Source organism: Methylophilus sp. DMC16, assembly GCF_056314045.1.
On record NZ_JBQUZC010000001.1, the window covers coordinates 1437971 to 1495641 of the forward strand.

General features: G+C 51.7%; 49 protein-coding genes and 1 riboswitch (2 of these 50 running past the window's edge). Of the genes, 16 read left to right on the plus strand and 33 right to left on the minus strand.

All coding sequences use genetic code 11. The features are described from left to right. Positions 1-226: the 5' portion of an aminoglycoside phosphotransferase family protein gene (locus tag ACT53D_RS06765; protein ID WP_476155228.1), read on the minus strand. Its footprint begins 743 nt before the window's first position; only the first 226 of its 969 coding nucleotides appear in the window; the start codon lies at positions 224-226; its stop codon lies beyond the left edge, outside the window. 198 nt (positions 227-424) lie between these two features. Here ACT53D_RS06765 and ACT53D_RS06770 point away from each other — a divergent pair, with 198 nt between their 5' ends. From ACT53D_RS06770 to adk, 5 genes are all read left to right on the plus strand, one after another. After that, a complete protein-coding gene (locus ACT53D_RS06770; protein WP_476155230.1) occupies positions 425-2815 on the plus strand; it encodes an LPS-assembly protein LptD in 2391 nt (796 codons plus the stop codon). Continuing rightward, the gene (locus ACT53D_RS06775) at positions 2815-4131 is read left to right on the plus strand and encodes a peptidylprolyl isomerase (RefSeq protein ID WP_476155608.1); all 1317 of its coding nucleotides are present in this window, start codon (positions 2815-2817) and stop codon (positions 4129-4131) included. The genes ACT53D_RS06770 and ACT53D_RS06775 overlap by 1 nt, the downstream gene beginning before the upstream one ends. 36 nt (positions 4132-4167) lie before the next feature. Next, positions 4168-5166: a 4-hydroxythreonine-4-phosphate dehydrogenase PdxA gene (gene pdxA / locus ACT53D_RS06780; RefSeq protein ID WP_476155232.1), complete on the plus strand. Its 999-nt coding sequence runs from the start codon at positions 4168-4170 to the stop codon at positions 5164-5166. Then, complete coding sequence (gene rsmA / locus ACT53D_RS06785) at positions 5163-5942, plus strand: 16S rRNA (adenine(1518)-N(6)/adenine(1519)-N(6))-dimethyltransferase RsmA (RefSeq protein ID WP_379077479.1); 780 nt, start codon at positions 5163-5165, stop codon at positions 5940-5942. Before pdxA ends, rsmA begins: the two co-directional genes overlap by 4 nt. Positions 5943-6098: 156 nt before the next feature. Then, the gene (gene adk / locus ACT53D_RS06790) at positions 6099-6752 is read left to right on the plus strand and encodes an adenylate kinase (RefSeq protein ID WP_194747172.1); all 654 of its coding nucleotides are present in this window, start codon (positions 6099-6101) and stop codon (positions 6750-6752) included. Positions 6753-6806: 54 nt separating this feature from the next. On the opposite strand, the gene ACT53D_RS06795 is transcribed toward adk, so the two are convergent. After that, entirely contained in the window at positions 6807-9077 is a 2271-nt protein-coding gene (locus tag ACT53D_RS06795; RefSeq protein ID WP_476155234.1) for a TonB-dependent receptor family protein, read from the minus strand. A gap of 251 nt (positions 9078-9328) precedes the next feature. Here ACT53D_RS06795 and leuS point away from each other — a divergent pair, with 251 nt between their 5' ends. From leuS to ACT53D_RS06825, 6 genes are all read left to right on the plus strand, one after another. Next, on the plus strand, positions 9329-11944 hold the full coding sequence (gene leuS / locus ACT53D_RS06800; protein WP_379077472.1) for a leucine--tRNA ligase: 2616 nt from the start codon (positions 9329-9331) through the stop codon (positions 11942-11944). A gap of 23 nt (positions 11945-11967) precedes the next feature. Then, on the plus strand, positions 11968-12483 hold the full coding sequence (locus tag ACT53D_RS06805) for an LPS-assembly lipoprotein LptE (RefSeq protein WP_275356968.1): 516 nt from the start codon (positions 11968-11970) through the stop codon (positions 12481-12483). Positions 12484-12485: 2 nt separating this feature from the next. Continuing rightward, the gene (gene holA / locus ACT53D_RS06810) at positions 12486-13529 is read left to right on the plus strand and encodes a DNA polymerase III subunit delta (protein ID WP_476155237.1); all 1044 of its coding nucleotides are present in this window, start codon (positions 12486-12488) and stop codon (positions 13527-13529) included. A gap of 23 nt (positions 13530-13552) precedes the next feature. Then, complete coding sequence (locus ACT53D_RS06815; protein WP_476155239.1) at positions 13553-14809, plus strand: glutamate-5-semialdehyde dehydrogenase; 1257 nt, start codon at positions 13553-13555, stop codon at positions 14807-14809. 66 nt (positions 14810-14875) lie between these two features. Then, on the plus strand, positions 14876-15526 hold the full coding sequence (gene nadD / locus ACT53D_RS06820) for a nicotinate-nucleotide adenylyltransferase (protein ID WP_476155241.1): 651 nt from the start codon (positions 14876-14878) through the stop codon (positions 15524-15526). 169 nt (positions 15527-15695) lie between these two features. Further along, positions 15696-16619: a matrixin family metalloprotease gene (locus ACT53D_RS06825; RefSeq protein WP_476155243.1), complete on the plus strand. Its 924-nt coding sequence runs from the start codon at positions 15696-15698 to the stop codon at positions 16617-16619. A 10-nt stretch (positions 16620-16629) separates the two neighbouring features. On the opposite strand, the gene ACT53D_RS06830 is transcribed toward ACT53D_RS06825, so the two are convergent. From ACT53D_RS06830 to ACT53D_RS06845, 4 genes are all read right to left on the minus strand, one after another. Beyond that, positions 16630-17082, minus strand: a complete 453-nt coding sequence (locus tag ACT53D_RS06830; RefSeq protein ID WP_379077457.1) for a YaiI/YqxD family protein — start codon at positions 17080-17082, stop codon at positions 16630-16632. Continuing rightward, positions 17082-18566 carry a DEAD/DEAH box helicase gene (locus ACT53D_RS06835; RefSeq protein WP_476155245.1) on the minus strand — a complete coding sequence of 495 codons (1485 nt, stop codon included), beginning with the start codon at positions 18564-18566 and terminating at the stop codon, positions 17082-17084. Before ACT53D_RS06835 ends, ACT53D_RS06830 begins: the two co-directional genes overlap by 1 nt. 220 nt (positions 18567-18786) lie before the next feature. After that, positions 18787-19707, minus strand: a complete 921-nt coding sequence (rlmF, locus tag ACT53D_RS06840) for a 23S rRNA (adenine(1618)-N(6))-methyltransferase RlmF (protein ID WP_476155247.1) — start codon at positions 19705-19707, stop codon at positions 18787-18789. Positions 19708-19743: 36 nt separating this feature from the next. Continuing rightward, the gene (locus ACT53D_RS06845) at positions 19744-21942 is read right to left on the minus strand and encodes an OsmC domain/YcaO domain-containing protein (protein ID WP_476155249.1); all 2199 of its coding nucleotides are present in this window, start codon (positions 21940-21942) and stop codon (positions 19744-19746) included. 288 nt (positions 21943-22230) lie between these two features. On the opposite strand from ACT53D_RS06845, the gene ACT53D_RS06850 reads away from it, so the two are divergent. From ACT53D_RS06850 to ACT53D_RS06860, 3 genes are all read left to right on the plus strand, one after another. Further along, a complete protein-coding gene (locus ACT53D_RS06850) occupies positions 22231-24816 on the plus strand; it encodes a bifunctional diguanylate cyclase/phosphodiesterase (RefSeq protein ID WP_476155251.1) in 2586 nt (861 codons plus the stop codon). A gap of 172 nt (positions 24817-24988) precedes the next feature. After that, complete coding sequence (locus ACT53D_RS06855) at positions 24989-25408, plus strand: putative toxin-antitoxin system toxin component, PIN family (RefSeq protein WP_476155254.1); 420 nt, start codon at positions 24989-24991, stop codon at positions 25406-25408. Beyond that, the gene (locus ACT53D_RS06860) at positions 25405-25659 is read left to right on the plus strand and encodes a toxin-antitoxin system HicB family antitoxin (RefSeq protein ID WP_194747187.1); all 255 of its coding nucleotides are present in this window, start codon (positions 25405-25407) and stop codon (positions 25657-25659) included. The genes ACT53D_RS06855 and ACT53D_RS06860 overlap by 4 nt, the downstream gene beginning before the upstream one ends. A 54-nt stretch (positions 25660-25713) precedes the next feature. Here ACT53D_RS06860 and ACT53D_RS06865 read toward each other — a convergent pair whose 3' ends face one another. The 10 genes from ACT53D_RS06865 to ACT53D_RS06910 form a co-directional block, all read right to left on the minus strand. After that, positions 25714-26280: a hypothetical protein gene (locus ACT53D_RS06865; protein ID WP_476155256.1), complete on the minus strand. Its 567-nt coding sequence runs from the start codon at positions 26278-26280 to the stop codon at positions 25714-25716. Next, positions 26277-27434, minus strand: a complete 1158-nt coding sequence (gene hxsC / locus ACT53D_RS06870; protein ID WP_476155258.1) for a His-Xaa-Ser system radical SAM maturase HxsC — start codon at positions 27432-27434, stop codon at positions 26277-26279. Before hxsC ends, ACT53D_RS06865 begins: the two co-directional genes overlap by 4 nt. After that, positions 27431-28888: a His-Xaa-Ser system radical SAM maturase HxsB gene (gene hxsB / locus ACT53D_RS06875; protein WP_194747190.1), complete on the minus strand. Its 1458-nt coding sequence runs from the start codon at positions 28886-28888 to the stop codon at positions 27431-27433. Before hxsB ends, hxsC begins: the two co-directional genes overlap by 4 nt. After that, positions 28881-29189: a His-Xaa-Ser system protein HxsD gene (gene hxsD, locus ACT53D_RS06880; protein WP_194747191.1), complete on the minus strand. Its 309-nt coding sequence runs from the start codon at positions 29187-29189 to the stop codon at positions 28881-28883. Before hxsD ends, hxsB begins: the two co-directional genes overlap by 8 nt. Then, on the minus strand, positions 29190-29474 hold the full coding sequence (gene hxsA2 / locus ACT53D_RS06885) for a His-Xaa-Ser repeat protein HxsA2 (protein ID WP_194747192.1): 285 nt from the start codon (positions 29472-29474) through the stop codon (positions 29190-29192). 236 nt (positions 29475-29710) lie between these two features. Then, complete coding sequence (locus ACT53D_RS06890) at positions 29711-31615, minus strand: M48 family metallopeptidase (protein WP_476155260.1); 1905 nt, start codon at positions 31613-31615, stop codon at positions 29711-29713. 255 nt (positions 31616-31870) lie between these two features. Beyond that, positions 31871-32257: a type II toxin-antitoxin system VapC family toxin gene (locus tag ACT53D_RS06895; RefSeq protein ID WP_476155262.1), complete on the minus strand. Its 387-nt coding sequence runs from the start codon at positions 32255-32257 to the stop codon at positions 31871-31873. A gap of 1 nt (position 32258) precedes the next feature. Then, on the minus strand, positions 32259-32501 hold the full coding sequence (locus ACT53D_RS06900; RefSeq protein ID WP_194747195.1) for a type II toxin-antitoxin system Phd/YefM family antitoxin: 243 nt from the start codon (positions 32499-32501) through the stop codon (positions 32259-32261). Positions 32502-32698: 197 nt separating this feature from the next. Then, positions 32699-32986: a helix-turn-helix domain-containing protein gene (locus tag ACT53D_RS06905; protein WP_476155264.1), complete on the minus strand. Its 288-nt coding sequence runs from the start codon at positions 32984-32986 to the stop codon at positions 32699-32701. Next, positions 32979-33293: a transcriptional regulator gene (locus tag ACT53D_RS06910; RefSeq protein ID WP_476155266.1), complete on the minus strand. Its 315-nt coding sequence runs from the start codon at positions 33291-33293 to the stop codon at positions 32979-32981. The genes ACT53D_RS06905 and ACT53D_RS06910 overlap by 8 nt, the downstream gene beginning before the upstream one ends. 300 nt (positions 33294-33593) lie before the next feature. On the opposite strand from ACT53D_RS06910, the gene ACT53D_RS06915 reads away from it, so the two are divergent. Continuing rightward, positions 33594-33821, plus strand: a complete 228-nt coding sequence (locus ACT53D_RS06915) for a hypothetical protein (protein ID WP_228518658.1) — start codon at positions 33594-33596, stop codon at positions 33819-33821. Positions 33822-33921: 100 nt separating this feature from the next. On the opposite strand, the gene yfaE is transcribed toward ACT53D_RS06915, so the two are convergent. The 8 genes from yfaE to metE all read right to left on the minus strand — a co-directional run bounded on the left by yfaE (position 33922) and on the right by metE (position 46202). Beyond that, on the minus strand, positions 33922-34335 hold the full coding sequence (yfaE, locus tag ACT53D_RS06920; protein WP_476155268.1) for a class I ribonucleotide reductase maintenance protein YfaE: 414 nt from the start codon (positions 34333-34335) through the stop codon (positions 33922-33924). Positions 34336-34491: 156 nt separating this feature from the next. Further along, the gene (nrdB, locus tag ACT53D_RS06925) at positions 34492-35625 is read right to left on the minus strand and encodes a class Ia ribonucleoside-diphosphate reductase subunit beta (protein ID WP_476155270.1); all 1134 of its coding nucleotides are present in this window, start codon (positions 35623-35625) and stop codon (positions 34492-34494) included. 209 nt (positions 35626-35834) lie between these two features. Next, the gene (gene nrdA, locus ACT53D_RS06930; protein ID WP_476155272.1) at positions 35835-38114 is read right to left on the minus strand and encodes a class 1a ribonucleoside-diphosphate reductase subunit alpha; all 2280 of its coding nucleotides are present in this window, start codon (positions 38112-38114) and stop codon (positions 35835-35837) included. Between the two features lie 178 nt (positions 38115-38292). Beyond that, positions 38293-38513, minus strand: a riboswitch (cobalamin riboswitch). A gap of 85 nt (positions 38514-38598) precedes the next feature. Further along, a complete protein-coding gene (locus ACT53D_RS06935; protein ID WP_476155274.1) occupies positions 38599-39831 on the minus strand; it encodes a PepSY-associated TM helix domain-containing protein in 1233 nt (410 codons plus the stop codon). A gap of 14 nt (positions 39832-39845) precedes the next feature. Further along, on the minus strand, positions 39846-42239 hold the full coding sequence (locus ACT53D_RS06940) for a TonB-dependent siderophore receptor (protein WP_476155276.1): 2394 nt from the start codon (positions 42237-42239) through the stop codon (positions 39846-39848). 141 nt (positions 42240-42380) lie between these two features. Next, a complete protein-coding gene (locus ACT53D_RS06945) occupies positions 42381-43229 on the minus strand; it encodes a FecR family protein (protein WP_476155278.1) in 849 nt (282 codons plus the stop codon). Then, positions 43226-43735: an RNA polymerase sigma factor gene (locus tag ACT53D_RS06950; protein ID WP_476155280.1), complete on the minus strand. Its 510-nt coding sequence runs from the start codon at positions 43733-43735 to the stop codon at positions 43226-43228. The genes ACT53D_RS06945 and ACT53D_RS06950 overlap by 4 nt, the downstream gene beginning before the upstream one ends. A 169-nt stretch (positions 43736-43904) precedes the next feature. Beyond that, positions 43905-46202 (minus strand): 5-methyltetrahydropteroyltriglutamate--homocysteine S-methyltransferase, encoded by a 2298-nt coding sequence (gene metE / locus ACT53D_RS06955; protein WP_476155282.1) that lies wholly within the window; start codon positions 46200-46202, stop codon positions 43905-43907. A 103-nt stretch (positions 46203-46305) separates the two neighbouring features. Here metE and ACT53D_RS06960 point away from each other — a divergent pair, with 103 nt between their 5' ends. Beyond that, on the plus strand, positions 46306-47184 hold the full coding sequence (locus ACT53D_RS06960) for a LysR substrate-binding domain-containing protein (RefSeq protein WP_476155284.1): 879 nt from the start codon (positions 46306-46308) through the stop codon (positions 47182-47184). Between the two features lie 33 nt (positions 47185-47217). Here ACT53D_RS06960 and ACT53D_RS06965 read toward each other — a convergent pair whose 3' ends face one another. The 9 genes from ACT53D_RS06965 to ACT53D_RS07005 all read right to left on the minus strand — a co-directional run. Beyond that, complete coding sequence (locus ACT53D_RS06965; RefSeq protein ID WP_476155286.1) at positions 47218-47973, minus strand: class I SAM-dependent methyltransferase; 756 nt, start codon at positions 47971-47973, stop codon at positions 47218-47220. A gap of 99 nt (positions 47974-48072) precedes the next feature. Further along, entirely contained in the window at positions 48073-49413 is a 1341-nt protein-coding gene (hflX, locus tag ACT53D_RS06970; RefSeq protein WP_476155288.1) for a GTPase HflX, read from the minus strand. A gap of 344 nt (positions 49414-49757) precedes the next feature. After that, positions 49758-50399 (minus strand): PEP-CTERM sorting domain-containing protein, encoded by a 642-nt coding sequence (locus ACT53D_RS06975; RefSeq protein WP_476155290.1) that lies wholly within the window; start codon positions 50397-50399, stop codon positions 49758-49760. A gap of 277 nt (positions 50400-50676) precedes the next feature. Then, a complete protein-coding gene (locus tag ACT53D_RS06980; RefSeq protein WP_476155292.1) occupies positions 50677-51225 on the minus strand; it encodes an REP-associated tyrosine transposase in 549 nt (182 codons plus the stop codon). Between the two features lie 131 nt (positions 51226-51356). Then, positions 51357-52049: a hypothetical protein gene (locus ACT53D_RS06985; RefSeq protein WP_476155294.1), complete on the minus strand. Its 693-nt coding sequence runs from the start codon at positions 52047-52049 to the stop codon at positions 51357-51359. Between the two features lie 235 nt (positions 52050-52284). Then, a complete protein-coding gene (locus ACT53D_RS06990; RefSeq protein ID WP_476155296.1) occupies positions 52285-52698 on the minus strand; it encodes a hypothetical protein in 414 nt (137 codons plus the stop codon). A gap of 179 nt (positions 52699-52877) precedes the next feature. Further along, positions 52878-54275, minus strand: coding sequence for an efflux transporter outer membrane subunit (locus tag ACT53D_RS06995; RefSeq protein ID WP_476155298.1), 1398 nt, complete (start codon positions 54273-54275; stop codon positions 52878-52880). Next, positions 54265-57375 carry a multidrug efflux RND transporter permease subunit gene (locus ACT53D_RS07000; RefSeq protein WP_476155300.1) on the minus strand — a complete coding sequence of 1037 codons (3111 nt, stop codon included), beginning with the start codon at positions 57373-57375 and terminating at the stop codon, positions 54265-54267. The genes ACT53D_RS06995 and ACT53D_RS07000 overlap by 11 nt, the downstream gene beginning before the upstream one ends. Before the next feature lie 33 nt (positions 57376-57408). After that, positions 57409-57671, minus strand: partial view of an efflux RND transporter periplasmic adaptor subunit gene (locus ACT53D_RS07005; RefSeq protein ID WP_194747215.1) — the 3' portion only. It continues 901 nt past the right edge of the window; only the last 263 of its 1164 coding nucleotides appear in the window; the start codon falls outside the window, past its right edge — the gene reads right to left on this strand; the stop codon is at positions 57409-57411.

A 57671-nucleotide genomic window follows, 5' to 3' on the forward strand; every position in this document is an offset into this window, starting at 1 on the left:
GAATCTTGGGCACATTCAACCCCGCGGCCAGTAACTGCTCGGCCACGCGGACAAAAGGACGGCAATCCTCCTGGGGCGGTGGCGCATCCATGGCAATCAGGGTTTCTGCGGCCAGATGTACGCGGAAATAGCGACGGAAACTGGCATCGGCGGAAGCCGTGCTGAGCGTAAAGGGTTGCTGAAGTACGTCTGTCAGCCATTGCTGAAGGTGCTGTGTTCTATCCACAAAATATCCCGAATCTTGAATAGGCCTGTCTGGTGGCCGCTGCGATGAAAATGCGGCAGCCATTTTAAGGGAAAAATGACTTTTTAAGCGTTTTCATGAATAATATAGCGCAATTGAAACAAGGCATCGGGCTAACATCCCAAAATTCGCCGTAATAATTACGCTGCCAACGGCAGGCCTGACCGAAACGATCACTCTTTGAATAACTTGCACGTTCACTCATCTACTTTTCAGGAGCGCGGGATCCGCCTGATTCTGGCATTGCTGGCCATAGGCACACTCTCGCCTGAGCACTTGCGCGCTGAGGAAGAGGCTGCCCCTGAAAAAATTCAGCTGGCAGAGGCGGTCACCTTGCCAGGTGCGATTGAGATTGAAGGCGACACCCTGCAACTGCGCATGGACCGTCAAATGCGTGCGACGGGCAACGCTGTGATGCGCAAAGACGGGCAACAGGTCACGGGCGATGATATCCGCTACGATATCCAGAACGATGAATTGCAAGTCGAAGGCAATGCGGTGATTACCGCCGGTCAAACCAAAATCACCGGCCCGATGTTGCGCATGCGCCTGAGCGAAAACATCGGTGAAATGCGTGATGTATCCATTGAATTCAAAAGTAGCCCGCCACCGCCCAACGATGAGGACGGTAGTCCCTTGCTGAATGATCAGGCAATTTTACTCAGTGACCCGAAAAGATATCTGGAAGACAATCAGTCTTACAGCACCCAGGCCAGTACCAAAAGCAATGCATTTGACAACATTCGCGCCACCGCCAAACAGGTGCTCTTTGAAGGCCAGAACATCAAACGCCTGAAAGGCGCCAGCTATACCTCTTGTGCAGCGGATGTGGATGACTGGTATATCAAAACTAATAGCCTGGAACTGAACGATTACTCTAGAACCGGCGTGGCAACCAATGCCTATGTCGAATTCAAAGGGGTGCCTATCCTCTACACGCCCTGGATGAGCTTTTCGTATAACAACCAACGTAAAAGCGGCTTTCTTGCGCCCTTGTGGGGCACGACCTCGCGGAGCGGTTTTCAGCTTTTAACGCCTTACTATATCAATATCAGCCCGGATATGGATGCCACGGTATCCACCAACTACTTCAGCAAGCGCGGCCTACAACTGCAAGGAGAGTTCCGCTATCTGGGCGAAACCTATTCCGGCATCAACAACCTGGAGTATCTGGATAAAGACAACATGACGGGGCAAACCCGTTACTACGCCAAGCTCACGCATTTACAAAGCTTTGGCAGTAACTGGTCTGGCGGCTACAGCTTTGAAAAGGTCTCTGATGATACTTACTTTTCAGACCTGGCGACACGGATTCAGGTCACTTCACGTGTGAACTTGCAACAGGCCGTGTTTGCCAATTACAACAGCGAGCACGTCACCTTTAACGGCATCCTTCAGCGCTACCAAAACCTGGATAACGTGTCCTTTGTCTATCAGCGATTACCCCAACTGACCTTTACCTACAACGACGAGTGGAAAGGGTTCAAGCCGCAAATTGGGGCGCAATACGTTAATTTTCAAACCATGGATGGCATGGTAGACAAGCCTAGCGGCAGTCGCATGAGTGTCTACCCTTCGATTTCATACCCGATGAAAAACTCTTACGCTTATGTGACGCCAAAAATTGGTGTGCAAAGTACGCAATACAGTTTGAGCAACAATATACCCGTAGGATATTCTCAGGAATACAATCAGTTGAATCGTACGCTGCCTATCGCGAGCGTGGATTCCGGTCTGTATTTTGACCGTCAGACCAGCTTGTTTGATACCACGTATACGCATACGCTGGAACCACGGGCATACTATGTGTATATCCCTTATAAAGACCAGAGCAAGCTTCCGATTTTTGACACCTCGCTCAACACCTTGAACCAGAACTCGATTTTTTATGAAAATCAGTTCAGTGGCGATGACCGTGTCAATAATGCCAACCAGATGACACTGGCCCTCACCAGCCGTCTGATTGACAGTGAAACCGGCATTGAGCGCCTGAGTGGCACGCTGGCGCAGCGCTATTATTTTGAAGACCAGAAAGTCACACTACCCAATACCACCACCAGTATCAGTAAATCCTCGGACATTCTGGCTGGCTTCACGGCAAGGCTCTCCAGTCGCTTGAATCTGGATACTTTCTGGCAATACGATACAGAAAGAAGCAATATGCAGCGCAACAATTACTTGCTGCGCTATAACCCTGAACCAGGCAAATCGTTTACCTTCGGCTACCGTTACACGGCTAACACGCTGGAGCAAATCGATACTTCAGCGCAATGGCCACTAGGCTCCGGTTGGTACGGCATCAGCCGATTGAACTACTCTATCCGTGACGCCAATGCAGTACAGTTTTTGGGCGGACTTGAGTATGATGCGGGCTGCTGGCAGGCACGTGCTGTCATGCAACGTGTGCAAACAGCGACGGCCAATGCGAACTACGGCATGTTTTTTCAACTCGAACTCGGTGGGCTGACCTCTATTGGTGCCAACCCGCTGAATGTGATCAAGCGCAATATCCCAACTTATATGCGCACTTATGATATCCCGGCAATTTACAGAGACCAGAACGCGCAATGATGAAACATATACTGAATTTAATCCTCACGTTGAGTACCGCTTTGCTCATCACAGCACAGTCTGCAACCTTATTCGCGGCAGAAAAAAAACCGATTGAAAAAATGGACCGCATTATTGCCGTGGTCGATCAATCCGTAATTACCGAGCGTGAAATGCTGAACCGTATGGAATATGTGAAAGCACAAATGCTCAAAAAAGGCGCTGACCTGCCGCCCGATGAAGCGTTGCAGAAACAGATTTTGGAGCGGCTGATTGTCGATAGCCTGCAATTGCAGCTCGCAGCGCAAACCGGCATCAAGGTGGATGATGCGCAGTTGGACAAAACCATAGACCGCATTGCCGAACAAAACAACCTGACTTTGCCCGCGTTTAAAAAAGCACTCGAAGAAGATGGCACCAGCTTTTACAAATTCCGTGAAGATATCCGCAATGACATCATCATCGCCCGCCTGCGCGAGCGCGATGTTGATAACAAAGTAAATATTTCTGAAGCGGAAATTGATAACTACCTGACAACACAGGAAAAAGAAGGCGAACTGGATGAATTTAACATCTCGCAGATTTTGATTCGCCTGCCCGAAGACAGCGGCCCAGACGACATTCAAAAAGCCAAAGCACGTACCGAACAAATCATGAAAGCGCTGGCGGACGGCATGAGTTTTGAAAAAGCCTCGGCCAACTTTTCGGATGCACCGAATGCGCTGGACGGCGGCGGCCTGGGCTGGCGCAGTGGTCAGCAGATGCCTGCCCAGTTTCTTGAACTGGTTAAAACCATGCAGCCCGGCGGTATCTCTCGCCCAATCCGCAGTGCAAGCGGTGTGCATATTCTAAAGCTCAATGAAAGACGTGCGGGCGCCAGCACGCTGATTGTTGACCAGACCCATGTCCGCCATATTCTGCTCAAACCGAACGAGGTGTTATCGGACAAAGAAGCCAGACAGAAAATTGAAGGCATTAAAGAGCGTATAGACCACGGCACGCCATTCCAGGACATGGCGCGTCAGTATTCGGACGATGGCAGCGCCTCCAACGGCGGTGACTTAGGCTGGATCAGCCCGGGTGACACCGTGCCGGTGTTTGAAAAAACCATGGCAGAGTTGGTAATCAACGAAGTCAGTGCCCCTATCCGCAGCCAGTTTGGCTGGCATTTGATCCAGGTGTTGGAGCGACGTAAACAGGACATGTCCAAAGAATCCAAACGCTTGAAAGCGCGTCAGGAAATCCGTGCGCGCAAGGCGGAGGAAGCGTACAACGATTGGATCCATGAGTTGCGCGACAAGGCGTTTGTCGAAATGCGGCTGGAAGACAAGTTTTAAGTGCAGCGCACTGAAACCGGTGCATCTGCACCATCCATGAACGCTTTGCCCAAAATTGCCATTACGTCTGGCGAGCCTGCAGGCATCGGCCTGGATGTTTGCGTCAAGCTGGCGCATACCGCCCTGCCAGCAGAGATTGTGGTACTGGCCGACCCGCAAGCTTTACAGGCACGCGCTGCGCAACTGGGCATGCCACTCACCATACACACGGACGCCCGGCCACTTCACTCCCACGCAGGCGATGGTACGCTGACCGTGCTGCCCATCCCAACGGCCGCCCCCGTCGTGGCAGGCAAACTAGATCCCCGGAATGGCCGCACCGTACTAGAGATGCTGGACCGCGCGCTGGCAGGTTGCCAGGCCGGGGAATTTGATGCCATGGTGACCGCCCCCGTGCACAAAGGCATCATTAACGAAGCCGGCATTGCATTTACCGGCCACACCGAATATCTGGCAGAAAAAACAGGCACTGCACAAGTAGTCATGATGCTGGTGGGGGGAGGCATGCGCGTGGCTCTGGCGACCACCCATTTGCCACTCACCCAAGTGAGCGCCGCCATTACGCAAGCCTCGCTCACCACCACCCTGCGTATTTTGCACCATGATCTGGTACACACCTTCGGCATCCCGCAACCACGCATCTATGTCGCCGGACTGAACCCGCATGCAGGGGAAGATGGCTATCTGGGCATGGAAGAAATCGACACGATTAACCCGGTGCTGACACAGTTGCGCGCAGAGGGCATGCAACTGGTAGGCGCCCTGCCCGCAGATACCATGTTTTCGCAGAAAAACCTGGCCCATGCCGATGCGTTTCTGGCCATGTACCATGATCAGGGCCTGACCGTGCTCAAACATGCCAGTTTTGGCCAAGGCGTCAATGTGACGCTGGGCTTGCCCATTATCCGCACCTCGGTCGATCACGGCACGGCGCTGGATATTGCGGGCAGCGGTCAAGCCGATATCGGCAGCATGCTGAGCGCCATCCAGCTCGCCATTGCACTTTCGCATACACGCAAGACTCGTCACAAATGAAACATATCGCCAAGAAAAAGTTTGGTCAGAACTTCCTGATCGACCAGAGCATCATCCAGAGCCTGATCAACGCCATTCATCCGCAAGCCGAGGATCTGATGGTGGAAATCGGCCCTGGGCTGGGCGCCATGACACAGCCTTTGCTCAAACAGCTGAACCACTTGCACGTCGTCGAAATCGACCGTGACATCATTCAATGGATGCAAGGCTTTTATCCGGCGAAAAAAATGACCATCCATAATTCGGATGTGCTCAAGTTCGACTTCGGCACCCTGGGTGAACGCATCCGCGTCGTCGGCAACCTGCCCTATAACATCTCCAGCCCCATCCTGTTCAAGCTGCTCGAGAACACGGCGCAGATTATAGACATGCACTTTATGCTGCAAAAAGAGGTGGTCGAGCGTATGGTCGCTGCCCCCTCCAACGCTGAATATGGCCGTCTCTCGGTCATGCTGCAATACCGTTTGCAGATGGAGTATCTGGTCACCGTGCCGCCCGAAGCCTTTGATCCAGCGCCGAAAGTCGAGTCTGCTTTTGTCCGTTGCGTGCCTTACGCCAGCCTGCCTTTCCCGGCGACGGACGAAGCCCTGTTTGCCAAAGTGGTCACCGCCGCGTTTGGCCAGCGCCGCAAAACCTTGCGCAACACACTGAAAGGACTGCTGGATGATGCAGGCTTCAGCGCGTTGAATATCGATTCGCAGTTACGCGCCGAAAATCTCAGCGTGGCCGAGTTTGTCGCGATCAGCAATTATCTGGCAAGCCAAAATCAATCATAAAACCATTCATATCAACAAGTTAATAACAAAATAGTCACTTAGCAGCGGCCAGCCAATTTGCGATTGTGTGCAGCCTTAAGCTGATTTTAAATCTGCTTTAAAACAGAGCCTGATATAATTCTGTTTTTTTATTCTTACCCATTTTTGGAGCATGTTATGCGTTTGATTCTGCTGGGCGCCCCTGGTGCCGGTAAAGGGACACAAGCCACCTTTATCAAAGAAAAATTCAATATTCCGCAAATTTCCACCGGCGATATGTTGCGCGCAGCAGTCAAGGCAGGCACCCAATTAGGTCTTGAAGCCAAAAAATTCATGGATGCCGGCGGCCTGGTACCAGACGAAGTCATTATCGGCCTGGTCAAAGAACGCATTAAAGATGCCGACTGCGCCAATGGTTTCCTGTTTGACGGCTTTCCGCGCACCATTCCGCAAGCCGAAGCCATGAAACAGGCCGGCGTAGGCATTGACTACGTGGTTGAGATTGATGTGCCGGACGCTGCCATCGTTGAGCGCATGAGTGGCCGCCGCAGCCACCCAGCTTCAGGTCGTACCTACCATGTCAAATTCAACCCGCCAAAAGTGGAAGGCAAAGATGATGTCACCGGCGAAGACCTGGTACAACGCGATGATGACAAGGAAGAAGTGGTATTGAAGCGTCTGGAGGTTTACCACAACCAGACCGAGCAACTGATCGGCTACTATTCTGATTGGGCTAAATCCGGCGTCAGCGGTGCGCCGCAATACGTCAAGGTCAATGGCCTGGGTGAATTGAATACCATTAAAGAAGAAATCTTTGTAGCATTGAAATAATTTCTTCAAATCAAAAAGCCCGCAAGTTGCGGGCTTTTTTTATGGACGTTACGATTAGAAATCGTAACGTATGCCACCAAACACCTGGCGCTGGCGTCCTGCCACCATACCATCGACACGGCTAGCAAGATATTCGCGATCACCCAGATTATAAGCGCTGGCAAAATAAGTCATGCGACTCCCAACCGGTCTGTAATTCACAGTCGCGTTAATGAGCGCGTAAGATGGAATATCACCTGTCACCCCTCGCAATACGTTCGCACTATTACGGCCGGCTCTGAAGGACACATCCTCTTCCTGACTGCTCACATAATCAACCCCGATACGTGCATCAAGACCAACCGGATGCTCGTAACCAAAGCTTAAAGAAGCAAGATGCCGAGGGGCATATGGTAAGCGATCACCGTCTACAATATTAGCTGCTGCATTGGTTTTTTTAAATTTAGCAGTGAACAAGTTAGTGTAAGAGCCTGCGATGTAGAAGTTGTGCGAAGTGTTGTAAATCTGCCCAAAATTAATTCGACCACCAAACTCGATACCATTTTGTTCAGACTGACCACCATTAATGAATGTGCCCTGTACAGGGCCAGCGACGACAATATCATCAAAGACCGTGTGGAATAAGGTACTCTCAAATGTAACGCCTTTAAAGAAACTCGATCTTAAACCTAACTCCCAATTAATACTCTCCTCTGGCTTGGTTTTACTCACAACGGCTGTATTCGCACCATTTTCAGCAAAAAGGTCACGGTCAGGACGTGGTGGTGCAAAACCTTTGTGCACACCCGCAAATAAAGTTGTTTTCTCAAAGCCATTCCAGGTCAAACCCAATCCTGGCAATAACTTAGTTTGATTATTCGTTAACTTGGACTCAGGGTTATTTTGGGGGTTACCATCTGCACGCATCACATCCGTTTTAATCCGGATATCCTCTAGTCTCAAACCGGGCGTAAATGTCCAGTCTCCAACATAGAAGGTATTCTGTGCGTAATAGGACTTTGCTTCTACTTCAATTTTAATATCTTCTCGTGGCAAGGTCGTTTGGGCAAAACCCAGATGTTGGAAACGGGCGTCATCACCACGATATTGTTTACGATCGATGTCTTCCTTATGATATCTGAAGCCCAATACTGCATTACTTTCGATCCCGAATAGGCTGTGTTGAATATCCAGACGTGGCTCAATCCCCCAATATTCAAACTCACGTGGCCGCCAACGCCCGCCGCATTGATCAGCTAACGCCAGATTAGGGTTACCATTACCGCCAATGCCTGCTGGACATCTTTCCAGTTGGGATCGACCCGCATTTTCACCTGGGTTGTTGATTTGCCTGAATGATGCCCGTTCAGATTTTGCATAATACGCTTGCGTACTCAATTTCACCTGCTCATTGACCTGAAACAGGTGCTGCAATTGAAAGGTAGTCCGCTCATGCTGAAACACATCATTCTTGCCAGTAGGTGCCTGATACTTATCTTCGTGATACTCCACAAGGCCCAAACCGGTTTCTGATACATGCGAGTCCTCGCGGAAATAACTGGCTTTAGCAATCAACGTATGTCGGTCCGACAAGTTTAACTGTCCTTTCGCCGTATACTCCTGAATCTCAAAGTCATGATGCTTGCGGATGCCATCGCCTTTTTTATGTAGGGCATCTATCATCAGTCCTCCACGCTCATCACCAGCGCCTATCGTGCCGTAAAGACTGCTAAAGTCATGGTTACCCAACGTCGCCTGTACATTTCCATGCACTTGTCCATCCGTTGGCACAGGCCGAGTCACGAAGTTGATCATGCCGCCCACGGTCTGTGGTCCATAAAGAATCTGGCCGGACCCCTTTACAACTTCAATACGCTGTACACGCTCAAGCGGTGTGGTGTAATGCGCTGCCGGATCTCCATAAGGCGCCAGAAAGATAGGCATCCCATCTTCCATTAACAAGGTACGTGAAGTCCGGCGAGGGTTTAATCCCCGAATCCCGATATTCACGCCCAAACCAAATGTATTCTCCCCAACGACATTCACACCAGGCACATTGTTCAACGCTTCCTGAATTGAGAATGGGCGGCGCTCCATCAGTGCTTTTTCATCAATTAAATCGTATGACCCCGGCACGGAGTCCAGGCGGTCGGGCAAAATGCCACGGACTTCGAGTTTATCCAGCGCCACCGACTTGCTCGCTTGAGACTGTTCTTCTGCCAGCCCCTGTAGCGCATAGGCATGTAATGAAAATGCCGTCGCAACGACAATCAGTTTTTTTCTTGGTTTTTGCATGTGTGTAACCCCAAAAATGACAACAGAGTGTGTCAAGGCTGCAAACAACATGCCAACATATCGCGATAATTATTAACTATATGATTGTTATAAAAATAATCTATTTTATGACTATATATTAATGATAAATCAATTTAATCACTGGTCCAAAAAAACCAATCCGATTCAGAATTGGTTAATATCAACCACCACTTACGTGGATATGCAGGCGTTAAAAATTCCGCTTCAGGAAAATCATCCCCACCATCCAGCAGAACCTTAGTCAGGTATAATCTTGTTTTTTATTTCAAACCCATTTCAGCATGCAACAGCAGTATCCATTTAAAGAAGTCGAGCAACAGGCCCAACAGCACTGGGACAGCAAGCTGAGTTTTCAGGCCAAGGCAGACAGTCACAAGCCCAAATACTATTGCTTGTCGATGTTCCCCTACCCAAGTGGCAAGTTGCATATGGGGCATGTGCGTAACTACACCATCGGCGACGTATTAAGCCGCTATCACCATATGAAAGGCTTTAACGTGTTGCAACCCATGGGTTGGGATGCGTTTGGCTTGCCTGCCGAGAACGCAGCGATTCAGAATAGCGTGCCACCAGCGCAATGGACATATGACAACATTGCCTACATGCGCAAGCAGTTGAAGTCACTGGGCTTTGCCATTGACTGGAGCCGCGAGCTGGCCACCTGCCAGCCTGACTATTACAAATGGAACCAGTGGCTGTTTTTGCGCATGCTGGAAAAAGGCATCGCCTACAAAAAAACCCAGGTGGTGAACTGGGACCCAGTCGACCAGACCGTGCTCGCCAATGAGCAGGTAATTGATGGCCGCGGCTGGCGCACGGGGGCGATCGTAGAAAAACGTGAAATCCCTGGCTATTACCTCAACATCACCGGCTACGCACAGCAATTGCTGGATGATCTGGACAAACTGCCAGGCTGGCCTGAGCGTGTCAAAACCATGCAGGCTAACTGGATAGGCAAGAGCGTGGGCGTGCGTTTTGCGTTTACGCACGACATCAAAAACAATGACGGCCAATTGATTGATGACGGCAAACTGTGGGTATTCACCACCCGTGCCGACACCATCATGGGCGTGACCTTCTGTGCCGTGGCAGCCGAGCATCCGCTGGCGACACAAGCTGCGCAACAAAACCCGGCGCTGCAAGCATTTATCGACAAATGCAAGCAAGGCTCCGTCATGGAAGCCGACATGGCCACCATGGAAAAAGAAGGCATGGACACCGGCCTGACCGTCACCCACCCGATGACCGGCGAGCAAGTGCCGGTGTGGATAGGCAACTATGTGCTCATGACCTATGGCGAAGGCGCCGTCATGGCCGTGCCTGCGCACGACGAACGTGATTTCGGCTTTGCCAAAAAATACAACCTGCCGATCAAACAAGTGATCAGCGTGCTCGGTCAGGAATTTGACCTGGCAGCCTGGCAAGAGTGGTATGGCGATAAAACCAAAAGCGTGTGCATCCACTCTGGCAAATATAACGATCTGGGCTACGCAGAAGCAGTTGAGGCTGTGGCAGCTGATCTGGCAGAAAAAAATCTGGGCGGCAAGCAGACCAACTGGCGCCTGCGCGACTGGGGCGTTTCCCGTCAGCGCTACTGGGGTTGCCCGATTCCGATCATTCATTGCGACAGCTGTGGCGATGTGCCTGTGCCCGACGACCAGCTGCCGGTGAAATTACCGGAAGATTGTGTCCCGGATGGTTCAGGCAATCCGCTCAACAAGCGCGAAGACTTTTTAAACTGCACCTGCCCCAAATGTGGCCAGCCCGCCAAGCGCGAAACTGACACCATGGACACCTTTGTCGATTCCAGCTGGTACTACGCACGCTATGCCTCAGGCTTTAGCAATGAAGCCATGGTGGATGCACAGACCAATCACTGGATGCCGGTAGACCAGTATATTGGCGGCATTGAACACGCAATTCTGCACTTGCTCTACTCCCGCTTCTGGAGCAAGGTCATGCGCGACCTCGGCCTGGTCAATTATGATGAGCCATTTGCCAACCTGCTGACACAAGGCATGGTGCTGAATCATATCTTCTCGCGCCGCACGGCTAAAGGCGGTATTGAATATTTTGCGCCAGAAGAAGTCGAGCTGGTACACGATAACAACGGCAAGGTGACTGGTGCCAAGCTGCTCAAAGATGGCTCGGCTATTGACTACCAGGGCATAGGCACCATGTCCAAGTCCAAGCGTAATGGCGTCGACCCGCAATCGCTGATTGAACAATATGGCGCGGATACTGCCCGCTTCTTTATGATGTTTGCGGCGCCGCCAGAACAAACGCTGGAGTGGTCAGACAGTGGCGTGGAAGGCTCACACCGTTTCTTGAAACGGGTATGGAATTTTGGCCATGTCTTGTCCCAACAGACACCGGCTGACCTGCCAAACAAACTGACCGGCGAGCTGGCCAACCACAGACGTGAAGTGCACAGCGTGCTCAAACAGGCCAATGTCGATCTGGGCAAGCTACAGTTCAACACGGTGGCCTCTGCCTGCATGAAAATCCTCAACACGCTGGAGAAAGTGCAAAAAGAGGCAGAAAAAGACTGGATCGCCGTGGCGTTTGAAGGCTACAGCATCCTGTTGCGCCTGTTATCACCGATTGCACCGCACATCACGCAAGTCATGTGGCAATCGCTCAAACTTGGCGAAGACATTCTGTCTGCCAAATGGCCAGAACCAGCCAACTCAGCCCTGGTACAGGACGAGGTGGAATACGTGGTGCAGGTCAATGGCAAGCTGCGTGGCAGCATCAGCATCCCCAAGAGCATGGCCAAAGAGCAGATTGAAGCGACTGCCGTTAATCAGGACTTCGTCCAAAAATTCCTGAATGAAGGCAGCGTGAAAAAAATCATCGTCGTGCCCAACAAACTGATTAATATTGTGGTGGCTTAGCCCTTTCTTTCGAGGAGCGCATTGTGCAGCAGACAACCCCTACCCGCTGGATTCACGCGATCACCCTGTGGTGCAGCATCGCCGTGCTGACGGCGCTCTTGTCTGCTTGCGGGTTTCACCTGCGCCAACCGTCACCGATTGCCTTTAAAACCATTTTCATCAAGGGCTCTACGCAAATCAACATTGCGCTCAAAAAGGCCTTGGTAGAACAGGGTGTCAAGGTTGTGACCGACGCAGAAGAAGCTGAACTACAGCTGGAACTGCTCAAAGAAGAAAACGAACAACGTATTCTGTCTCTGAGCGGGACCGGGGTGGTGCGAGAATACGAGCTGTACTACCGCGTGCAATACCGTACCAAAGTCACCGGTGAGCCAACTTGGGCACTGCCGTTGATCATGGAAGGCCGTCGTGACTATACCTATAACGACGCCAACTTGCTGGCCAAGCAGGCCGAGCAAAAAATGCTCAGTGACAGCATGCAGTTAGACGTGCTCAACGGCATCATGCGACGACTGTCTGCCCTTAAAAAAGCCGAATAGCCATGCGCATTCAGGCGGCGCAACTTACGCAATATTTGCCTCCCAAACAGCATTTGTTCGTGCTGGCGGGCGATGAGCCCCTCTCCATCACCGAGGCCATAGACCAGATCCGCGCCGCCGCACGCCAACATGGCGCGCAAGAGCGTGCCAGTTTTACAGTGGAGCGCTACTTCAACTGGGCACAAGTCAGCCAGTTTCTGCAGAGCTTTTCGCTGTTTGCCGAGCAACGGATTCTTGAAATCAACCTCCCCACCGGCAAGCCCGGCGTGGAAGGCGCCAAAGCCTTGCAGCAACTGGCAGAACAGCCTGCGGCTGATACCACCATCATCCTCACCCTGCCCGCCCCAGACCGTGACATGACCAGCAGCGCCTGGTATGAAGCCCTGTCGCAACATGGGGTGCTGCTGGTACTGAATCAGGTGCCACTGGCACAACTACCGGAGTGGATTGCGCAGCGACTGGCCATGCAACAGCAAACTGCAGATGAAGCCTCGCGCCGCTTTATTGCCGAGCAGGTCGAAGGCAATCTACTGGCCGCCCATCAGGAAATCCAAAAACTGGGCTTGCTCTACCCACCCGGCCCGCTCAGTGAAGACGCCATCCGCCAATGCGTGCTTAATGTGGCCCGCTTTGACGTCTCGCAACTGGGGGAAGCCATGTTGCAAGGCGACCCGCAACGCGTCATGCGCATGCTCGAAGGCCTGCGCGAAGAAGGCGAAACCGCGGTGGCGGTCATGAATCCGCTGATTTGGCTGTTCCGCCCATTGTTGCAAGTCAGGCTGGCCATGCAACAAGGCATCGCCATGCAAGCCGCGCTGAGTCAAGCCAGGCTATTTGGTGACCGCCAGCAATTAGTCAGGCGCGCGCTGGAATTTTTACCGCAAAAACATATCGAAGCTGCTTTGCAAAAACTGTCTGACATAGACCGCATGGCAAAAGGCGTGGGCGATGGCGATGCCTGGCTGGAGCTGTCAAGGCTATGTACAGGCATTGCGCGCATGGCAGCCAACAAGACGGCCAGAGCTGCGGCAGGCAGGTCTCGTTAAGGTTTTCAGTTAGAATAGCGATTATGGACATTCAACACTATATGAAACAACTGGGGGAGCAGGCACGCGCCGCCTCCCGCTTGATGGCAAAAGCTGACACCAACACCAAGAACCAGGCGCTGCGCAATATTGCTGCCCTGATCCGTCAGCACGAAAAAGCCCTGCTCGCCGCCAACCAGCAAGACCTGCAAGCCGCCCAAGCCAATGGCATGGAAGCCGCCATGCTGGACCGCCTGACATTGAGCGAGAAATCGGTGGCAACCATGGCAGAAGGCCTGGAGCAAATTGCCAGCTTGCCAGACCCGATTGGCGAAATGAGCAATTTCAAATACCGTCCTTCCGGCATCCAGATCGGCCAGATGCGCGTACCGCTGGGCGTGATCGGCATTATTTACGAGGCCCGTCCTAACGTGACGGTCGATGCGGCGGGTTTGTGTATCAAATCCGGCAACGCCTGCATTCTGCGCGGCGGCTCCGAGGCCATTCATTGCAACCAGGCGCTGGCCAAACTCGTGCATCAGGGTCTGCAACAAGCGGGCTTGCCACAAGCGGCCGTGCTCGTGGTCGAGACCACTGACCGCGCTGCCGTCGGTGAACTCATCACCATGAAACAATATGTGGATGTGATCGTGCCGCGCGGTGGCAAAGGCCTGATCGAGCGCATCAGCAACGATGCCCGCATCCCTGTGATCAAACACCTGGATGGCAACTGCCATGTCTATGTCGATGACGAAGCTGACCTGGCCAAAGCCGTGCGTATTCTCGAAAACGCCAAAACCCAGCGACTGGGCACCTGCAACACGGCAGAGTCACTGCTGGTCGCACGCAGCATCGCCAACACTGCCTTGCCTCAACTGGCCGAGATGCTGCTAGGCAAAGGTGTGGAAATTCGTGGTTGCGACGAAACGCGTGCCATCGTGCCACAGGCAAAGGCGGCGACTGAAGAAGACTATTACACCGAATATCTGGCCGCGATTATCTCTTGCAAGGTGGTCAGTGGCGTGGATGAAGCGATTGCGCATATCAACAAGTATTCCAGCCAGCACACTGAGGCGATTGTGACCGAAAACTACACCAAGGCACGCCAGTTTTTGCGTGAAGTGGACTCCAGCAGTGTGATGGTCAATGCCTCTACCCGCTTTGCCGATGGCTTTGAATATGGCTTTGGTGCAGAAATCGGTATTTCTACCGACAAACTGCATGCGCGTGGCCCGGTCGGTCTGGAAGGCTTAACCTCCCTCAAGTATGTCGTTCTGGGTGACGGCCACGTCCGCGCTTAATCACGCTGGCAGGCGTTTGGCTTGTGCAATCCTAGATGCGCAACGCCATAATCTACCCAAAGAGTCATGAAGATGGAATGCATAGGCATTTTCGGCGGCACCTTTAACCCCATCCACAACGGGCATCTGGCGCTCGCACAGACCGTGCTGGACACGCTGCACTGTACGCAAATCCGCTTTGTGCCTGCCGCCTTGCCTCCGCACAAGACTGCCCCGGCGGTTACGGCGCAACACCGTGCTGCCATGGTCAAGCTTGCCATTCAGGCGCATCCGCAATACGTGCTCGACAGCTGTGAACTGGATCGTCAGGGCCCCTCTTACACCGTAGAGACGTTACACCTGCTCCGCCAGCGTTTCCCCGAGCAATCCCTCTGCCTGCTCATTGGCCAGGATAGCTACCAGCAATTGCCGACCTGGCACCGCTGGCAGGAGCTGCTGGAGTATTGCCATCTGTTGGTTGTGCACCGTGCAGACTTGAGAACCGAGCTGGTTTTGCATGCAGAACACACACAAAGATTCCTCGCTGGCGCAGCGTTTAGCAGCCAATGCTCTTCAGCCACGCATGGCTTCATCGGTTATTTGCCCGAGAGCCCACCAGCGATTTCCTCGACCGGCATCCGTACAGCACTGGCGCATCCAGGCCAGAATTTGACAGACCAGTTGCCTGCGTCTGTGCTCCAGTATATCCAGCAGCACCATCTATATCAGTCGGCTTAAGCCTCTTGCAGTCCCCATCGGGTGGCATGCTGTCGCATTTTGCCCTAAACGCAGGATGCATCATGGCTATTTTTAGCCCAGACACGGCAGTATGCTCAACAGCAGACATAAAATCGCTATACTGCGATTAAAACAACTCTAAATTACTTATCAAGAGGATACGTCTGCGATGAAATTGTTAACCTGGTCTCTCACTGCCCTGCTCGTGGCGTCCCCGTCCGCATTTGCCAATATTGATATCCAATTTGACTTTAGTTACGATACCAGCGGCTTCTTTAACAGCACCAACATTCAAACCCTCAATGCGGCTGCCTCGGTGTTTGAAACCCGTATTACCGACTCACTAAGCGCCATTAATTCAGGCGGCCTCAACAACTTCCAGGGTCTGATTCTTGACCCCTCGGATATTAATCAGACGCAAACGCTCTCCAATCTGAGTGTGGCGGCAAATGTGATCAAAATATATGTGGGTAGCGATAACCTTGGTGGCTTCACCATTGGTGCAGGCGGCTCCGGCGGCTATTCATGCAGTGGGCTAGGCAGCTTTTGCGCCAACGCCGTCGACCGTGGCCAGACTAACACCACGGGTAACAGTGCCACCGACTTTGCCACCTGGGGTGGCATGATCAGCTTCAACAGTTCAACCTCATGGTATTTTGGCCAGGATCAGGCAGGGTTGACCAATACCCAATTTGATTTTTACACGGTGGCCGTACACGAAATTGCCCACGTGCTTGGCTTTGGCCTGGCCCCCTCGTTTGAAGCACAGGTGAACGGCAGCAATTTTAACAGTAGCGAAACCGGGACCGTCGCCCTCAGCAATGACCTGGCGCACTGGGCGCCAGGCACCATGAGCACGGTTGGCGGAACACTGCAGGAGACGATGATGGACCCAGACATTACCCCTGGCACACGCAAATATTTTACCGATCTGGATTATGCAGGCATGGCGGCCATCGGTTGGTCGGTCGTAACACCGGTGCCTGAATCCAGCATCAGCCTGAATCTGTTGGCGGGCGGCCTGTTGCTTGGCCTGCTATACAGACGTAACCTTGGCAGCAGACGTCAAACGGTAATCAACGCATACGCTTAGCAAGGCTAGCCTAGTCCATGCGTTTGCGCGCCAAAAACTGATCCAGTTGCCGCGCGAACGCGTGGCGGTCAGACGCCTGCATAGCATTGGGGCCCTGCGTTTCCACCCCGCTGGCGCGCAGTGATTCCATAAAGTCGCGCATAGCCAGTCGCTCGCGGATATTCTCTGCCGAATAAAACTCCCCGCGTGGATTCAACGCATGCGCTTGCTTTTCAATCACCTGCGCGGCAAGCGGAATATCTGCCGTAATCACCAAATCGCCCGCTTCCAGCATCGCCACGATCTCGTTATCTGCCACATCAAAGCCCTTGGCGACTTGCAAGGCGCGCAAATAGGCTGAGGGCGGCACATAGAGAACTTTGTTGGCGACAAAGGTAGTCATGACCTGACTACGCTCCGCCGCCCGAAACAGGATGTCCTTGATCACGCCCGGGCAGGCATCGGCATCCACCCAAATCCGCATTAACCGGCTTTCGGCACCGGTCTGGCGCTAAATAACGCGCCGCCTTGTGGTTTGTGGCCCCCAGGCTGACGCGCGGATTTTTGCTGACCAGCAGGATGTCCAGATGCATTCGCCGGTTTTTTCTGGCCAGCGTGTTGTCCAGCGTTGCGCGGGTTGCTTGGGGCAGCGTTGGGTTGGCCTGGTTTAGGCTGATGTTGCCTGGGTTGGCCTGGTTTCTGACTACGCGATGCGTCACGGGGCGCCTGGCCCGATTTAGGCGCTGGCCGTTGACCGCGAGGCTGAGTCCGTGATGGCCGATCCGGCTCTTCACTGCTTTTTTCGGGGGCGACAAAGCCCTCTACCTGCAGCTTGGGGATCTCACGCTTGATCAGCTTCTCAATGTCTTTCAACAATTTGAGTTCTTCCCTATCCACCAGCGACACCGCCGCCCCAGTGGCGCCAGCACGGCCAGTCCGGCCGATGCGGTGCACATAGTCTTCGGGCACGTTAGGCAGCTCAAAATTCACTACCTGTGGCAGCTGGTCAATATCCAGGCCACGTGCAGCAATATCGGTCGCCACCAGTGCCGTGATCCCCCCCGCTTTAAACTCAGCCAGCGCCGCCGTGCGGGCATTCTGACTCTTGTTGCCATGAATCGCCATGGCCGGGATGCCGTCTTTTACCAGCTTCTCCGCCAGCCGGTTCGCGCCATGTTTGGTGCGTGTAAACACCAGCACTTGCTCCCACTGATGTTGCTTGATCAAAAAGCTCACCATCTCACGCTTGTGCGACTGCGGCACCATATGCACGCTTTGCTCAATCAGCGCGTTTGAGGTGTTACGACGCGCCACTTCCACCAGGTCCGGGTTATTCAGCAGATTATCTGCCAGCTGTTTGATTTCATCGGAAAACGTCGCCGAGAACAGCAGGTTTTGCCGCTGCTTGGGCAGCAAGGCCAGCACTTTTTTAATGTCGTGAATAAAGCCCATATCCAGCATGCGGTCGGCTTCATCCAGCACCAGAATTTCAATGCCAGACAAATCCAGCGCCTTCTGGTTGGTGAGGTCGAGCAAGCGGCCCGGCGTCGCTACCATGATATCGAGTGGTTTTTTCAAGCGGCTGATTTGCGGGTTAATCCCTACCCCGCCAAACACCACCATGCTTTTCAGCGGCAGATATTTACCATAAGTGGTCACTGACTCGCCGATCTGCGCCGCCAGCTCGCGCGTTGGCGACAGAATCAGACAACGCGGCTTGCCTGCGGCGGTTTGTTTTAACGGGCTTTCAGACAAGCGATGCAAAATCGGCAAGGTAAAGCCAGCGGTTTTGCCTGTCCCGGTTTGCGCTCCGGCCAGTAAATCGCCACCGCGCAATACATAAGGAATCGCCTGCGCCTGAATCGGCGTCGGTGAGGTATAGCCGGCATCGGCAATCGCGCGCAACACAGGCGCGCACAAATTCAAATCAGCAAACGTCGTGTTTGCAGGGGTATTTTCTTGTGACAAGGTTATTCAACTTTAATAGTGTGCATCGCCCATCACAAACGACAAGCATGCAACAAATTATTGGGCGTTGGTCTGTTGCCGCAGCAACACCAATCTGGACAAACGAGGATTATATCGATGATTTATGACAAGGCCGCTGTGAGGATTGGTAGTTCACAGGGTAGCTACATTATACCCGCTATTTACGCAAACACTGTATTTAAAAAATGTCTGCATCCAATCAAGCCACGGATGACGGACTTTTTTGCGTGGTGATCGTCTGAAACGTCCACGCCACAAAGCGGCTTTGCTTCTGGCCTTGCGCCATCTCCACCGTTTTTACCGTCAGTGCCCGCGCTTTCTTGAGTTCACGCATCACCAACGGCAGGTTGCTGGCTTTGGAGACCAGCGTGGTAAACCATACGCACTGTTGGGCAAAATGCCTGCTCTCATGAATCATGGTGGTTAAAAACGCTGCCTCACCGCCCTCATACACCAGCTCATTGGCTTGCCCACCAAAATTCAGCGCCTGCGGTGGCCGCTTGCCCAGCCCGCGCCATTTACGCTGAGTGCCCGCCTGTGCCTCAGCCGCCGAGGCATGAAAAGGCGGGTTACACATGGTCAGCGTCCATTGTTCGCCCGGCAAGATCACGCCTTTAAAAATCGCCGCCATATTTGGCTGCTGGCGCACAGAAATCAGTGGCTGCAAGCCATTGGCTTCGATCAGCTGCTGTGCATTGCGCAAGGCCTTGGCGTCAATATCCACGCCCAAGCACTGCCAGCCATAAGCCTGGGCCGCAATCAGCGGATAGACCAGATTGGCGCCGGTGCCGATATCGAGCAAACGCGCAGATTGCGTATGACCAGACTCTGTCAACAAATCCGCCAGGTAATGCACATAATCGGCCCGGCCAGGAATAGGCGGACATAAGTAATGCTTGGGAATATCCCACACCGCCACGCCATAATACTGCTTGAGCAAGGCCTGGTTTAAGGTTTTTACCGCTTGCGGATGAGCAAAGTCTATCGAGTCATCGCCATAGGCATTCGGGCGCACATAGGGCGCCAGGGCCGGATGCGCCTGCACCAGCAGCGCAAAGTCATAGCCCTCGCGGTGCAGATTGCGTGGATGCAATGCAGATGAAGAACTGACGGGCTTCATGCCTAAGTCATCGCCAATGGCACTTGGGCAGCGCGCCTAAGCGGCCGCAGCCTTGGCGCGTGCGGCATGCAATTTTCGGTAGCTGTCCAGCAGTCTATGGTGTCTGTCCAACCCATCCAGCTGCAGATTGGTCGGCGTCAGGCCATAAAAGCGCACGCTGCCATCGACAGCGCCTAGCACCGCATCCATGCGCGCGTCACCAAACATGCGGCGGAAATTTAGCTCGTAATCGGCCAGGTGCAGCTCCTCGTCTAGCTCCACCTCAAGCACTGCATTCAGGGCCTGGTAAAACAAACCGCGTTCCAGGGTGTTGTCGTTGTACTGCAAAAACGCCCCCACCAGATCTTGCGCCTCTTCAAACTGCTGCAACGCCAGGTTGATGAGTAGCTTAAGCTCCAGCACCGTGAGCTGGCCCCATACCGTGTTCTCGTCAAACTGGATGCCAATCAAGGTTGCAATATCGCTGTAGTCATCCAGCTCGTTATTCTCCAGCCGCTCCAGCAAGGCCTGCAGGCGGTCATCGTCCAACTGATGCAGGTTCAGGATATCTTCGCGGAACAACAACGCTTTATTGGTGTTATCCCACACCAGGTCTTCCACCTGATACACCTCAGAATAATCAGGCACCAAGATGCGGCATGCCGTCGCGCCCAGCTGGTCATACACCGCCACATACGCCTCTTTACCCATCTCAGCCAAAATGCCGAATAAGGTCGCGGCTTCTTCAGCGTTGGCATTGTCGCCATCACCTGAAAAGTCCCACTCGACAAATTCGTAGTCCGATTTGGCACTGAAAAAGCGCCACGACACCACACCGCTAGAGTCAATAAAATGCTCAACAAAGTTATTCGGCTCGGTCACCGCCTCGCTGACAAAGGTCGGCTGCGGCAAGTCGTTGAGGCCTTCAAAACTGCGGCCTTGCAGCAACTCGGTCAGGCTGCGCTCTAGCGCGACTTCCAGTTTTGGGTGCGCGCCAAACGAGGCGAACACGCCACCGGTGCGCGGGTTCATCAGCGTCACGCACATGACCGGATATTGCCCGCCCAACGACGCATCTTTCACCAGCACCGGAAAGCCCTGCGCCTCCAGCCCCTCAATGCCCGCCACAATGCCGGGATACTTGGCCAGCACCGCTGGCGGCACATCCGGCAACGCCATTTCACTTTCAATAATCTCGCGCTTGACGGCCCGCTCAAAAATCTCGGACAAGCATTGCACCTGCGCCTCGGCCAGCGTATTGCCTGCGCTCATGCCATTGCTGGCGTACAGGTTTTCAATCAGGTTAGACGGGAAATACACCACCTCGCCATCTGACTGCCGCACAAACGGCAGCGCGCAAATGCCGCGCTCACGATTGCCAGAGTTGGTATCAATTAAATGTGAGCCACGCAACTCGCCATCGGGGTTGTAAATGGCCCGCGTGTAGTCATCCAGAATCTCTTTCGGCAACGCATCCTTGCGCCCCGGCTTAAACCAGCGCTCGTTCGGATAATGCACAAAGTCGGCATTGGCAATGTCTTCGCCCCAGTAAGACCCGGCATAAAAATGGTTGTTACTCAGCCGCTCAATATACTCACCCAGCGCCGAGGCCAGCGCACTTTCCTTGGTCGCGCCTTTGCCGTTGGTAAAGCACATGGGCGAATGCGCATCGCGGATATGCAGCGACCACACGTTAGGCACAATATTGCGCCAAGAAGCGATCTCGATCTTGATGCCCAGGCTCGCCAGCAAGCCCGTCATATTGGCAATGGTTTGCTCCAGCGGCAAATCCTTGCCGGTGATATACGTCTGCGTCTCCGCCGCCGGGTTCACCGTCAGCAAGGCCTGCGCATCGGCATCCAGGCTTGCCACTTCTTCAATCACAAACTCAGGGCCGGTCTGCACCACTTTTTTCACCGTGCAGCGGTCAATCGAGCGCAAAATGCCAATGCGGTCCTTTTCAGAGATATCCGCAGGCAACTCAATCTGAATCTTGAAAATCTGCTTGTAGCGGTCTTCCGGGGCCACAATATTGTTGTGCGACAAGCGGATGTTTTCGGTTGGAATATTGCGGGTGCTGCAATACAGCTTCACAAAATACGCCGCACACAGCGCAGACGAAGCCAAAAAGTAATCAAACGGCCCCGGCGCCGAGCCATCGCCCTTGTAGCGGATAGGCTGATCGGCAATCACCGTGAAGTCATCAAACTTGGCTTCAAGGCGGAGCTTATCGAGAAAATTGACTTTAACTTCCATGGGGGATTCCGAAAATGACGTTTGAGCGAAAACCGCTATTATCCCTCACAACATTCAGGCGACCTAATTTAGCAGCAACGCTGATTGCTTACTTGGCTACAAACTCAAGTCGAATAGAGAGTGAAACTTTGCTAGCCCCGCCGTTGAAACACTGAGTCCAGATGCTTGAAGCAAGTGTGCAGGCCTGTAAAACGGTCAGCACTCGCGTCTCGTAAAGTGAAGTCAAAACAATTAAGTTTGTGTGCTATTCTTTAACGAATAAAACTACATTTTTCAGGGGTTACAACCATGGCTGCTGATGACAGAAAATTCATCATGCTGACTGATTATTTGCATGAACCTGTCATCCATTATGATCGTGATTGCAAACGCACTTATCTCAATCCAGCCGCAATAAAACTGATTGGTGAACCTGCTAAAGATCTTCAAGGCAAAACACCCAGCTCGCTCAGACCCTCCTCCGTCGCTTTACAACACTACCAAGAAAAAATCCGCGGCGTCATAGAAACAGGCACGGATATCGAGTTTGATTTTTTTCTAGACCGGCTGCCTGATGGTCCGAATGTCCACACCAAGGTGCTCAGAATTCATGCCGTCCCCGAGCTGGATAGTGATAACAACGTGGTGGGCGCCCTTGCGATTGCGCATGACATCACGGCACTCAAGTTAAGTGAAAAACGTTTACGCGCACTGATTGAAAACCATCCCGACCATATTACCCGCTTTGACCAGCATGCCAGATACAGCTACGTCAGCCCCTCTCTCACAGCATTGTTTGGCATAGAGGAATCCACGCTGCTGGGTAAGACCCTGCTTGAATCTGACCAGATTGCCACGCCAGCAGAACGCAAAAAAATTCACCACGCGATTTTGCAAACCCTAGAGCAAGAAACCGCCTGCACCATTGAGAGCCACTGGCCGCATGACCGCGTCATAGAGCTTCGTCTTGTTCAGGAAAAAGATGCCATCGGCGAGGTATCGGGGGTGCTTTGCATCTTGCGTGATATCACCCAACAAAAGCAGTCCGAAAAAGCAATGCTGACACTCAATCGTTCACTGCGTTTGTTGAGTAGCTGTAACCAGATGCTCATTCATGCAGAAAACGAACAGCACCTGCTCAACGACATTTGCCAGTTGGTGATCGAATCCGGAGGCTATCCGCTGGCCTGGGTGGGTTATCCCAACTATGGCACCTACCAACCGCTGCGTATTGCCGCAATGGCCGGTCAAAAGCTGACGAAGACGATTGCGCTTGAGCAGCAAACACCGGAAATCAGCCTGGCCGTGAAAGCCTTTCAATCCGAGCGTGTAGAGATTATCCAGGACTACCCCAATGCAGCCCGCTTGAATAATTTGGGCGACCTCGCCAGCCAGGAAGGCCTGCTTTCATGCATCGCCTTGCCACTCAAAGTAGCAAAACAGACCATAGGCGTGATCACGATCTACGCCTCCCGCACCTATGCGTTTTCTGCTGAAGAGGTCACCCTGCTCGATGAACTCGCCAATGACCTGGCGTTTGGCATTCAGTCCCTGCGTATCCGTGCCGAACATCGGGACGCAGAAACAAAACTGGAATATCTTGCGCACCATGACCCACTGACCGGCCTCCCTAACCGCCTGTTATTGCGCAAGCGTTTTGAACAGTTTATCCATCAAGCCAACAAGCGCGAATACGGCCTCGCCATGCTGTTTCTTGATATGGACAACTTCAAAGAGATCAATGACAGCTTTGGTCATGCCATAGGCGATGCGCTGCTAAAAGAGGTGGTCAGGCGCCTCGAACGTATGCTGCCAGAGGCTTGCATGCTCAGCCGCGAGGGCGGTGACGAATTTGTGCTGCTGATCAATAACGCCCACGCGTCCGATATCGTGACTCAAACCGCACAGCAAATTCTTAACGCCATGCAAGAGCCGTTTGAGGTCAGCGGTAACACACTGCATGCGTCTTTCAGTATCGGCATCAGCCTCTATCCAAACGATGGCAAAGACTTTGAAACCCTACGCAAAAACGCCGATGCCGCCTTGTACCTGGCAAAAGATTGCGGCCGTAATACCTACCGCTTTTTTGTCACGCAGATGAATGCCGACGCGCAAAAGCGCATGCGTATTCAAACAGACCTGCACACAGCACTTAAAAATAATGAGTTTTTACTGCACTACCAGCCGCAAATACGCCTATCTGATGGCCGCATCAGTGGCATTGAAGCCTTAATCCGCTGGCAAAACGCCGATGGACAGATGCTCCCGCCAAGCGAGTTCATTCCCATCGCAGAACAAAGCGGGCTGATTATCCAGATGGGTCAGTGGGTGCTGCGGGAAGCCTGCCGGCAACTGGCCGCATGGCACAAGCAAGGGCAAACCCAGCTGGTGGTGGCGATCAACTTATCCTCACACCAGTTTCGGCATGGCAATATTGTAGAAACCATCAGTTCTGCGCTAAATGATTTCGGCCTGCCCCCGCAATGCCTGGAGCTCGAACTGACAGAATCTATCCTGATTCAGGACACAGAATCCGTCATCAGCACCCTGCACACGCTAAAACACATAGGTGTCAAACTAGCCATTGATGACTTTGGCACCGGCTACTCCAGCCTGTCTTATCTTAAACGCCTGTCCGTCGACAAACTCAAAATTGATAAATCCTTCATCCGCGACCTTCATAAAGACCAGGACAGTGCAGAAATTGTCAGGGCAATCATCCAACTTGGGCACATTTTGCAACTCACGGTGATTGCAGAAGGGGTAGAGACTGAGCAGCAACTGGCTTTTCTCACCGACAGTCATTGCGACGAAATACAGGGATATCTCTTTAGCCGCCCGGTCGCCGCAGAAAACATACCAGAGATACTTGCTCGAATAGGAATGACGGCCTAAGCCAGAGTCTTAATAGCGCAGCGTTGCGTTGACCAAGCTAAGGAGCGCAATTCCTAACAACGACTTTCCCGCGTTAGGATAAATGGCACGCTGCTGATTACTTGAGCTTTTATAACACTCATCTTAAAACGCCACACTTTCAAAGCAACATCGCCGGTGATATCATAAAAAAATGAAAATTGTGCTAGACACTGATGTCATTATTGCAGGCATGCGCAGCCCATCTGGAGCCTCTGCCGAAATCATTCGTAGAGCAAGGCTTGGCGAACTGACACTGATGGCTAGCGTCTCACTGTTTATGGAATACGAGGCCAAATGCACGCTGCCCATACATTACCAAGCGGCTGGTTTATCTGCACAAGAAGCTGAGATTTTCATCAACACCTTGGCAAGTATTATCAGCCCGGTAAAAACACATTATTTATGGCGCCCACAATTACGTGATCCTGCAGACGAAATGGTGCTAGAAGCAGCAGTCAATGGTGGCGCAAAAGCATTGATCAGTTTTAATCAAAAGCACTTTGGCTTAACACCACAAAGATTTGGCATACAGCTACTATTGCCATCAGAGTTTTTAAGGAGTTTTAAATGAGCAAGGCATCCACATACCCCTTACGTTTACCACAATCACTCAAAGATGCGGTAGACGCAGCTAGCAAACGTGATGGCACCAGTATTAACCAGTTTGTCGCCATGGCAGTGGCAGAAAAAATCAGCGCATTAGAAACCGCCGAGTTTTTTAGCGTGCGGCAACAACAGGCAGACTATGAAAAATTTGATGCCATTATGAATAGATCAGGTGGTCAAGCGCCGATTAAAGGCGATGTGATTGGTGAAGAATGAATTTACTTAAGGTTTTGGCAAAAGACCAGATTACTCATGAATTTGCTAAGCCGCCTAGTTTGCCCCGACATCACACACAAAGCCCCAGCGCCCTTCTTTTATATTCACGTATGGCCCAGTAACTGTTGCAAGAAAATACACAGCACTCTTTGGTTGATATTTAAAAGTGAAACTAAAGTCAGTAGCATTTTCTTCGTTTACCCCATACGTTCCAATCAAACTCGTAGAGTCCGCCCCTTTAAACTCTTTCCTAACGAGTAACTTTTTATTCTTATCGCCAAAAGGTGAGAAATAATTATGCGCATTTTTGAGTGATGCATCATCAAGCGACCAAGACTCGATGACAACTTTATTCACCTCAAATGGAAGGGTACCAATGTTCCTTATCGTTACTCCTAAGCTTGCTAAGCAGATCTCTTTTGTTGGTAACTTGCTCCAATTAAGAAAACCCGTTGAAGCAGTTCTAATTTCTAAAGGCTTTTCTATTTTTACATATTTAGAATAAGCCCAAGCCCCCGCAATAAGTATTGCAAGTATCTCAACGATATATTTAATAATTTCTAAAAAGCTTTTAGCTTTAGAAAAGGTAGATTCATGAGACTTGCTACGAAAGCGCCTCATAAAGGCTTGATGTGATCACTATATCGATGAAGCAAACTAGATGAGAAAAACCCTCCACACTCGTGTGCTCTTTTACATCCTTCACACTCAGGTGCAAATTCATTCTTCCAGTCAGAAATTGATTTACGATAAAAAGGCAAAACATCCTCGTTTATAGTACAAAGCTGGTGGTTATAAACAGAGGTTGTTAATCCATAGCTAGCCAAGACATTCACGGCATCACTCAAGATATTTTTATACTCAAACGGGTCAATCCATAGACTATCCAAGTTTGCACGAGTAAACCCCATCATTTCAAGCCCCATCAAAGCTACATGATCAACAAACAATAAATTCCGGCCAATGAATTCACAGAGATCCAATAAGCCATCAATAGATTGTTTATGAATAACAACTCTAATTTCGACTTTTTGATTGAGCTTCTTAAGATTTAAAACACCTGCCAGGGTCTCATCAAGCGCACCCGAACTTTGAACTATATAGTCGTGCATTGATGGATTTGCTGAATAAATTGGGATACCTACCATCATGTCAAAATGATTGATGTCGGCATATCTTTTAGCAAAATCCATGTTTTTAAAAGATCGACCATTGGAAAGAATATGAATACCAGTTTGAGGTAAATGGCTTTTAGTAAACTCTAATAACTCTAAAAACCTCTCTCCAAATAACGTGGGCTCCCCGCCAGAAAAACCGATTTCCTTGGTGTTCTTGGGTATTAACTTGATGAGATTGAAAGCTTCACTTAATAAATAGGAATCATCGTGATTTTTAGGAGGTTGTGAGCACATTAAACAATAATGATTACATTGCTCTGTAATCATAATCGTATTATTTGTTGCCCTTTTACGGTATAGAACCCGTATGTGTTCTTTATTTGGTGTGATACGAACAATATCTTCATCGTTCAAGTAACTAAACTCATCTGGCAAAACAGTAAAATTCTCCCCCTGAGAGAACTCAATATCTTCGGCTAGAGACTCAAACGTAATGTAATGAGAAAATCCCTTCGGTGCATTCTTGGCCCTAGTAATGAATGCTTTATAGCTTCTTAAAACCTGAGGTAGGTTTGGATTAGAGCTTAACGAAAATAACTTTGCTTTTTCAGAAGTAAGTTCATGAACTTGGATTACTTTACCCCCAAGTTTGATCATCGGTTAGCCCATCCGAGGAATAATTTTTTTGTATCAGAATCATTTTCCATGAGGGTAATTAAGTGTTTAAAAATACTCATGTTCTTTTTACAAAACTCTGACTCAGGCTTCCGCCCCAAAAAATCCTTATGTATTGCATGGTGATAAACTGGCTCGGAGCCACAGTATGGCTCAAATGCACATTCAGAACACATTGGAGCACTTAGCGTAAAAGACTCTTCAATTGCATCAAGTAACTTATCTGAGAGAATGATATCTTCGTAGGAATCAGACAAAATATTACCTAACTCAAAAGTCTTATCCCCCATTTCAGCAAGCATTCTGCTTTCATCAGAAGCGTAAACTTTGCCGTCATAATTAAAAACAATTGCTGCAATTCCAATACCAGCAGGGTTCATTAAATCAACATACCCAGACTCTTGGGCAGTAAGAATTTTCTTCAAAATTAAACTAGAGTAATACTCTGAGAACTCAACTCCATTTCGATTCAGCTCAATGATGTAATCAAGGCCAGCTTTATAAAACTGTAACCATCGCTCGGTGTTGTATGCCATAAATTTTTTTGTTTTTATCGCAAAACCGTAAGGTGACAGTGGCCTTAAAAAAATACCCTTAAATCCTAGCTTTAAATATTCGTCGATAATGTCTTTAACTTTATCTAGACTCGACTCTGTTGTTGTCATCAAAGCTGAGACTTGATCATAGCCAAGCCTGTTTCTTGCTTGCTCTAATCCGGAAAGGAATCTTTGGTAGCTATCTTTGTTTGGTCTTGGTCTATTTGAGTTATGCAGAACCTCAGGACCATCTAGTGAAGTTGAAAGCTGAATCTTATGCAACTTGCAAAAGTCTAGCATTTCATCAGTTATTAACGAAAGAGTTGTGGCAATTACAAAAGCAAGATCTCTATTTGCAATCTGATTTCTAACCTCAGCAGATTCAACAATATATTTGATAAGTTCAAAATTCAGTAATGGTTCACCGCCTTGAAACTCAATCTTTATAGCTGGAGATGGGGACTTGAATACAAAATCAAGAGATCTGTCAGCCATTTCCTTAGTCATATCAAATGAAGATTTATCTTCTGATTGCCTAGAAACTTGGCAATATGGGCAACTATGATCGCAGCGAAGTGTGACGACAAAGATATGTAAATTAGTAAATTGAGAAAGCCTAGATAACTTCGTTCTCAGTTTCAATGCCAATAATTCAATTGGTGACTTTTCTTTCGGCAATCTTATGAAATGCTTGGATCTTAATTGAGAATATAGGCTACTAGTAACATCTAGTTTCCGATGAACCAAATCTTCTAAATCATCATGTTCGATGAGCAGATACTCGCCAACAAGATTAGTTATGATGTAACGCTCATCATTAAATCTATCAAATTTAAAGGGTAGCAACTCATAAGACGAGTCTTTTGCGGAATAGCTTTCAATCCCTTTAAATTTACTCAATTTGTTGCAAATCCGTATTCAAGAAAGTCGCACTCAGTATTAAATTTCTAACCGTCTCGGTTTCTTTAGAAATCAATTGACGTAAGTGCTGATCAAGAACTTCCTTCTTAAAATCCGCCTCTACTTTTTTGAGGTGTAGTTCTGTGTGATCCCCATCAAAGGTAATACGGCAAAGTATCGATTTATCCTTTAACTCAAAATCAACCGAAAGTTTATTGATAAATCGATATGCCGCTTTCTGTATTGTTTCAACAGAATAAACACGCTCATCAAATGTGAGCGTTGTTGTAGTCTTACTCACTTAATAACCAGATGAGTGTGAACGATGCGAGGAATGTGAGCTATGCGACGAATGAGAGTAGTGATCAGCGTAAAAAATACCGTCACTATTAGGTTTAAGAATAAATTTCAATGCGCTCTTATCACTAAAGTCGAACTTATTGATTTCTGCGGTCTCAATTTCAAGTAACTTAGACTTTTCCTGATTATCAATTGAAACGCTATCGATGGAGTTCGCGTGCGATTGAGTTGCGGTTAATGCGTTCGCCAATACAGCCAAAGGCAAAAGATATTTTCTTTTATTCATATTAGCCTCCCACGTTAATTAATAATATTTTTAAAAAATTTAGCATGTACACCACACAAACGTCCACAGAGACGAACTCAACAATAATTAAAATATTGTAAATTTAAGAATTTAAAAATTAATGTGAAAAACAACTATCAACATTCTTGACCAACAGATTACTTAAACTAATCAATGACGCTTTTGATCAATAAATCGGAAGTTTGGGTAGCGCTGGCTATCAATACTCAACAAAACTACCGCTTTTCATAAACCGGCCCCACACCCAACTTTTTAATTTTTTTCTTAAATGGCTTAAACGCGCCAGACTTGAGCGAGACAATAAACAAATGGATGGGAAATTCTTTGCTGACCAAGCGCTCGATGACTTTTTTCGAGGGGTCGGTGAGTGAAAAGGTGGGCATTTCAAAGGCGAGTAGATAGTCGCCCTTGGTGTTGTCGGCATCTAATACGCGCTTGAGTAAATAGACCCTTTTAATATCTTTGGCGTCACTGGCGATGACGGCCCTGATTTGTTGCACGGTGGCGTCGTCGAGGTCGTGTTGTGCCAGCGTGGCGGCTGGGGTTAAGGTGGAGAGCTCCTGGTGGATGGCTTGCAACTTGTTGGCGCGGGCTTGGTAGCGTTGCAGGTATTCATCGGCGCGCGCCTGGTTCTTGGCGGCGTAGTAATGGTAGGCTTGCTCGCAGGCGGCGAGGATGGCGGATTCGTCTTGCGTCATCACGTACTCTAAATCGTCAATGCCGGTTTCATCGTCGTCGAGGAGTTTGTACACCCCTACTCTATAGCGGCCTTGCAAATGCTCAGGGTGTTGCTGCACAAAGGCTTCAATGGCAGATCGTTGCGGTTCGTCTGGCGTCAGGTCTTCTCTTATGGCGATGACTTGCCATTGCTCGTCGGCACTCAGCGTTTCTTTGGCGAGCAGTTCATTTAAGGTGGCGGTTTGTGCCTGAATATCCTGATGGCGTGCGCTCCAGTTTTGCTCGATGTTGGACTGCCATTCTTGATCGAGCTTGTGGGTGAAGTGTGGCAGCTCGGCCCCTAGCCAGGCATCGGCGGCGGAGGTGCTGTTGTCTGCGCGTGGCAGGGTTTTCAGGGTTTCAAGCTCAACGCCTATGGCTTTCAGGCGATCTTTGATGGCGGGATGCGTGTCGAGATGGTTGGTCTCGTAGGTGTAAGCGAGGTCTATGTAACGATGCAGGGTGTCTGGTTCTAGCGTTTGGTTGACGATAGATTGCCAGACGGCGCTTTTATCTTGCATGGGTGTGGGCTCAGTGGCAACGCGTTGCTGGATGTGCGCATGCAGGCATTCTTTTTCGAGCTGGTAGAGCACGTGCACGCGTAACAAGGCGCTGGCGGTGTTTTCTACCCCGGCGATTTTGACCGAGACATGGTCGGCCTGATATTCGTTTTTGCGCGCCAATACAAAGCTGTAGGCGTTGAAATAAGGCGCGTACCAGCCAAACATTTTGGCTACATAGCGCGAGCCCCAGTCACGCCAGCCACTGGCCATGTCGTGCAGGCGCGCCCAGGTGGAGCGCAAACGGTAAATAAAACCGGACCAACGGCTATGGTCGCCAGACAGGTGCCCATACTCATGCGCGATCACTGCCATCGCCTCGCCTTCGGTCAGGCCTTGCAACAGCGGCAGGCCCAGCATCAGGTAATTGGTTTCCCAGCCAAACAGGCCAAAACGCGGATATTGAATAATCGCCGCATTGATATCGTGAGTGAGCAACACATGGCTGATTTTGGGGCCTGCGAGCACGGTTTCGAGTGACTTGATTTTTTGCCACAGCGCAGGCGCTTGGTCGGACGTGAGCTCGGTGCCCACTGGCTTGTCAAAACGGCTGAACAACACCTTGAAGGAGGCTTTGAGCATCAAGAAGGCAGGCAAGATCATCAAAATCAGCAATTTGCCCAGCTTAAGCAAGATGAGTAGCACTGCACCACCAGCAACAAAGGTCAGCGCGACCAAGCCGATGAGTAAGGCCAACGGGATCAAGGCCATCAAGATGGCAAATCCCAGAATCAAAAAGCCTAGCAGGCTCACGAGAATGACGCGGACAAAATAGGTGCTGTAATTTTGCTCGGCCAGCCTTTCGGACCGCGTAATCAGGTTCTCTAAAGATGTTTCACGCATGCGCTACCTACCCCTTTACACCAAAGCCAAAACCATTCCAGTCATGGTCGAATCAAGATGAGGAAATCGTTGCACGCCTAGTTTTGTTGTATGTGTTTAATCACGGGGATCAAACAGTCTGGCGCGCTATTTTTTTAATGATTGTAAATGATGAGCTATTTTTTAAAAGGATTTTTTAATGCAGGTCATAACAGCATCAGCCTTGCACTCAGCAGATGGATATCACGCTGCTGAGTGCAGCCTAACAATATGTCGCTACACCATGATTAAAGCAACCGGGTAGCCGCCGAGCTGGCGATCTGCCGTCATTAACGTCACCCCTTCGACCTGCGTCTGCGCAAGCAACATGCGATCAAAGGGGTCTTTATGCACCTCTGGCAAGGTGGCGACGCTCATGGCATGGCTGCTATTGATCTCGATCTCCTCAAAACCGTTCTCCAGCAAGTTACGCCGCAATACGGCCAAGTCCACTTTAAAATCCGCCCGGCCCAGGGTGTTTTTGATGGCAATTTCCCACAGACTGGCGCTGCTGAAGAAGAGTTGATTGCCTGTATCTTCAATGAGGGCTTTTGCTTTGCTTGGCAACTGCTCAGCCCCCGCCGCTGCCCAAAGCAAAATATGGGTATCGAGTAACAGCTTCATCTTACTCGAGGCCAAACAGGGTTGAAATTTCGGCTTTGCCCATCTCGTCAAAGTCTGCAGGCACCTGAATTTGACCTTGCATAAAGCCAATACGCTTGATTGCGGGCGGCTCAGTCGCCTCTAGCCGGGTGACTTTTACCAGCGGCTTACCCGCTTTGGCAATAATGAAAGATTCCCCATTGACAGCCTGATCCACCAGTTTAGAGAGTTGTGTTTTTGCCTCGTGAATATTGATAATTTGCATGATGTCCAAATTAAACTAAGTTTAGTTAGTTTAGTTTAAACAGAAGGGAGATTGGAGTAAAGACTTTCGGACTCAAGCACAGCTTTTTATGAGCTGTTATGGAGCGTCATGTGGCTAAGCATACAATACGTGAACAGATACTCACTGAACTTCTTTATAGTGAGCAACTTGAGTTTGCGCAAATAGTTGAGACGAACTCAACGCACCTCTAACAGCACTTCTGGATGTTTATGCGCAATGCGCATCAAGGTTTGCGCCGCACCTGAAGGTTTAATCCGCCCCTGCTCCCAGGCTTGCAAAGTGCGCACGGATACCCCCAACAATTCTGCAAACTCGCTTTGCGACAACCCCACCTGGTTGCGTGCTGAAACCACAAAGGAAACATCTACCTGCGTGCTACGCGCGACCTTGCCAGCTTTAAGCTCTTTGACTGATGCCAGCAAGTCTGCCTTGAATTGCGCCATCTCTTGATCAACTTTAGTCATTGATGAACTCCTGTTTTAAAACACTCAAGAAGTCACTGGAGAGATTGTCAAATTTGGCTTTTGCATACACGATCAGCAAGCCAATTTCTCCCTTCTCGAGCTGGTTAACGTAAATCACCCGTACGCCACTGCGCTTACCCATGCCATCGCGCGCCCAACGCACTTTGCGACAACCACCACTGTTTGGAATCACATCGCCAGCAAGTGGGTTTGCGGCAATCCAGTTGATAAATTCAACGCGCTCTTCATCACTCCATACCATCTTGGCGTACTTGATAAAGATGCTGGTCTCAACAATGGTGAGCATAAACTATACCCTTTAATAGTACAAATGCAAGCAATCGCCAAACGTGTGATGCACGATTGTTAATTAATGTAAATATAGCATTATCTATTGGGATAGGCGCTCAATCTTCGAGCGATAAAGTTCAACTTAGGCACTAAATTTTAGGTGTTTTATGCAAATACCCCCTTAAAGTATTGAATTGAATCACTTATCTACCGCTTAGCGGTGTATACATCAGTAAAAAACTCTGATATGGTGTTTATAACTAAAAGAATTACGATGTTTTACAACGCATTGTTCCCGGGGTGGGTAAATTCGATTATGGCTAAAAGATCTGGAAAATATTTGTACTCCATACGTAGCGCCAATGGGGTCTTGGTAGAGAATCTGCAGGTGTACGGTAAATCCCGTGCCGAAGCGGATGAGAAAATTCGCCAGATGTATTGGCGCTGCGAGATTTTGAGCTGCAAGCTGGTCGCGGATTTGGATACACGTGCGCCCAACCTCAAAATGCAATGGGTGCGACCGGCACCGCGTGCCGCGGGCTAGTCACAGCAGCATACGAAACAGGCACATAAAAAAGGCGCGAATGGTTTCGCGCCTTTTTTATTGTGTGCTAATGGCTAAAGCCCGCGCTTAAAACGCCGGATTAAAACAAGGATAAATTACTGGCCGTGCTCCGTACTCTGGGGATGCGCCGTCTGACCAGTTTTTTAACGCGGCTGTCATCGGTGCTGGGGAACGGGTCATCAAACAGTGACCCTTGTGCCGGGAACAACTCTTCTTGCGCCTGAAACACCTGCAACTCGGGGCGCAGTTCGCAATCGAGCCGGATATCCGACTTGGGGACGCAGCAGCATGGCAGGATTTCGTCACTGGCAATAAATGCCAGCGGTTGCTCCAGGTATTCAACTTCACCATCGAGCAGGCGCACGCGGCAGGCGCCACAATAGCCGCCACGGCATTGGTACTCGACCTCATGCCCGGTGCGCTCCAGGCCTTCCAGCAAGGTTTCATGCGGGATCAAGCTGAAGCGGGTATGCTGGCTGCGTATGGTGATCATTTTAAAAATGACTTGTTAAAATCAATAGCGAAACAATCAATTAATGCGCGCGCGGGATAAAGTGCACGGCGTACGGAGCACAGAAACCGCAATGTACGCGAGAGTACATAAGGGTTTCGCGCACCGCACAACGCCGCAATTTGCCCGCGCAGCCAATTACAACTCAAAGTCGTTGAGATCGTCAGCCGATACTTCTGAATCAATCTGCCCGATCAAGTAAGAACTTAATTCTACCTCTTGAGGGGCCACTTGTACGGTGTCTGAAGACAGCCAGGTGTTGATCCATGGAATCGGGTTGTTTTTGGCATTGGGGAATGCCGGAGGCAAGCCGACTGAAGCCATGCGAGTGTTGGTGATGTATTCCACGTACTGGCAAAGAATGTCTTTATTGAGGCCAATCATGGAGCCATCTTTAAACAGGTACTCGGCCCACAGTTTTTCCTGCTCGGCGGCGGATTTAAACATCTCGAAGCACTCGGTGTGCAGTTCTGCGGCAATCTCGGCAAACTCGGCGTCATCCTGGCCAGAACGCATGATGTTGAGCATGTGCTGTGTGCCGGTGAGGTGCAAGGCCTCATCACGCGCAATCAGGCGGATGATCTTGGCGTTGCCTTCCATCACCTTGCGCTCGGCAAAGGCAAACGAGCAGGCAAAGCTGACGTAAAAGCGGATGGCTTCGAGGATATTCACGTTCATCAGGCAACGGTAAAGCAGCTTTTTGAGCGCGCGCTTGTTGACCACTTTGGTATCGCCATTGATGACATGATTGCCCTCGCCCAGCTGCGAGTACAGCATGGTTTGCTGGATCAGCTCATCGTAATAATGTGCGATATCCGAAGCGCGTGCCGTGATGTTTTCATTGCGCACGATGTCGTCGAACATCACCGACGGATCATTGACGATATTGCGGATGATGTGGGTGTAGGAACGCGAGTGTATGGTCTCGGAAAACGCCCAGGTTTCAATCCAGGTTTCCAGCTCAGGCAGGGACACCAGTGGCAGCAAGGCCACGTTGGGGCTACGGCCCTGAATCGAATCCAGCAAGGTCTGATACTTGAGGTTGCTGATAAAAATATGCTTTTCGTGCTCGGGCAGATTCTGGTAATCGGAACGGTCTTGCGACACGTCAACCTCTTCCGGGCGCCAGAAGAAGGAGAGTTGCTTCTCGATCAGCTTCTCGAATACCGGATATTTCTGCTGGTCGTAACGCGCCACATTGACGGGCTGCCCAAAGAACATGGGTTCTTTGAGTTGATCGTTATCGGTTTTGGTGAAGATGCTGTAGGCCATCTGTGTTCCTAATGTTTAAGTTTAATGCTCAAACTGTTTTTAAATTGTACTTATTACCCCACTGCAATAAGCGTTGAATCAGTGAGCGAGCGGGATAAAGTGCAAGGCGTACGGAGCACAGAAACCGGAATGTACACGAGAGTACATGAGGATTTCGCGCACCGCACAACGCAGCAATTTGCCCGCGCAGCCACTGAGTCAATGCTTATTTAAATTTTGCAGGCTCCGCTGGCACACCCATCGTCCTCGGCTTCCGTACCGCCCTCGCTCGCACCATCGCGGGTGTTGTGGTAGTACAGTGTTTTAACGCCGAGTTTGTAAGCTTGCAGCAGGTCTTTCAGCAGTTGCTTCATCGGCACGCGGCCGCCTTCAAAACGGGTTGGGTCGTAGTTGGTGTTGGCTGAAATCGATTGATCGACAAACTTCTGCATCACGCCCACCAGCTTGAGGTAGCCGTCATTGCTGGGGATGCGCCACAACAACTGGTACTGGTTACGCAGGCGGTCAATCTCAGGCACCACTTGGCGCAAGATGCCGTCTTTGGATTGCTTGACCGAGACCAGGCCACGCGGTGGCTCAATGCCGTTGGTGGCATTGGCAATCTGGCTGGAAGTCTCGGAAGGCATCAGCGCGGTCAATGTAGAGTTACGCAGGCCATCTTTTTGAATCTCTTGACGCAGGCTTTCCCAATCCAGATGCAGCGGCTCGCTGCACACGGCGTCGAGATCTTTTTTGTAGGTATCAATCGGTAAAATGCCTTTGGCATAAGTGGTTTCGTTAAACGCACCACAGGCACCAAACTCGCGTGACAGCTGCACCGAAGCTTTGAGTAAATAGTATTGAATCGCTTCAAACGTGCGGTGGGTCAGGCCCAGCGCAGCATCGTCAGTGTAGCTGGTGCCGTTTTTGGCCAGATAATAAGCATAGTTGATCACGCCCACGCCCAGTGAACGGCGCTTATTGGTGGCGTTGAGCGCGGCTTTGACTGGGTAATCCTGGTATTCGAGCAAGGCATCTAATGCACGAACCACGAGGTCGGCCAGACCTTCGAGCTCGTCCAGGGATTCCAGCGCGCCCAGGTTAAAGGCTGACAGGGTACACAGCGCAATTTCGCCTTCGGTGTCGTTGATGTCATTGAGTGGCTTGGTCGGCAGTGCGATTTCCATACACAGGTTGGACTGGCGCACTGGCGCAACAGCCGGGTCAAACGGGCTATGCGTGTTGCAATGGTCCACGTTCTGGATGTAGATACGGCCGGTACCGGCGCGCTCTTGCATCATGAGCGAGAACAAGTCTACGGCAGGCAAGCTGCGCTTGCGGATGCTGTCATCGGCTTCGTATTGGGTATACAGGCGCTCAAAGGTATCCTGATCGGCAAAAAACGCGTCATACAGGCCGGGCACATCATGCGGCGAAAACAAGGTGATCTGTTCACCTTTGATCAGGCGCTGGTACATGAGGCGGTTGATCTGCACGCCGTAGTCGAGGTGGCGCACGCGGTTTTCTTCCACACCACGGTTGTTTTTGAGGACCAGCAGGGATTCAACCTCAAGGTGCCACAATGGGTAGAACAACGTCGCCGCCCCGCCGCGTACCCCGCCCTGTGAGCAGGATTTGACCGCAGACTGGAACAGCTTATAGAACGGCAGGCAGCCGGTGTGCTGTGCTTCACCGCCACGAATTTCACTGCCCAGCGCACGGATACGGCCTGCGTTGACGCCGATACCGGCGCGCTGCGACACGTATTTCACAATCGCGCTGGAAGTGGCGTTGATGCTATCGAGACTGTCGTCACACTCAATCAGCACGCAAGAGCTGAACTGGCGTGTCGGCGTCCGCACGCCAGACATAATTGGCGTCGGCAGTGAGATCTTGAAGGTAGACACCGCATCATAAAAACGCTTGATGTAATCGAGACGCGCCTGGCCCTTGTAGTTGGCAAACAGGCTCATCGCCACCAGAATGTACAGGAACTGCGGGCTCTCGTAGATCTTTTTGGTGACGCGGTTTTGTACCAGGTATTTGCCCTCAAGCTGCTTGACGGCGGCATAAGAGAAATTCATGTCGCGCCAGTGGTCCAAGTAGCCATTCAGCGTATCGAACTCTTCGCGGCTGTAATCCTTGAGCAGGTGCGGATCGTATTTGCCCAGCGCTGTCAGGTTGGTCACATGGTCAAACAAATGCGGTGGCTCAAACTGGCCGTAAGCAATTTTGCGCAGGTGAAAAATATTCAGGCGTGCAGCCAGGTACTGGTAATCCGGGGTTTCTTCCGAAATCAGGTCGGCAGCAGATTTGATGATGGTTTCATGGATATCGTCGGTGCGGATACCATCATAAAACTGGATATGCGAACGGAGCTCCACCTGTGACACCGACACATTGTTAAGGCCTTGCGCGGCCCAGTCAATGACGCGATGAATCTTGTCGAGGTTAATCGGTTCCTTGCGGCCATCACGTTTCGTGGCTTGCATGGATTCGTATTGTGTCATGGTGGCTCCCAGTGCTGGCGGCGGAAGAGACACGGCACTGGCTGCGGGGCGCATTTTTTCTGGCAATAGCCTACCCGTTGTCGAGCAATCAAAGAAAAAACCTGCACCCGTTTAAAGACCAGACTTGCAATCAGTACAGGACTCACTGCATCTGCCGAGGACACCCCGCCTCAAACGTTAACAAGAAAAAATCACGGCAGGTCTCCTGGCTCTCAGGTCATGATTGTTTGCCTTGGCCTTCCCGAATCGCTTCAGTGGCGAGCAAAGCAGCAAACAACTCGCTGATTACAGTTGCGGGGGCAGCTCTGGCTTGACAATGGCCATCGCCATCGCGCACCAGATTCCCTTTTAAAGACAGGCACTGATCAGTGCCCGTATACCGTATGGACGTGACTATAAATCAATATATATGCATTTTCAACACACAAAAACACAATATGTTGTTATGAGACACTAAGTGATTGTTTTGCCTGAATATATTTTTTTAGGAAAGCGAACGGTGCCATTTTTTGCGTTGCAGTGTTTCAATCACTCGACTCGATTGGCGCTTTCTACTCCAGATCAGCACGCCCGTGACTGAAATCATCACCAGCGAGAGTCCAGTAACACAGACAAAAATACGGTATGGCAGGCCAAACACCTGCCCCATATGCAAAGCACCCAGCCAGTTGCTAAAAGTGTTCCCGGACTGGTCTTGCGTCGGCAGCCAGTGGCCTTTGATTTCACCGGTATAGGCATCTATCGCAATGGCCGTATTGCCCCGGTCTTGCCGCAAATCGGCCGAGCTATGCACAAAATACTGGTACACGCCGCGCTCGCGATCCAGACGCAAACGGTCTTCGTAATCAATCTGCAGCTGATGATTTTTTGCAAAGCCTTGCATGGCTTGCTGCGCCAACTGGTGAGCCTGCGGCCAGGGCATGGGCAGGCTGGTCAGCGGTTGCGGCAATTTGGGGATGCTGCGCCAGGACAAATCAAACGGCATCAGCTTGGTCATGATGGGCAGATAGACCTGCTCGCGCAGGTTGAACATGACGCTGGACCAGGCAAAGACCAGCAACACGCTGCACAGCCAGAGCCCGACTGCACGGTGCAGGTCAAAGTTGATACGCGTGGTCGAAGCTTGCCATTTGACCAGCCAGGCCGGTTTCCAGCGTTGCCAGTAACTGCTTTTGGATTGTGGCTGCCGCCGGGGCAAGGTGAGGAAAAACGCCACAAAGGTATCCAGCGTCCACAGCACGGCAACGATGCCCATGATGAGGCGGCCGCTGACACCGGGCAAAGCCAGCGAATAATGCAACTTATACAAAAACGGTAATAGCGTCTCGCGCTGGAAAGGACCCGCCGTGGATAAGCGTGACCCCAGCACCTTACCTGATTGCGGGTTGATAAACAGTTGATCTGCCGGGATGCTGGCCTGCGGATCCACAGGCGTGAGGCGGAAGATCACGGCTTCTGCGTGGTGATCTTCCAGCGCGATTTGTGGCAGTTTGAATTGCAATTCATCGACCCGGGTATTGGCGGGCGCCTGCTGTTGCGCCTGCGCTTGCAGCTGGTACACGTCCAGCATGGGTTGGCCTGGTTGCGATAACGCTTGATACAGGTGTGGATTGAGCCATGCATCGAGCTCATCCTGAAAAGCGATGATGGCGCCGGTAAAGCCGGCAATGACCAAAAAAGCGGCCATCGCCAGGCCTACCCAGCGATGCCAAACCACAAGTGCGTGTCTCGTTACCATTGAAAATTTAAATTGGCCATCACATTACGACGGTAGCCCCATTTGCAACCGTCGCCACTGTATGCACAATTGGCCACATACTCCTTATCAAACAAATTACTGGCATTGAGTGCAAACTGCCAGCCTTTCCAGCTTGTGCCCAGCTGGGACAAATCATAACGGACCGCCAAGTCTACCAGTGTATAAGACGGCAGCTTGAAGGTGTTTGCATCGTTACCAAAACGGCTACCGGTGTAACGCACGCCGCCGCCGACGACCATGCCCGGCACCCAGCCGCCAGGCAAGCGGTAGTCGGTCCATAATGCGGCGGTATGGTGAGGCACATGGTTAGGATCTTTGCCCTGGAACGGCACCCCCTGCAAGCTATTATTACTGCGCGTGATTTCAGGCAGCATATAAGTATAACTACCAATCAGCGACCAGGCGTCCCACTGAGTCTTGGCTTCAAGCTCCAGCCCGCGGGTACGCACCTCCCCATTCTGCAGATTAAACAAAGGATGCTGCAGGTCAGTCGTGGTCACGTTCTGGCGGCGCAAATCAAAGACGGCCGCGCTCAACAGTGTCTGGCTGTCTTTAGGCTGGTAGCGGATGCCCAGTTCATATTGTTTGCCGGTTTCAGGGGCGAAGGCCTTGCCATCAAACATGGTGCCGATCACCGGTAAAAACGACTCCGTGTAACTGGCATACGGCGCCAGGCCATTCTCCGCCAGGTAAACCAGGCCGCTGCGCCAGGTTTCGGCCTGATCGCGTTGCGAGGACGAGGCGGCAGGGCTCAGCACATTATCTGTTTGCATGCGGGTATGGTCCTGACGAACCCCGAGGGTCGCCACCCACTGGCGGTCAATTTTTACTTGGTCCTGCAAGTAAATCCCGGTTTGGCGTTGCTGTTGCTTCAAATTGGCTGACAGCACCAGATTCACCGGCGTCGCTCCATACACCGGCGTATACAGATCCAGCGGACTCGCCGTCCCTGATGTACGCAGCACATGGTTATCCAGGCGCTGGCTGTCTATCCCCGCCAGCACCGTATGCTCAAACATGCCATGTGACCAGTGCCCTTGCAGATGCGTATCCACCACCACATTGTCGACATTTTCATCGGTGCCCATCGCTGCCCGGTTAATGCTGCGCTGGTCTGCGCGTAAGCTCACCAAATAGGTTGAAATGGCATCGGTGCGCAGTTGCTGGTAGCGCAGGTTTTGGCGCAGGGTCAAGTGCTCATTAAACGCATGTTCAAACTGGTAGCCCACCGAATACCGTTCCTGCACGTATTTATCCAGGCCAGGCTCCCCCACATATCGGCTGGTGGAAATTTTGCCAAAGGGGCTGCTCACAAGCGTGCCGACCCGCGGCAATGCCTGGTAGCCCTGGCCACGGTCATTTTTCTGGTAGTCGGTCAGCAAGGTCAGCTGGGTCGCGTCCGAAGGTCGCCAAGTCAATGAAGGCGCCAGATAGACGCGGTCGTCAGTGACACGGTCGATCTGCGTATCGCTTTTTTGCACCAAGCCCACCAGGCGGTAAGACCACACGCCCTCATCATCCAGCCATTGGCTGACATCGCCACGCACCTGTTGCCGGTCATACTGTCCCAAGGTCAACCCCAGCTCATGCAGCGGTTTATCCGTGGGCCGTTTGCTGACCAGGTTAACCAGCCCCCCCGGCGCGCCCTGGCCATACACAATGGAGGAAGGGCCGCGCAATAAATCAATGCGCTCAAGGCCGTAAGCTTCAACCACCGTACCGCCCTGATTATTAAATGCGTAATTACGCAAGCCATCGCGGAACTGGTCCCGGCCCAGGCTAAAGCCACGGATGCCGATATTGTCAGCGCGCGGGTCTGGCCCGTTTGCTTCGGACTGCACACCCGCGGTATAGCGCAAGGCATCGCCTACCGATTGCACGCCCTGTGCGTTCATCTGGTCACGTGTCACAACCGACAACGATTGCGGCGTTTCGATCAGGGCGGTATCGGTTTTGGTCGCCGTCACGCTACGCTTGGCAACATAGCCTTTGACTGGCCCATTGGCGGGTTCTTGTACAGTTTGCCCAGACACGCTGACCTCTGGCAGGTCTTGTGGCTCACTATGTGTATGTGGCGGGGGAGCGGCTTTGGTCAGCGTATAGCCGGCGGCAGTAGTTTTTAACACCAGCCCGCTGCCTGCCAGCAGCTTTTCCAGCGCCTGCCGCACACTCAAGTCACCCTTGAGCGCAGGCGCCTGTTTGTGCTCGGTGAGTTCCGTTGAAAAAATAATGCTTTCCCCGGTCTGGTGGGCCAGGGCCTTCAACGCCTTGTCTAGCGGTTGTGCGGGCATATCAAGCTCGACGGCATGCACAGACAGGCTGGACAGCAAAGCGGCGAACAAGGCAGAGTTGCGAGTAAATGACATCTTCTTCCCATTGAATAAATAATGAATGACATGGGTATGTCGTGTCAGCCTTCGCCAATGTTGATGTCCTTTAGAAATTTTTTTTAAGGATGATCCTGACTCAGCGTGATCGAACCGGCGAATCCGGCTTAACCGCACGGATTAACGCTGCCGGATCACCACGTCAGCCTCTGCCTGTTTTTCGACACGCACGGGCAAAATCTCGGGCAACACGGCCAGCAAGGATGCGATGCCATTGATATCGTATTCGCCTGATAGGCGGTATTGCCCCACCCGGGCATCCGCCAGTGTGATCTGGCCAGCGTGATAGCGCTGCAATTCGGCCACCACGTCACGCAGTGGCAGCCCATCAAAAATCAATCGCCCGTGCTGCCAGGCGGTAGCCGCCTCGGCACTGGTACACCGGTTTTCAGAAATGGCAGCGCCGCGGGTGGTCACCGAGAGATTTTTAGTCAGCCGACGCTGTGCCTGCGCAGTGATCACGTCTACACTGCCCTCCACCACCGTGACCATGGCCCCTTGCGCGGTATTGCGGACGTTAAACACGGTACCAATATCGCGAATCTTCACCTGGTTGGCATCCACGGTAAACGGTTGCCAGGCGTGTGTCACCTTAAACAGTGCTTCGCCTTGTACCAGCGTTAATTGCCGCGAACGCAGATGTTGCTCGGCCACCAGAACGGTATTGGTATTGAGACTGACAGCAGAGCCATCCGGTAACTGGAAGTGGGCAGACTGACCAATTGCCGTCTGCAGGTGCTGGCTGGACAATACCGGGTCATAGCAGACCACGGCCGCCAACAGGCCACAAGCGGTGGTTGCCAACGCCTGTTTTATTCGACGCCGTTGCCGGGTTTGCTGCATGGCTTCCTGCAGCAAGGCCTCCCTGGAGGGAAAGTGCGCGCGCAAGGCGTCAGCGTATGGCGCCAGCGGATCTTGATGGTCAGCAGGCTGGTTGGGCGCACGCAATGTGTGTTCCGATGCTTTCATAGCCCCGCCCACTGCCGCTGGATGCTGCCCATGGCCTTGTTAAAATGTTGCGTCACCATATTGCGTGAAATACCCAGCGCATCGGCAATCTCCTGCTGCGGCATATCGTGCAGGCGATGCAGCAAAAACACTTGCCGTTGCCGGGCTGGCAGCGCTTCTATGATGCGCTTCAAAGCCTCAAGACGTTGTACAAAATGCATGACGCGTTCGCCATCAATCTGGTGCGCGTGCTCTGCTGTCTGCTGCAAGTGATTGAGGTGGGATTGTTGCGTCTGGTACTGCCGGTAGCGGTCAATCGCGCGGTGACGCGACAGCTTGCGCAAAAACGCCATCGGCGTTTGCACCGCCAGTTGCGGCGGCCGCTCCATGATCTCCAGGCAGACATCATGCACCACATCCCTGGCGAAATGCTGGTCGCCAAAACGGCGTCTGACATAGCTCACCAATTCGTCGTAGTGATAGACCAAGGCAACCACGAGTTTGGAATGTTCAGGATGAAGATGCACTGCGCAAAAGACAATCAATAAAAACCATATCTTAGCGGCAGGCAAGAAAAAACACAAATGAAAATCATTATCAATAAAAAATAATTGTTTACCGCCTCCTCGCGTGGTAAAAAAGGGCCCTCTATGCGGGCACTGTAAGTGAATGTGTAAGTGATTTTAATACACTGGCTTAAAGTGCGGCCTGTGCACGCAACTGCTGGGCCGCAGACACCATATTGCGCAAGGCCGGGATCACTTCTGCCCATTGGCGGGTTTTCAAGCCACAATCCGGGTTCACCCACAAACGTTCGGCCGGGATGCGCGCCGCCGCTTTTTGCATCAAGGCGACCATCCGCTCAGGTTCTGGAATATTCGGCGAGTGAATATCGTAAACACCGGGCCCGATTTCATTCGGGTAGTTAAAGTCATCAAACGCATCCAGCAGCTCCATGTCCGAGCGCGAGGTTTCTATGGTGATGACGTCGGCATCCATGTCGGCAATCTCGGCAATAATGTCATTGAATTCCGAGTAACACATATGGGTATGGATCTGCGTTTCATCGGCCACCCCATTTGCGGTGATACGGAACGACGCCACCGCCCATTGCAGATATTTTTTCCAGTCTGATTTACGCAGGGGCAAGCCCTCACGCAAGGCCGCCTCGTCAATCTGGATGATGCGGATACCGGCTTTTTCCAGATCTAGCACCTCCTGGCGTATGGCCAGCGCTAACTGGTAGCAAGACACTTCACGTGGCTGATCATCGCGCACAAACGACCAGTTCAACATGGTCACCGGGCCAGTCAGCATGCCTTTCATCGGCTTGCTGGTCAGTGATTGCGCGTATTCAATCCATTGCACTGTCATGGCTTTTGGGCGGCTGATATCGCCGAACAGGATAGGCGGCTTGACGCAACGTGAGCCGTAGGACTGCACCCAACCAAACTGGCTGAAGGCATAGCCCTCCAGTTGCTCGCCAAAATACTCCACCATGTCGTTGCGCTCCGCCTCGCCATGCACCAGCACATCCAGCCCCAGCGCTTCCTGCTCACGCACACTACGCGCAATTTCGGCTTTCATCACGGCCTGATAATCTGCCTGATCCAACTCACCTGCCTTGAACTGGCGACGCGCCTGACGGATTTCTGCCGTCTGCGGGAACGAACCGATGGTCGTGGTGGGGAATTTGGGCAGGTTGAACAAAGCGGCCTGTTTGGCAGCGCGCTGCGTATAAACGTTCTGGCGCTGCCCCAGTTGCGGCGTCAATGTTTGCAGCACGGCCTTCACAGCCGGATTGTGCACACGCTTGGATAGCCGACGCGCCTCTATCGCCACCTGATTGACGGCCAAAGCCACTTTCACCGCCTCGCGGCCATGATTTAAGGCCGTGGCCAGCACCTGCAGCTCTTCGAGCTTTTGCTTGGCAAATGCCAGCCATGACTTGATTTCGCTATCCAGTTTAAGCTCGCTGTCGAGGTCCACCGGCACATGCAACAGCGAACAAGAAGGCGCCAGCCACAAACGCTCCCCCAGCCGCTCGGCAATCGGCGCCAGCCAGTCCAGTGTCGCATTCAAATCAGTTTTCCAGATATTGCGGCCATTGATCACGCCCAGAGACAGCACCTTGTGTGCAGGCAACATTGCCAGCAACGGCACAATTTCATGGCGGGCATTGATGGCGTCTATATGCAAACCGGCGACCGGCAGGTTGGCTGCCAGGTATTGGTTATCCGCCAGCGGGCCAAAATAGGTCGCCAGCAGCAGCTTGACGCGGCTACTCTTGAGTTGGTGATAGGCTAGGTTAAACGCATGCTGCCATTCCGGTGTCAGCTCGGCCACCAGCACAGGTTCGTCCACCTGCACCCACGCCACGCCCTGCTGCGCCAGCGTTTCCAGCAATTCGGCATACACATTGAGCAATTGCGGTAACAGCGCCAGCCGGTCTGAATCATCCTTGGCCTTGCCAATCGCCAGATAAGTCACTGGTCCAATGATCACCGGCTTGGCTTGCACGCCCAGTGCCCTCGCTTCGGCCAATTGCGCAAGCAGACGCGACGCATCCAGCTTGAAATGGGTGTTGGCCGTAAACTCGGGCACGATATAGTGATAATTGGTATCAAACCATTTGGTCATCTCGCCTGCCGCCACGCCACCGCAACACTGCGCATGCGCTTCCGCAGACTCAGCCGAGCGTCCACGCGCCACACGAAAATAGTTATCCAGTGGGTCACCATGAAAATCCTGGACCCGCGCAGGCAAATTGCCCAGCGTAAAACTCATGTCCAGCACCTGGTCATAAAACGCAAAGTCGCCCACAGGTGCAAAATCCAGCACCGATTGCAATTGCCAGTGCTGTTGCCGCAGGTCTTTGCCTATCTGCTTGAGGGTGTCTAACGAAGACTGGCCTTTCCAATAAGCCTCCAGCGCAAACTTGAGCTCGCGCTGTGCGCCTATGCGTGGAAAACCGAGGTTGTGGGTCGTGATCATGATGGGTTCCTTAACAAATCAGAACCGGCATTCTAGAAAGCACAACCCATGAAGTAAAATGGTATTATTTCAACCATCTATTAATTTAATTCATATATAACACATGATAGAACGCATCCATCTGGCGATTATCCGTGAGGTCGAGCAACAAGGCTCACTCACCGCTGCCGCTGAAAAACTGTTTCTCACGCAGTCGGCGCTCAGTCATTCGATTAAAAAGCTCGAACAGCAACTGGGGACGGATATCTGGCTACGCGAAGGGCGCAGCCTGCGCCTGACCCAGGCCGGGCAATACCTGCTCGCCGTCGCCAACCGCCTGCTGCCGCAGTTATCACTGGCTGAAGAGCGGCTGCGCCAATTTGCGCAAGGCGAACGCGGCACCCTGCGCATCGGCATGGAATGCCACCCGTGTTACCAATGGCTGCTCAAAGTGGTCTCGCCCTACCTGGCCGACTGGCCGGATGTGGATGTGGACGTCAAACAGAAGTTCCAGTTTGGCGGCATCGGTGCGCTGTTTGGCTACGAGATCGACATGCTGGTCACGCCCGACCCACTGTATAAACCAGGCCTGCTGTTTCAGCCAGTGTTTGATTACGAACAAGTGCTCGTCGTGCATCGTCAACATGCACTCGCGCAAGCAGACTACGTGCGACCCGAGCAACTCAGCAGCGAAACGCTGATCACCTACCCGGTAGACATAGACCGTCTCGATATTTACAACCAGTTTCTACAACCCGCCGGTATTAGTCCGCACGTGCATAAGCCGATAGAAACCACAGACATCATGCTGCAAATGGTCGCCAGCGGCCGCGGAGTGGCAGCTTTACCGCGTTGGTTAGTGGAGGAATATCAAGCCCGGTTTGACGTGGTGCCGGTCAAGCTAGGTAAGCAAGGTATTGCCAAGCAGATTTACTTAGGGATTCGAGAAGCAGATATACAGATTGATTACGTACAGGCCTTTATTAGCTTGGCACAGGCTTAATGCACCCGTGCGGTTAGCCGTTTTGATTGGTGGCTAACCCACACGAATCAGATGGCTCGCCCAAGATGGTACGGTAGTGTACAAAGCATGGAAGCCGCTATTAAAGCTTCCAAAGTTAAATTGCTTGCTCTGGGCTAGCAGGGTGAGCGCGTTTCTTGAAAACAGGCTGATATGGCCATTACGCGGGGATGCATACCACCAGCTCAGCCGCTGGTTTGGATGGATATTACCGTCAGAGAGCAAGGTAGAAAACAACACCAATCCGTCTTGAGCCAGCAACGATGACAAGTCTGACATCAGCGCCCATACATCAGGCACATGCTCGAATACCTCAAAGGCGGTGATGAGCTCAAATTGTCCGAGCGATGCAATGTCTGTGTGCTTGTCTACAAAGGGATCATACGACCTAGAATGCCAACCTACCGCTGACAATTGCCGTGAGAGCAACCCGTTGCCGCCACCATAATCCAGATGCCGCAACGTAGGCGGAAAAACAGGGAAGATCGAACGCAAGACCTCTGCATTTGAGGTTGGCCTGATCTGAAGATAGTCAGGATCGACCACCCCATAGTCCGCGTTGTAGATATCTTCCTCAAACTTGCTTAAAGGCCATTGGTGCAGCTCAGGCGCCCAGCAAAAACCGCAGTGATTGCACAGGCCGTAATAGACGGCAACGCCTGCGAGAGGCAGATACTTTCCACGCTGTTCCTCGCAAGATTTGTTTAAATCCACCACATCCAGCAGTGATCCCGCGGTTTTACAAACGGGGCAGACCAGGCGTTCTTTCATGATAGGCAAAGCGCTAACAAGGCTCTTTAAAAGAATGATTCCTGCATGTTGCCAGTGCCGTGTATGGAGGTCAACAGGTGGGCATTCGAGGCTGGCGATTTATTGTAGCTGCAAAACTTGCTCGCGCAATTGCGCGAAGGTATTGGGCTCACCGCGCAAGGTGAAGAAGGTGCCCTCCTCCTCAGAGCGCTCGCTCAACACCTGGCAACTGCTATAAATTTTGCCGCGCACTTGTTGTGCCGACCATGGCAGGAAAAGCTCGGTTTCTTCCAGGTCTTGCTGAAAAAAGTCGACGATCTTCTGCCGCAGACTAGCCACTTCATCAGGGCGGCGTGCACTCATCACGATGCAATCTGGATATTTCAGGCGCAGTGCAGCTTCACACTCGGCTTGCGCGGCGGCATCACCCACATAATCTATCTTGTTAAACACGCGAATCCGCGGCACGGTGTCAGCTTCAATTTCCTCCAGCACGGTGTCTGTGACTTCCAACTGACGCTCAAACCCGGGGTCACTGGCATCAATTACATGCAGCAACAACGCCGCATCCAGTGCCTCATCCAGCGTGGATTTAAAAGACGCCACCAGGCCATGCGGCAGGTTTTTGATAAAGCCGACGGTATCACTGACCAGCACGCGCGGCACGCTCTCGGGGTACAAGGCGCGCACCGTGGTATCCAGCGTGGCAAACAGCTTGTTCGCCACCAGCACTTCGCTGCCAGTCAGTGCACGCATCAGGGTAGACTTCCCGGCATTGGTATAGCCTACCAGCGCCACACTCGCCATCGTCTGCCGCTCCTGTCGCCGTGCACGCTGCGTGCGGCGCTCGCCATCCATGATCACAATCTCTTGTTGCAGCTCGGCAATGCGGTCGCGAATCTTGCGTCTATCCAGCTCGGTGTGCGACTCACCGGCACCACGCCCACCCGCCCCGCTACGCTGCCGCCCCTGCGGGCCCGCCAGCTTGGCCGCCTCGCGCAAACGTGGCGCCATATAACCCAGCCGCGCAATCTCCACCTGCGCACGCGCTGCGCGTGAGCGAGCGTTGCGGTGAAAAATTTCGAGAATGACCATGGTACGGTCCATCACCTCGCAGCCCACTTCAATTTCGAGGTTACGCGCCTGCGACGGCGAGATTTCATGGTCAACAAGCACCGCCTCGATATTCAGCGCATCTGGATTAAACGCCAACGCCTCAGGGTCTCCAGCCATACTGCGCACATAATCACGAATCTCTTCGCGCTTACCCACGCCCAGATAGCCCGTGATATCAAAGCCTGCGCGCTTCTGCACAAAGGTGTGGACAATCTTGTAGCCCAGCGTTTTTGCCAGTTCACGCAGCTCATTCAGCGAAGCTTCAAACTCCATATCACTGACATTGGGCAGTTGCACGGCCGCCACAACGGCATGGCTGACGGGCTCTTTGACTTCACTTTGCATGAGGAAACGACACTTCTTGAATGGTAGAGGGCAGATAGTACCTGCAAATGCGGGAATCACCACTATGGGTGGCGAGATAAAGTGTTAATGGGGATTATTTTGGATATGTCCGGGGACTAAATGGATATAGTCGCAATTAATGAGTTGGTATCACTGCACACATTTAAATGAATCGTGGGCAATTAATTGCACACCCTACTCGGCTGGTCGTAACCAAGTGCGCGCGAGTGCCCCACCATTTCGAAAGTACCAGACCGCGAACTTTGGTGCACGACCTTTTTCGTCGCGCACTTGCGTTTGCGTCGTTGATACGTATTGGCAGAATCCATTTCAGTTGTCGAACCTTATTGGCGGTTTCTCTGTTGGTGACGATGCCGCAAGAGCAATCCGCAACTTCCAATCGCCATGAGTAACATCGATCCCGGTTCAGGAACTGCCGTGATAAATGTGGATACACCGGAGGACGTTGCAATGGTTGGAGAGAAATCAAAGTCACCCGATGTTGTGAGCGAGTAAACACCACCCATCGCAGAAGCGGGTATAGCCGCGTCGTACTGGCCCGCAAGCAGACGGTTCCAGATTATGTCAAATGTGCCCACAACTCCACCTGTCGCATCAATCGTACTAAACTTACCCGGTTCTGAATTGAATGCATCGAAACCTACTCTGCTATTAGAAGCAGCTATAATGGCACCACGTGTGCCGAAATTTGGATTCGCCCAGGGGCCGGTAAGTGCGATGGTTGGATTAAAGACCGAGGCTATATTGCCTGCGGTGGGCAGACTCATAGGCGCGATTCGGAAGATAAATTCACCTACATTCTGCCCTCCAGGACTGCTAGCCCTACCGGTCAACGTATAGGTGATCTTTACTTGCGTCTCAAAGTCGATCCTGGCGGTAGGTGTGAGCGCCAGGATCACATCGGCTGAAGAAGGCGCCGCTAGCGATAACAGTCCTACGGCGAATAAAAATCTAATCGGCCACATCAAGTTCTCCCATTAGTATCAGAGCAGCGGGCGCTCAAGCAACCAGAACCTCTACAAGCCCGTCAAAAGCAAAAAATGAAATGCTATTTCTACAGGATTATAGCAAAGTTACTGCAAAGTGTATTTCAAGTATCTTTTTCACCGTAGCCAAATGGCAAAATACGCGGCCAGGTCTTGAGACCTGACCTCGTATTTCATGCTCGCTATGTTGAAGAAATCGCGTTGCGGTGTCGCTCAGTCTGTAGGGTGGGCAACTCGTTGCCCACGCGTAAGTTCGTTACCCGTCACCAAACGCTCCTTCCACAAAATCTAGCCCCACACCCCAATCCTCATCATAAACGCCCGCTTTAACATATCGGTGAAATGTTGAATAAGGCCAATCTTTCACGTTGCTCACTAAGCCATGCTTATGTGGGTTGAAATGCAAATAATCCATATGCTTTGAATAATCGTTATCATCGCAAATTTGATGCTCCCAATAACGGCGTTGCCAAATGGTCGATTTACGGTATTTTGTTTTGGATGCTGTCATCCATTCAGCACGGTTTAAGCGCGCACCACAAGCATGGCTTACATAGCGTTTGATGAGTTGCCAACGAAGCGCAAAGTTTGCGTCATTAGGTGATAGCGTCCATATGGAATGAATATGGTCAGGCAACAAAACCCATGCGTCGATTGTAAAAGGATGGTCAGCACGGACTTTTTGGATGGCATGTTTTAACGCATCACGCACATCCTCATCACAGAGAAATCTTTGCCTACGGTAAGTCACAACTGTGAAAAAGTAAGTAGCTCCAGAAGTGTTAGAGCGACGATAACGTGACATGGTGGAATTGTGCGTGAGTTTTACCGCGTGGGCAACGAGTTGCCCTACCTGACTAAATGGATATAGTCGCGATTAATGAGTTGGCATCACTGCACACATTTAAATGAATCGTGGGCAATTAATTGCCCACCCTACTCGGCTGGTATTGAATTTGATTCATTGCTTCCTAATGGGGTCCATCGATAGGGGCTAACGACTGATTTTGGCGCATATCGATAGATAGTCAATATAGTCTCATGAGCAATGGTGCGGATACATGCATGAGCTGCGCCTCTAGCCAACTCCATTTTTTCACCAATGGTGACATTGAAATACTCGCCAGTACTAAATGCAGCATACCCATCATCCACATGGCCGTCGACATGTGCCCCACCATCTTGATCCGCCATACTGGTAACAATTTTTTTTCTGCTAATAGGTCCAAATTTAGGATGATTTCCAATCTCTCCGGTCCACCACTCCATAAATGAGGTTTTTCTCAAATGAAAATCTTTTCCAAGAATTTTAGGCTTAAAACCAACACTTTTATCACTCATCTCCATGATTAGCAATTGAGGCCAGCTCATCTCGCTAGATTGGAATGACTGACCGAAAATTCGCGTGGAGTCCAGCCAAAAACCACCCCTAAGACCGAGTTGGGCAAGAAGTGAACCCTGGCCTGCTTGGGGTCGATCTTTATGATGCAACAAAACACGAAGTGAGGTCGACATTGGCTTCGCAGCCAGCCAGTCTCCTTTGTCAAATTGAGTACAATAGCTTTGAAGCAAGTGCAGCTGTTCTTGCAACTGTTGCTGCAGCTCAGGGGTGGAACGAACACGCCTCATATTATCGCCTTAAAGTCTAACTTAATATTTGAAACTTAGCTTTTCGTCATTGATGCTTTTTTCAGTGAATACTTACAGCCTGTGCTGGCGTATCGAACACAGTGAGGTTTAGGGTCAGGTTAAAAACAGTCCATTAGATACCTTGGAGCTAACTGGAACCGACAAGCGTCTAGATTGAGGACGGGGTATGCCAACATCTGCCCACATTTTATACACACGCATTCACACCAAGCGCCTAGCCTTGCTGCTTGAGCATGACATCTATCGCCGCCTGTAGCCTCTTGGCTAAATCTGGATCGTTATTTGAGCGGGCGCCTTCAATGCCCAAGCGGGCTTTCTCAACGAAATTGATAGGCGTGGTATCTGTGGCCATATCGACTGGTTGACCAGTCGCTACCGAGACTTTCATAGTCATCCCCAGGAAAGGTGAACTCTCATCCAGTGACATCTTTCCGCTACGGATTTGCTCGTTCATCCAATCGAACATTTCTTTGCGCGTCATGCTAGTGAAGTCTGATTGTTTGGGGGTGGATGCTTCGGCGGTGGCTGCTGATAGTGCTGATTTAAACGCTGCGGAATTAGTTGCGTCCATCTGTGTCGGTCCGCGCTGGGGGGTGTAAAAGTGGTTTGATTCCGTGTTTACCTTCATATTAAGCCTCCTCTTGTTGACGATGGATAGCGGGCATGACGTAAAGCTATGCGTGATTGATGTTTTTTTGAGTGAAAGTGAATATGTTCGGAGCGTCTTTAAAACCTTCAAACTGTTATTCAGTTTTAGATCATCCTAAAACACACTCAAAAACACGTCAACCACGCCGTTTTAACAGCCTAACTGCCGCCTAGCGCTTTATATAAACTCACCTGATTCTGCAACGCCTGCTGCTGAATCTGCACGGCTTGCGACTGTGCATCCAACACGCTGCGTTGTGCATCAAGCAACTCTAAGTAAGTCACCAGGCCTTGATCCAGTTTACGTTTGACCAGTTGTAAGCGGCTGGTTTCGAGGGCGTTTAAGCGCTCTTTGGCAGCACTTTCTTCGGCGATGGCGGTGCGTGTACTGAGCACGTCCATGACTTCTTTAAACGCAGTCTGGATGGTTTTTTCGTAATTGACGACCTCGATATGCTGGCGGGCTTGGGCCAGGTTGAGGTTGGCTTTGTTGCGGCCGTAGTTAAAGATCGGGAGTATCAGTTGCGGGCTGAAGGCCCAGTAGTTGCTGCCTGTATCCGAGAACAATTTGGAGAAGTCTGAATTGACCAAACCGACATTGGTAGTGAGTTGCAGGCGTGGATAAAACGCGGCTCTGGCAGCACCTATATTGGCGTTGGCGGATTTTAGCTGATGCTCGGCGGCACGAATATCGGCACGTCTGGTGAGCAATGTGGAAGGCAAACCTGGCGTGACGTCGGCCAGTTTCAAGGCGGCGAGCGGCTTGACCGGCAGTGGCGTGCGGTGTGAGGTTTCGCCCAGCAGCAGATACAAGGCATTTTGCGTAGTGGCGAGCTGGCGCTGCCATTGCGCAAGTTGCGCTTGTACTTGCTCAACCTGAATTTGCGCGGCTTTCACGTCCAGCACTTGATCCAGCCCGGCTTCAAAGCGGCGCTGGGTGCGTTGCAGGGTTTGCTTACGGTCATCCAGCGTTTGCTGGGCGAGCTTGAGCTGGTCGTTGATCGCTAAAAAATTGACGTATTGGGTGGCAATCTCGGTGATCAGCGTGGTTTGTACCGCTTGCCGGTTTTCGCTCACGGCAAGGTATTGCTCCAGCGCGGATTGCGTCAGACTTTTCACGCGTCCAAACACATCGATTTCGTAGTCAGAAATACCCACACCAACGCGGTAAAGCTCCGCCTCAAATGCCTGGCTGGAGCTGAACACGGTGCGGCTACGGTCGTAATTGAGGTTGCCCTGTATGGTTGGCAGGCGGTCGGCCTTTTGTACGCCATAGGTGGCTTTGGCCTCATCCATGCGCAACACGGCGGTTTTGAGGTCACGGTTATGCTCCAGCCCGACCTGAATCAGGCGCTGCAAATCAGCATCTGCAAAGTAGCTTTGCCAGCTAAGTGGCGGCGCCTCAGTGACAGGTGTATTGGTCACGGTGTCACTTGCTGGCTGGCCTGGATAAACCTCAGGCACTGGGGCAGCGGGCCTGAAATACTCAGGCACGAGCGAGCAACCACCCATTGCGAAAGCCACGGCAAGGATGATGGAAATACGACTAAACTTCATGAGACACCCTTTGCTGTGAGGCTGGTTGTTTCATCCAGCGGCCCACGACAATAAAAAACAACGGCACGAAAAAGATGGCGAGCAAGGTGGCGGTAATGATGCCGCCGAGCACGCTGGTGCCGATAGCTACTTGTGCACCGGAGGCGGCACCGGTTGAAAATGCTAACGGGATCACGCCGACGCCAAAGGCGAGCGAGGTCATCACAATCGGGCGCAGACGCTCTTTGGCGGCCATCAAGCTCGCTTCCATCAGCGGCATGCCTTGCAACACGTGTTCGCGCGCAAACTCCACAATCAGAATGGCGTTTTTGGCTGACAGACCGATGGTTGCAATCAGGCCGACCTTGAAATAAATATCATTGGGTAATTCACGCAAGGTCACCCCCAGCAAGGCGCCTAGCACGCCCAATGGCACCACCAGCATGACGGCAAACGGAATCGCCCAGCTTTCATACAAGGCGGCCAATACCAGAAACACCACCAGGATGGACAAGCCAAACAGCAGGCTGGCCTGGCTGCCCGACTGTTTTTCTTCCAGCGATTGCCCGGCCCATTCATAGCCGATGCCTTTGCCCAGGCCATTCACCAGGGTTTCCATGGTGCGCATGGCTTCGCCACTGCTAAAGCCAGGCGCGGGGCCGCCATTGATATTAAATGACGGGAAGCCGTTAAACCGCGTACGTTGGGGTGACCCCATGGCCCAATCCAGCGTCATGATCGAAGACAACGGCACCAAACTGCCATCTGCGGCTTTGAGGCGGATCTTCTTGATATCTTCTAGCGTTTGCCGCTGTTTGCCATCGGCCTGCACAATCACGCGGCGCACCTGGTTACCATAGACAAAATCACCCAGGTAATTCGAGCCGAGCAGGGTCGCCAATGAATCATTGATTTCATCGAGTGAGACACCTAAAGCCTTGGCTTTGCTGCGGTCTAGCTGCATGTTGACCACCGGCGTGTCATACAACCCGGCAAACAGCACGTTAGCCAGTTCAGGATGCTGGGCAGACTCAGCCAGTAACTGATCACGTGCTTTCATCAGCGCCTCAACACCCACGCTGGCACGGTCTACCAGCCGCAGGTCAAAGCCGCCAAAACTGCCCAACTCGGGCAAGGGCGGCGCATTCATGGCAAAAATAGTTAAATTGGGGCGACCAAAAAACTTCTGGTTGACGCGGTTTACAATCGCCTGCACCTGTTGATCTGGGTTTGGCCGTTCTGCCCAGTCTTTGAGCGTGATAAACAGCATGCCGCTATTGGTACTGGTGCCATAAAAGCTAAAGCCGCTCACCTCAAAGATAATATCAACGGGCTCATGTGCCTGAATATACTCACTCATATCGCCCAGCACTTTGGCGGTTTCTGCCAGCGTCGCGCCTTGTGGCAGCGACACCATCACCATAAAGTTACCCTGGTCTTCTTCGGGCAAAAACGCATTTGGTAAACGCACCAATATCCAGCCTGCCAGCGCGACAATCAAGGCAAACACGGCCAGCCAGCGCATCGGCTTTTTGAGCAAGCCGCCAGTCAAGTGGGTATAGCGCTCGGTCATGCGCTGAAAGCTGCGGTTAAACCAGACAAAAAAGCGCGCTTTGTTGCCTGTCTCGTGGCGTAGCAACGTCACGCACAAGGCCGGCGTAAGTGAGAGCGCCAAAAAGGCCGAGAAGCTGATAGACACCGACAAAGCCAGTGAAAACTGGCGGTAAATATTGCCCACCGCGCCACTGAAAAAGGCCATGGGGATAAACACCGACACCAACACCGCCGTAATGCCGATCACAGCACCACTGATTTGCGACATGGCTTTGACCGTGGCATCGTAGGCGGACAAGCCCTCTTCCACAATCAGGCGCTCGACGTTTTCGACCACCACAATGGCGTCATCCACCAGAATGCCAATCGCCAGCACCACGCCAAACATGGTCAGCACATTAATCGAGTAGCCCAGCCAGTACATGACAGCAAACGTCCCCATCAGGGCAATCGGCACGACAATGGTCGGGATCAGCGTCGCACGCAGGTTTTGCATGAACAGGTACATGACCAGGAATACCAGCACAATGGCCTCCACCAAGGTCTGGATCACTTTTTTGATCGAAATCGAAACGAATGCAGAAGAGTCATACGAAAGTTGAAAGGCGACATTGGGCGGGAAATATGGCTGCATCTGCTCCATCGCGACCTTGACCCGCTTAATGGTTTCAACTGCATTGGAACCAGGCGCCAGTTTAATCGCCATCCCGGCGGCATTCTTGCCATTGACCCTAGAACTGTAGGTGTAGTCACTGCTGCCCAGCTCGACCTTCGCCACATCTTTAATCAACAGGGCTGAGCCATCTGCCTGCATGCGGATAGGCACATTGGCAAAGTCGTCTACCGTTTTTAACGTAGCCTCGGCTTCGAGTGAGACACTCAGCGGCGCACCGTCCGGCACACCACTGGCCCCCACCTGCCCCAAGGTGAGGCGGGTGTTGTAGCTGCGCAAGGCATTCACGATCTCTGTCACACCCACATTAAGACCAGCCATTTTTTGCGGGTCTGGCCAGATGCGCATGGCGTATTCCGGGCTGAACGATTGTACTTTACCCACGCCTTGCACACGCTTGAGCGTAGGCATCACCGTGGCCGATGACAGCTCGCCAAGATCAATTTCGCTGTAGCGGTTATCTTCCGAAGTCAGCGATACAATCAGCTGAAAGCTGTCAGCAGACTTTTCCACCGTAATGCCACTGCGACGTACGATTTCCGGTAAACGCACTTCGACACTTTTGAGGCGGTTTTGCACATCCACGGCAGCCAGATCAGGATTGGTGCCCTGACGGAAAGTGACACTGATGGAGGCCATGCCCACATTGCTGGTGGCAGAAACATACATCAGGCCCGGCATGCCATTCATCTCGCGCTCGATAATCGAGGTCACGGTTTCTTCCACCACCTTGGCCGAGGCGCCAGGGTAAGTTGCGGCGATATTGACCACGGGCGGGGCAATATCAGGATACTGGGCAATCGGTAATTGTTTGATGGCGATGAGGCCGGCTAACACAATCAGAATGGCAATCACCCAGGCAAAAATGGGGCGATCAATAAAAAAACGGCTCATGGCCTGGTTCCTGTCTTTCTGCGCGCTGCCCGGTTAAGGGGCCACGGCTTTGGTGATATTGTCTTGGGCACTGATCAGTTTAGGCGTCACTTTGCTGCCCGCCGTTTGTGCCGCCACATTGGTGACCACCACTTGCTCACCGGCTTGCAGCCCTTGCTCAATGACCCACTGTTTGTCTATGACACGGCCGGCTTGTACCTCGCGTGACTCCAGTTCGTTTTTGGCATTCACCACCCACACACGCGTCGAAAACTGGTCACGCATCAACGCATCTCTGGGAATCAGAATCGCATTCG

Coding starts and splice junctions, on each gene's coding strand:
- ACT53D_RS06775 (WP_476155608.1), top strand. CDS start 2,815: ATGAAACATATACTGAATTTAATCCTCACGTTGAGTACCGCTTTGCTC.
- pdxA (WP_476155232.1), top strand. CDS start 4,168: ATGAACGCTTTGCCCAAAATTGCCATTACGTCTGGCGAGCCTGCAGGC.
- rsmA (WP_379077479.1), top strand. CDS start 5,163: ATGAAACATATCGCCAAGAAAAAGTTTGGTCAGAACTTCCTGATCGAC.
- adk (WP_194747172.1), top strand. CDS start 6,099: ATGCGTTTGATTCTGCTGGGCGCCCCTGGTGCCGGTAAAGGGACACAA.
- ACT53D_RS06795 (WP_476155234.1), bottom strand. CDS start 9,077: ATGTTGTTTGCAGCCTTGACACACTCTGTTGTCATTTTTGGGGTTACA.
- leuS (WP_379077472.1), top strand. CDS start 9,329: ATGCAACAGCAGTATCCATTTAAAGAAGTCGAGCAACAGGCCCAACAG.
- holA (WP_476155237.1), top strand. CDS start 12,486: ATGCGCATTCAGGCGGCGCAACTTACGCAATATTTGCCTCCCAAACAG.
- ACT53D_RS06815 (WP_476155239.1), top strand. CDS start 13,553: ATGGACATTCAACACTATATGAAACAACTGGGGGAGCAGGCACGCGCC.
- nadD (WP_476155241.1), top strand. CDS start 14,876: ATGAAGATGGAATGCATAGGCATTTTCGGCGGCACCTTTAACCCCATC.
- ACT53D_RS06825 (WP_476155243.1), top strand. CDS start 15,696: ATGAAATTGTTAACCTGGTCTCTCACTGCCCTGCTCGTGGCGTCCCCG.
- ACT53D_RS06830 (WP_379077457.1), bottom strand. CDS start 17,082: ATGCGGATTTGGGTGGATGCCGATGCCTGCCCGGGCGTGATCAAGGAC.
- rlmF (WP_476155247.1), bottom strand. CDS start 19,707: ATGAAGCCCGTCAGTTCTTCATCTGCATTGCATCCACGCAATCTGCAC.
- ACT53D_RS06845 (WP_476155249.1), bottom strand. CDS start 21,942: ATGGAAGTTAAAGTCAATTTTCTCGATAAGCTCCGCCTTGAAGCCAAG.
- ACT53D_RS06850 (WP_476155251.1), top strand. CDS start 22,231: ATGGCTGCTGATGACAGAAAATTCATCATGCTGACTGATTATTTGCAT.
- ACT53D_RS06855 (WP_476155254.1), top strand. CDS start 24,989: ATGAAAATTGTGCTAGACACTGATGTCATTATTGCAGGCATGCGCAGC.
- ACT53D_RS06860 (WP_194747187.1), top strand. CDS start 25,405: ATGAGCAAGGCATCCACATACCCCTTACGTTTACCACAATCACTCAAA.
- ACT53D_RS06865 (WP_476155256.1), bottom strand. CDS start 26,280: ATGAGGCGCTTTCGTAGCAAGTCTCATGAATCTACCTTTTCTAAAGCT.
- hxsC (WP_476155258.1), bottom strand. CDS start 27,434: ATGATCAAACTTGGGGGTAAAGTAATCCAAGTTCATGAACTTACTTCT.
- hxsA2 (WP_194747192.1), bottom strand. CDS start 29,474: ATGAATAAAAGAAAATATCTTTTGCCTTTGGCTGTATTGGCGAACGCA.
- ACT53D_RS06890 (WP_476155260.1), bottom strand. CDS start 31,615: ATGCGTGAAACATCTTTAGAGAACCTGATTACGCGGTCCGAAAGGCTG.
- ACT53D_RS06895 (WP_476155262.1), bottom strand. CDS start 32,257: ATGAAGCTGTTACTCGATACCCATATTTTGCTTTGGGCAGCGGCGGGG.
- ACT53D_RS06900 (WP_194747195.1), bottom strand. CDS start 32,501: ATGCAAATTATCAATATTCACGAGGCAAAAACACAACTCTCTAAACTG.
- ACT53D_RS06905 (WP_476155264.1), bottom strand. CDS start 32,986: ATGACTAAAGTTGATCAAGAGATGGCGCAATTCAAGGCAGACTTGCTG.
- ACT53D_RS06910 (WP_476155266.1), bottom strand. CDS start 33,293: ATGCTCACCATTGTTGAGACCAGCATCTTTATCAAGTACGCCAAGATG.
- ACT53D_RS06915 (WP_228518658.1), top strand. CDS start 33,594: ATGGCTAAAAGATCTGGAAAATATTTGTACTCCATACGTAGCGCCAAT.
- yfaE (WP_476155268.1), bottom strand. CDS start 34,335: ATGATCACCATACGCAGCCAGCATACCCGCTTCAGCTTGATCCCGCAT.
- nrdB (WP_476155270.1), bottom strand. CDS start 35,625: ATGGCCTACAGCATCTTCACCAAAACCGATAACGATCAACTCAAAGAA.
- nrdA (WP_476155272.1), bottom strand. CDS start 38,114: ATGACACAATACGAATCCATGCAAGCCACGAAACGTGATGGCCGCAAG.
- ACT53D_RS06940 (WP_476155276.1), bottom strand. CDS start 42,239: ATGTCATTTACTCGCAACTCTGCCTTGTTCGCCGCTTTGCTGTCCAGC.
- ACT53D_RS06945 (WP_476155278.1), bottom strand. CDS start 43,229: ATGAAAGCATCGGAACACACATTGCGTGCGCCCAACCAGCCTGCTGAC.
- metE (WP_476155282.1), bottom strand. CDS start 46,202: ATGATCACGACCCACAACCTCGGTTTTCCACGCATAGGCGCACAGCGC.
- ACT53D_RS06960 (WP_476155284.1), top strand. CDS start 46,306: ATGATAGAACGCATCCATCTGGCGATTATCCGTGAGGTCGAGCAACAA.
- ACT53D_RS06965 (WP_476155286.1), bottom strand. CDS start 47,973: ATGAAAGAACGCCTGGTCTGCCCCGTTTGTAAAACCGCGGGATCACTG.
- hflX (WP_476155288.1), bottom strand. CDS start 49,413: ATGCAAAGTGAAGTCAAAGAGCCCGTCAGCCATGCCGTTGTGGCGGCC.
- ACT53D_RS06975 (WP_476155290.1), bottom strand. CDS start 50,399: ATGTGGCCGATTAGATTTTTATTCGCCGTAGGACTGTTATCGCTAGCG.
- ACT53D_RS06980 (WP_476155292.1), bottom strand. CDS start 51,225: ATGTCACGTTATCGTCGCTCTAACACTTCTGGAGCTACTTACTTTTTC.
- ACT53D_RS06985 (WP_476155294.1), bottom strand. CDS start 52,049: ATGAGGCGTGTTCGTTCCACCCCTGAGCTGCAGCAACAGTTGCAAGAA.
- ACT53D_RS06990 (WP_476155296.1), bottom strand. CDS start 52,698: ATGAAGGTAAACACGGAATCAAACCACTTTTACACCCCCCAGCGCGGA.
- ACT53D_RS06995 (WP_476155298.1), bottom strand. CDS start 54,275: ATGAAGTTTAGTCGTATTTCCATCATCCTTGCCGTGGCTTTCGCAATG.
- ACT53D_RS07000 (WP_476155300.1), bottom strand. CDS start 57,375: ATGAGCCGTTTTTTTATTGATCGCCCCATTTTTGCCTGGGTGATTGCC.